The sequence below is a fragment of the Cytobacillus sp. FSL R5-0377 genome (genome assembly GCF_038004385.1).
Classification (GTDB): domain Bacteria; phylum Bacillota; class Bacilli; order Bacillales; family Cytobacillaceae; genus Cytobacillus.
The window spans coordinates 1,402,501-1,459,351 of record NZ_JBBORA010000001.1 but is presented as its reverse complement, the minus strand read 5'-3'; the positions used below and the strand labels follow the sequence as shown (position 1 = coordinate 1,459,351).

General features: G+C 42.6%; 60 protein-coding genes (2 of these 60 running past the window's edge). 37 read left to right on the top strand and 23 right to left on the bottom strand.

Annotated features, from left to right (window positions below; all coding sequences use genetic code 11):
- On the top strand, positions 1-450 hold the 3' portion of the coding sequence (locus NSQ49_RS07360; RefSeq protein WP_159861934.1) for an alpha/beta fold hydrolase. It extends 333 nt beyond the left edge of the window; 450 of the gene's 783 nt are visible here — the last part of the coding sequence; the start codon falls outside the window, past its left edge; it ends in the stop codon at positions 448-450.
- Between the two features lie 115 nt (positions 451-565).
- On the opposite strand, the gene NSQ49_RS07355 is transcribed toward NSQ49_RS07360, so the two are convergent.
- The 4 genes from NSQ49_RS07355 to NSQ49_RS07340 all read right to left on the bottom strand — a co-directional run bounded on the left by NSQ49_RS07355 (position 566) and on the right by NSQ49_RS07340 (position 3,898).
- On the bottom strand, positions 566-1,069 hold the full coding sequence (locus NSQ49_RS07355) for a hypothetical protein (RefSeq protein WP_159861933.1): 504 nt from the start codon (positions 1,067-1,069) through the stop codon (positions 566-568).
- Positions 1,066-1,446 (bottom strand): hypothetical protein, encoded by a 381-nt coding sequence (locus NSQ49_RS07350; protein ID WP_236566097.1) that lies wholly within the window; start codon positions 1,444-1,446, stop codon positions 1,066-1,068. The genes NSQ49_RS07355 and NSQ49_RS07350 overlap by 4 nt, the downstream gene beginning before the upstream one ends.
- A gap of 198 nt (positions 1,447-1,644) precedes the next feature.
- Positions 1,645-3,252, bottom strand: a complete 1,608-nt coding sequence (locus tag NSQ49_RS07345) for an FMN-binding glutamate synthase family protein (RefSeq protein ID WP_251283192.1) — start codon at positions 3,250-3,252, stop codon at positions 1,645-1,647.
- Positions 3,253-3,265: 13 nt separating this feature from the next.
- Positions 3,266-3,898 (bottom strand): NAD(P)H-binding protein, encoded by a 633-nt coding sequence (locus tag NSQ49_RS07340; RefSeq protein WP_251283191.1) that lies wholly within the window; start codon positions 3,896-3,898, stop codon positions 3,266-3,268.
- 159 nt (positions 3,899-4,057) lie between these two features.
- Between NSQ49_RS07340 and NSQ49_RS07335 the strand changes: the two genes are divergently transcribed.
- Entirely contained in the window at positions 4,058-4,564 is a 507-nt protein-coding gene (locus tag NSQ49_RS07335) for a ferritin (RefSeq protein ID WP_159861930.1), read from the top strand.
- 46 nt (positions 4,565-4,610) lie between these two features.
- Here NSQ49_RS07335 and NSQ49_RS07330 read toward each other — a convergent pair whose 3' ends face one another.
- Positions 4,611-5,459 carry a YitT family protein gene (locus NSQ49_RS07330; RefSeq protein WP_159861929.1) on the bottom strand — a complete coding sequence of 283 codons (849 nt, stop codon included), beginning with the start codon at positions 5,457-5,459 and terminating at the stop codon, positions 4,611-4,613.
- 229 nt (positions 5,460-5,688) lie between these two features.
- Between NSQ49_RS07330 and NSQ49_RS07325 the strand changes: the two genes are divergently transcribed.
- The 3 genes from NSQ49_RS07325 (at position 5,689) to NSQ49_RS07315 (ending at position 6,564) form a co-directional block, all read left to right on the top strand.
- On the top strand, positions 5,689-5,874 hold the full coding sequence (locus tag NSQ49_RS07325) for a histidine kinase (protein ID WP_159861928.1): 186 nt from the start codon (positions 5,689-5,691) through the stop codon (positions 5,872-5,874).
- Positions 5,875-5,955: 81 nt separating this feature from the next.
- Positions 5,956-6,150 carry a hypothetical protein gene (locus NSQ49_RS07320; RefSeq protein ID WP_201306443.1) on the top strand — a complete coding sequence of 65 codons (195 nt, stop codon included), beginning with the start codon at positions 5,956-5,958 and terminating at the stop codon, positions 6,148-6,150.
- Between the two features lie 204 nt (positions 6,151-6,354).
- Positions 6,355-6,564, top strand: a complete 210-nt coding sequence (locus NSQ49_RS07315) for a hypothetical protein (RefSeq protein ID WP_251283190.1) — start codon at positions 6,355-6,357, stop codon at positions 6,562-6,564.
- 149 nt (positions 6,565-6,713) lie between these two features.
- On the opposite strand, the gene NSQ49_RS07310 is transcribed toward NSQ49_RS07315, so the two are convergent.
- The 4 genes from NSQ49_RS07310 to NSQ49_RS07295 all read right to left on the bottom strand — a co-directional run bounded on the left by NSQ49_RS07310 (position 6,714) and on the right by NSQ49_RS07295 (position 11,551).
- Positions 6,714-7,046 (bottom strand): hypothetical protein, encoded by a 333-nt coding sequence (locus NSQ49_RS07310; RefSeq protein ID WP_341070607.1) that lies wholly within the window; start codon positions 7,044-7,046, stop codon positions 6,714-6,716.
- A 628-nt stretch (positions 7,047-7,674) separates the two neighbouring features.
- Positions 7,675-8,904: a PucR family transcriptional regulator gene (locus NSQ49_RS07305; protein ID WP_159861926.1), complete on the bottom strand. Its 1,230-nt coding sequence runs from the start codon at positions 8,902-8,904 to the stop codon at positions 7,675-7,677.
- Between the two features lie 121 nt (positions 8,905-9,025).
- The gene (gene putP, locus NSQ49_RS07300; RefSeq protein ID WP_159861925.1) at positions 9,026-10,489 is read right to left on the bottom strand and encodes a sodium/proline symporter PutP; all 1,464 of its coding nucleotides are present in this window, start codon (positions 10,487-10,489) and stop codon (positions 9,026-9,028) included.
- Positions 10,490-10,633: 144 nt separating this feature from the next.
- On the bottom strand, positions 10,634-11,551 hold the full coding sequence (locus NSQ49_RS07295) for a proline dehydrogenase family protein (RefSeq protein WP_251283189.1): 918 nt from the start codon (positions 11,549-11,551) through the stop codon (positions 10,634-10,636).
- 262 nt (positions 11,552-11,813) lie between these two features.
- On the opposite strand from NSQ49_RS07295, the gene NSQ49_RS07290 reads away from it, so the two are divergent.
- The 8 genes from NSQ49_RS07290 (at position 11,814) to NSQ49_RS07255 (ending at position 21,167) form a co-directional block, all read left to right on the top strand.
- The gene (locus tag NSQ49_RS07290) at positions 11,814-12,968 is read left to right on the top strand and encodes an ABC transporter substrate-binding protein (protein ID WP_251283188.1); all 1,155 of its coding nucleotides are present in this window, start codon (positions 11,814-11,816) and stop codon (positions 12,966-12,968) included.
- Between the two features lie 80 nt (positions 12,969-13,048).
- Complete coding sequence (locus tag NSQ49_RS07285) at positions 13,049-13,924, top strand: branched-chain amino acid ABC transporter permease (RefSeq protein WP_048011758.1); 876 nt, start codon at positions 13,049-13,051, stop codon at positions 13,922-13,924.
- 12 nt (positions 13,925-13,936) lie between these two features.
- A complete protein-coding gene (locus tag NSQ49_RS07280) occupies positions 13,937-14,914 on the top strand; it encodes a branched-chain amino acid ABC transporter permease (RefSeq protein WP_159861922.1) in 978 nt (325 codons plus the stop codon).
- Complete coding sequence (locus tag NSQ49_RS07275) at positions 14,886-15,659, top strand: ABC transporter ATP-binding protein (protein WP_095244463.1); 774 nt, start codon at positions 14,886-14,888, stop codon at positions 15,657-15,659. Before NSQ49_RS07280 ends, NSQ49_RS07275 begins: the two co-directional genes overlap by 29 nt.
- Complete coding sequence (locus NSQ49_RS07270) at positions 15,652-16,362, top strand: ABC transporter ATP-binding protein (protein ID WP_159861921.1); 711 nt, start codon at positions 15,652-15,654, stop codon at positions 16,360-16,362. The genes NSQ49_RS07275 and NSQ49_RS07270 overlap by 8 nt, the downstream gene beginning before the upstream one ends.
- Before the next feature lie 105 nt (positions 16,363-16,467).
- The gene (locus NSQ49_RS07265) at positions 16,468-17,448 is read left to right on the top strand and encodes a glycerophosphodiester phosphodiesterase family protein (RefSeq protein WP_251283187.1); all 981 of its coding nucleotides are present in this window, start codon (positions 16,468-16,470) and stop codon (positions 17,446-17,448) included.
- A gap of 160 nt (positions 17,449-17,608) precedes the next feature.
- On the top strand, positions 17,609-19,345 hold the full coding sequence (locus NSQ49_RS07260) for an ABC transporter ATP-binding protein (protein WP_159861919.1): 1,737 nt from the start codon (positions 17,609-17,611) through the stop codon (positions 19,343-19,345).
- Entirely contained in the window at positions 19,338-21,167 is a 1,830-nt protein-coding gene (locus tag NSQ49_RS07255; RefSeq protein ID WP_251283186.1) for an ABC transporter ATP-binding protein, read from the top strand. The genes NSQ49_RS07260 and NSQ49_RS07255 overlap by 8 nt, the downstream gene beginning before the upstream one ends.
- 56 nt (positions 21,168-21,223) lie before the next feature.
- On the opposite strand, the gene NSQ49_RS07250 is transcribed toward NSQ49_RS07255, so the two are convergent.
- Positions 21,224-21,889 carry a vWA domain-containing protein gene (locus tag NSQ49_RS07250; protein ID WP_159861917.1) on the bottom strand — a complete coding sequence of 222 codons (666 nt, stop codon included), beginning with the start codon at positions 21,887-21,889 and terminating at the stop codon, positions 21,224-21,226.
- Between the two features lie 74 nt (positions 21,890-21,963).
- A complete protein-coding gene (locus tag NSQ49_RS07245; RefSeq protein ID WP_251283185.1) occupies positions 21,964-23,025 on the bottom strand; it encodes a M20 family metallopeptidase in 1,062 nt (353 codons plus the stop codon).
- Positions 23,026-23,331: 306 nt separating this feature from the next.
- Here NSQ49_RS07245 and NSQ49_RS07240 point away from each other — a divergent pair, with 306 nt between their 5' ends.
- Positions 23,332-23,835, top strand: coding sequence for a DoxX family protein (locus NSQ49_RS07240; RefSeq protein WP_251283184.1), 504 nt, complete (start codon positions 23,332-23,334; stop codon positions 23,833-23,835).
- 55 nt (positions 23,836-23,890) lie between these two features.
- On the opposite strand, the gene NSQ49_RS07235 is transcribed toward NSQ49_RS07240, so the two are convergent.
- From NSQ49_RS07235 to NSQ49_RS07225, 3 genes are all read right to left on the bottom strand, one after another.
- Entirely contained in the window at positions 23,891-24,079 is a 189-nt protein-coding gene (locus tag NSQ49_RS07235; protein ID WP_159861914.1) for a YfhD family protein, read from the bottom strand.
- A 93-nt stretch (positions 24,080-24,172) separates the two neighbouring features.
- Entirely contained in the window at positions 24,173-24,298 is a 126-nt protein-coding gene (locus NSQ49_RS07230) for a YfhE family protein (RefSeq protein WP_159861913.1), read from the bottom strand.
- Positions 24,299-24,375: 77 nt separating this feature from the next.
- Positions 24,376-25,278, bottom strand: a complete 903-nt coding sequence (locus NSQ49_RS07225) for a TIGR01777 family oxidoreductase (RefSeq protein ID WP_251283183.1) — start codon at positions 25,276-25,278, stop codon at positions 24,376-24,378.
- A gap of 102 nt (positions 25,279-25,380) precedes the next feature.
- Here NSQ49_RS07225 and recX point away from each other — a divergent pair, with 102 nt between their 5' ends.
- Positions 25,381-26,184 (top strand): recombination regulator RecX, encoded by an 804-nt coding sequence (recX, locus tag NSQ49_RS07220; protein WP_251283182.1) that lies wholly within the window; start codon positions 25,381-25,383, stop codon positions 26,182-26,184.
- A gap of 18 nt (positions 26,185-26,202) precedes the next feature.
- Here recX and NSQ49_RS07215 read toward each other — a convergent pair whose 3' ends face one another.
- Positions 26,203-26,874 carry an SDR family NAD(P)-dependent oxidoreductase gene (locus tag NSQ49_RS07215; protein ID WP_251283181.1) on the bottom strand — a complete coding sequence of 224 codons (672 nt, stop codon included), beginning with the start codon at positions 26,872-26,874 and terminating at the stop codon, positions 26,203-26,205.
- Between the two features lie 432 nt (positions 26,875-27,306).
- On the opposite strand from NSQ49_RS07215, the gene NSQ49_RS07210 reads away from it, so the two are divergent.
- The gene (locus NSQ49_RS07210; RefSeq protein WP_251283180.1) at positions 27,307-27,636 is read left to right on the top strand and encodes a YfhH family protein; all 330 of its coding nucleotides are present in this window, start codon (positions 27,307-27,309) and stop codon (positions 27,634-27,636) included.
- A gap of 41 nt (positions 27,637-27,677) precedes the next feature.
- On the opposite strand, the gene NSQ49_RS07205 is transcribed toward NSQ49_RS07210, so the two are convergent.
- Positions 27,678-27,836 carry a YpzG family protein gene (locus tag NSQ49_RS07205; RefSeq protein WP_009335831.1) on the bottom strand — a complete coding sequence of 53 codons (159 nt, stop codon included), beginning with the start codon at positions 27,834-27,836 and terminating at the stop codon, positions 27,678-27,680.
- Positions 27,837-27,855: 19 nt separating this feature from the next.
- Complete coding sequence (locus NSQ49_RS07200; RefSeq protein ID WP_035326564.1) at positions 27,856-28,026, bottom strand: small, acid-soluble spore protein K; 171 nt, start codon at positions 28,024-28,026, stop codon at positions 27,856-27,858.
- A 126-nt stretch (positions 28,027-28,152) separates the two neighbouring features.
- Here NSQ49_RS07200 and NSQ49_RS07195 point away from each other — a divergent pair, with 126 nt between their 5' ends.
- On the top strand, positions 28,153-28,422 hold the full coding sequence (locus NSQ49_RS07195) for a YfhJ family protein (RefSeq protein WP_159861908.1): 270 nt from the start codon (positions 28,153-28,155) through the stop codon (positions 28,420-28,422).
- Positions 28,423-28,455: 33 nt separating this feature from the next.
- On the opposite strand, the gene NSQ49_RS07190 is transcribed toward NSQ49_RS07195, so the two are convergent.
- A complete protein-coding gene (locus NSQ49_RS07190) occupies positions 28,456-29,436 on the bottom strand; it encodes a metal-dependent hydrolase (protein ID WP_159861907.1) in 981 nt (326 codons plus the stop codon).
- 226 nt (positions 29,437-29,662) lie between these two features.
- On the opposite strand from NSQ49_RS07190, the gene mutY reads away from it, so the two are divergent.
- Positions 29,663-30,763 (top strand): A/G-specific adenine glycosylase, encoded by a 1,101-nt coding sequence (gene mutY / locus NSQ49_RS07185; protein ID WP_251283179.1) that lies wholly within the window; start codon positions 29,663-29,665, stop codon positions 30,761-30,763.
- 32 nt (positions 30,764-30,795) lie between these two features.
- Here the strand turns inward: mutY and NSQ49_RS07180 are convergent, their stop codons facing one another.
- Positions 30,796-31,020, bottom strand: coding sequence for a hypothetical protein (locus tag NSQ49_RS07180; protein ID WP_159861905.1), 225 nt, complete (start codon positions 31,018-31,020; stop codon positions 30,796-30,798).
- 163 nt (positions 31,021-31,183) lie between these two features.
- Here NSQ49_RS07180 and fabL point away from each other — a divergent pair, with 163 nt between their 5' ends.
- From fabL to nikC, 10 genes are all read left to right on the top strand, one after another.
- Positions 31,184-31,933 carry an enoyl-[acyl-carrier-protein] reductase FabL gene (fabL, locus tag NSQ49_RS07175; RefSeq protein WP_159861904.1) on the top strand — a complete coding sequence of 250 codons (750 nt, stop codon included), beginning with the start codon at positions 31,184-31,186 and terminating at the stop codon, positions 31,931-31,933.
- 83 nt (positions 31,934-32,016) lie between these two features.
- Positions 32,017-32,208: a gamma-type small acid-soluble spore protein gene (locus NSQ49_RS07170; protein ID WP_009335838.1), complete on the top strand. Its 192-nt coding sequence runs from the start codon at positions 32,017-32,019 to the stop codon at positions 32,206-32,208.
- Positions 32,209-32,397: 189 nt separating this feature from the next.
- Positions 32,398-32,649, top strand: a complete 252-nt coding sequence (locus NSQ49_RS07165) for a YgaB family protein (protein WP_159861903.1) — start codon at positions 32,398-32,400, stop codon at positions 32,647-32,649.
- A gap of 288 nt (positions 32,650-32,937) precedes the next feature.
- Positions 32,938-33,468, top strand: coding sequence for a nucleoside tri-diphosphate phosphatase (gene ntdP, locus NSQ49_RS07160; RefSeq protein ID WP_009335840.1), 531 nt, complete (start codon positions 32,938-32,940; stop codon positions 33,466-33,468).
- A gap of 142 nt (positions 33,469-33,610) precedes the next feature.
- A complete protein-coding gene (locus NSQ49_RS07155) occupies positions 33,611-35,359 on the top strand; it encodes an ABC transporter ATP-binding protein (RefSeq protein WP_251283178.1) in 1,749 nt (582 codons plus the stop codon).
- A gap of 325 nt (positions 35,360-35,684) precedes the next feature.
- Positions 35,685-36,701 carry an ABC transporter ATP-binding protein gene (locus NSQ49_RS07150; RefSeq protein ID WP_159861901.1) on the top strand — a complete coding sequence of 339 codons (1,017 nt, stop codon included), beginning with the start codon at positions 35,685-35,687 and terminating at the stop codon, positions 36,699-36,701.
- The gene (locus tag NSQ49_RS07145; protein ID WP_159861900.1) at positions 36,676-37,644 is read left to right on the top strand and encodes an ABC transporter ATP-binding protein; all 969 of its coding nucleotides are present in this window, start codon (positions 36,676-36,678) and stop codon (positions 37,642-37,644) included. Before NSQ49_RS07150 ends, NSQ49_RS07145 begins: the two co-directional genes overlap by 26 nt.
- 83 nt (positions 37,645-37,727) lie before the next feature.
- Entirely contained in the window at positions 37,728-39,338 is a 1,611-nt protein-coding gene (locus tag NSQ49_RS07140) for an ABC transporter substrate-binding protein (RefSeq protein ID WP_159861899.1), read from the top strand.
- A 391-nt stretch (positions 39,339-39,729) separates the two neighbouring features.
- Positions 39,730-40,734 (top strand): ABC transporter permease, encoded by a 1,005-nt coding sequence (locus NSQ49_RS07135; RefSeq protein WP_159861898.1) that lies wholly within the window; start codon positions 39,730-39,732, stop codon positions 40,732-40,734.
- 54 nt (positions 40,735-40,788) lie between these two features.
- Complete coding sequence (nikC, locus tag NSQ49_RS07130) at positions 40,789-41,649, top strand: nickel transporter permease (protein ID WP_251283301.1); 861 nt, start codon at positions 40,789-40,791, stop codon at positions 41,647-41,649.
- 60 nt (positions 41,650-41,709) lie between these two features.
- Here nikC and NSQ49_RS07125 read toward each other — a convergent pair whose 3' ends face one another.
- The 3 genes from NSQ49_RS07125 to NSQ49_RS07115 form a co-directional block, all read right to left on the bottom strand.
- Complete coding sequence (locus NSQ49_RS07125) at positions 41,710-42,789, bottom strand: FUSC family protein (protein ID WP_159861896.1); 1,080 nt, start codon at positions 42,787-42,789, stop codon at positions 41,710-41,712.
- 488 nt (positions 42,790-43,277) lie between these two features.
- Entirely contained in the window at positions 43,278-47,750 is a 4,473-nt protein-coding gene (locus NSQ49_RS07120; RefSeq protein WP_159861895.1) for a glutamate synthase-related protein, read from the bottom strand.
- Between the two features lie 410 nt (positions 47,751-48,160).
- On the bottom strand, positions 48,161-49,456 hold the full coding sequence (locus tag NSQ49_RS07115; RefSeq protein ID WP_159861894.1) for a glutamate-1-semialdehyde 2,1-aminomutase: 1,296 nt from the start codon (positions 49,454-49,456) through the stop codon (positions 48,161-48,163).
- Between the two features lie 192 nt (positions 49,457-49,648).
- On the opposite strand from NSQ49_RS07115, the gene NSQ49_RS07110 reads away from it, so the two are divergent.
- From NSQ49_RS07110 to perR, 8 genes are all read left to right on the top strand, one after another.
- Positions 49,649-50,656: an ABC transporter ATP-binding protein gene (locus tag NSQ49_RS07110; RefSeq protein ID WP_159862423.1), complete on the top strand. Its 1,008-nt coding sequence runs from the start codon at positions 49,649-49,651 to the stop codon at positions 50,654-50,656.
- 33 nt (positions 50,657-50,689) lie between these two features.
- Positions 50,690-51,481, top strand: a complete 792-nt coding sequence (locus tag NSQ49_RS07105; RefSeq protein WP_159861893.1) for an ABC transporter permease — start codon at positions 50,690-50,692, stop codon at positions 51,479-51,481.
- Between the two features lie 3 nt (positions 51,482-51,484).
- A complete protein-coding gene (locus tag NSQ49_RS07100) occupies positions 51,485-52,270 on the top strand; it encodes an ABC transporter permease (protein ID WP_159861892.1) in 786 nt (261 codons plus the stop codon).
- A 133-nt stretch (positions 52,271-52,403) separates the two neighbouring features.
- Positions 52,404-52,817, top strand: a complete 414-nt coding sequence (locus NSQ49_RS07095) for a potassium channel family protein (RefSeq protein ID WP_159861891.1) — start codon at positions 52,404-52,406, stop codon at positions 52,815-52,817.
- A 71-nt stretch (positions 52,818-52,888) separates the two neighbouring features.
- Entirely contained in the window at positions 52,889-53,365 is a 477-nt protein-coding gene (gene bcp / locus NSQ49_RS07090; protein ID WP_159861890.1) for a thioredoxin-dependent thiol peroxidase, read from the top strand.
- Positions 53,366-53,556: 191 nt separating this feature from the next.
- Positions 53,557-54,507, top strand: coding sequence for a D-2-hydroxyacid dehydrogenase (locus NSQ49_RS07085; protein ID WP_251283300.1), 951 nt, complete (start codon positions 53,557-53,559; stop codon positions 54,505-54,507).
- Position 54,508: 1 nt separating this feature from the next.
- Positions 54,509-55,066 (top strand): cob(I)yrinic acid a,c-diamide adenosyltransferase, encoded by a 558-nt coding sequence (locus tag NSQ49_RS07080; protein ID WP_251283177.1) that lies wholly within the window; start codon positions 54,509-54,511, stop codon positions 55,064-55,066.
- 108 nt (positions 55,067-55,174) lie between these two features.
- A complete protein-coding gene (gene perR / locus NSQ49_RS07075; protein ID WP_162272000.1) occupies positions 55,175-55,612 on the top strand; it encodes a peroxide-responsive transcriptional repressor PerR in 438 nt (145 codons plus the stop codon).
- A gap of 114 nt (positions 55,613-55,726) precedes the next feature.
- Here perR and NSQ49_RS07070 read toward each other — a convergent pair whose 3' ends face one another.
- Positions 55,727-56,083, bottom strand: a complete 357-nt coding sequence (locus NSQ49_RS07070; RefSeq protein ID WP_159861887.1) for a YgzB family protein — start codon at positions 56,081-56,083, stop codon at positions 55,727-55,729.
- Between the two features lie 150 nt (positions 56,084-56,233).
- Here NSQ49_RS07070 and NSQ49_RS07065 point away from each other — a divergent pair, with 150 nt between their 5' ends.
- Positions 56,234-56,851, top strand: the 5' portion of a protein-coding gene (locus NSQ49_RS07065) for a nucleotidyltransferase-like protein (protein ID WP_159862422.1). Its footprint extends 258 nt past the window's final position; only the first 618 of its 876 coding nucleotides appear in the window; it begins with the start codon at positions 56,234-56,236; the stop codon falls past the right edge of the window.

Sequence of the window (56,851 nt, the reverse complement as noted above, 5' to 3'; positions counted from 1 at the left end):
CTGAGTTCATTTGCTCTTATCCATTCAACAGCCAGCCCGGATTCTGAAGAGGGGAAAAAGGGAAGGGATGTAGCTGCTGGTAAAATTGATAAAGAGGGAATGGAATCCTTTATAGATGGACTCGTGCCTAAGCTTTTTGCACCAGGAGAGAAACATCCGGATGAAATTCAATTGGCAAAGGAAATTGGCTATCATACAAAAGCCGAGGGTGCAAAGGCTGCCCTGAAAGCAATGAAACAGCGCGGCGACCGCAGCCATGTCCTGGAAAATACAAGGCTCCCAGTGTTAATTATTGCTGGAGACCAAGATCAGATAGTTCCCCCTGATAAGTCTTTTGCAGCTAAAGGGCCTGCTATCAAACAGGTGACCATTAATGTTGCAGGACATATGAGCATGTATGAAGCACCGGAAGAACTGGAAGATGCCATTAAAAAATTTTTGGAAGAATGATATTTAATCGGACTGAATGAAAACAAAGTACTGTTATGTTAGGGCAAGGAGAGTACAGAAAATAATTAGATTGCAATGAATAAAGCTCCTTTTCAATCCGAAAAGGAGCTTCTTCTTATTTAAAAATAACAGAGATGATTTCGTCGGTCGTCATTCCGCTTTCTATTTCAAAAGTGCCTGGACGCAAATCATTCTCAAGACCGCGTTTTTCTACATCTTTATAGAATTGGATTCCACTTTCAATAATATGGGCTTTTTCAAGCGCGTTCCCAACATCAATGCTGGTCATTCCCATTGAAACGGTTAAAATAGTCCGGTAAACCACTTTTTCGCCAGCTTTATCATCGGTTTTCTTTTCTGATTTATCATCTTTTTTCTCGCTGGACTTTGCTGCAGCGGCAAGCTGCTTGCTCCATTCATCTTCCGTATTAATCACGTAGCCTTCAGCAGTCAGCTGTTCAATCATTTCTTCTTTTGACAGCTTTTCCGCTTTCTCTGTTTTGTCAGCTGGCTTTTCTGTGCTCTTGGCTTCAGAAGGCCCAAAAAGGTAGACGCTTCCGGTCAAAACGGCAGCCGCTAAAAGGCCCGCTGCAAAACTGCGCAAGGAATTTGGTGTCATTGGGCAACCATGCTCCTTTCGCCCTTGTTCGCTGTATAAGGCAAGAGCATCAGATCAACCTCGTTAGGTGTAAGCTGTTTTTTTAATGCAATGCTTTCATTGGAATATCCGCGTTTATGCATATCCAATACTTCACGCAGCAAAAGTCTCTCTTCTGAAGGGCCGCTCATGGCTCCCGATTGCTTCGCTGTAATCTCTGCGTCCAATTCAATATTTCTGATTTGCTGCTGGAGTTCATGAATTTCATTCTTTAGTGTAAAAGTAACCTGATCAATTTGCTGCTCAATATTAGATTTCGACTGCGCCGTTTTAAAAAACGATAAAATGAGCAGCACGACTGCTGAACCAAATAGTATGGCAATTACCCATCCCATCATAGTATCCTCCCTTATGTAAACACTTTTTCTAGGTATCTATTTTTTTCCCAAATTAGATTATACCTTTATTGACGGGGGATTTCGAATGATAACCTCAAAATAACACGATAGTCCTGTTTTTATGTAAGAAAAAGGTGTTGCTGGTAAATCTTATTGCTTAGAAAAACCCGGGCCATCCAGGACCGGGCCTCCATTTGTTCAATTTTCTTTCTGCAGCTGTGCGCGTTTGGCTGCATGCAGGATATCTTCGATGGGAGAGACTCTCCCAAATTTATCTTTATGGACAATATGTTTTCTTTCAAATTGGGTGGGGTTATCAATTCCTGCAGCAGCCGCCAGATTGTATAACCCTTCTCTGAGAGAAATGACATAGTTGCAGACTCGGAAATGCTTTTCCTCCACGATCAATCCATCCTGAAGCTTTTTGTCGGTTGTCGCCACCCCTGCCGGGCAGTGATTGGTATGGCAGACTCCAGCCATAATACAGCCGACGCTGATCATAAAACCGCGGGCAATATTGACCAGGTCTGCTCCCATCGCAAGGGCAATCGCAATTTTATCTGGAGTGATTAATTTACCGGAAGCGATAATTTTTACACGGTCCCGTACCCCATACCCTCTCAGCATTTCATCTACAACCGTAAGCGCAGACTGGATAGGGAGTCCCACACTGTCTGCTAGCTCCTGATAAGTGGCACCGGTTCCGCCTTCACCGCCATCCACTGTAATGAAATCAGGGCCTTTGCCGCTTTCCTTCATATAGGAAATCATATTTTCAAGAGCATCCAGGTCACCTACGACAATTTTCATTCCAACAGGTTTTCCGCCAACACTCCGAAGCTCCTCTATAAAGTCGAACAAGGAAGGGACATCATCAAATTCATAGAAACGGTTTGGACTGTTAATGGTTTTACCGACTTCAACAAGCCGAATACTCGCGATTTCTTCGGTTACTTTTTCGCCTTCTACATGACCGCCGCGGGTTTTCGCGCCTTGCGCAAGCTTTAGTTCAAAGGCCTTGACCTCGGGTATTTCACTTTTCCTTTTAAATTCTTCCCATGAGAATTCCCCGTTGGGCTTTCGGACACCGAACATATCAGGCCCGATTTGCATAATGATGTCCGGGCTGCCGGCCAAATGATACTGTGACAGGCCGCCTTCACCAGTATTCATCCAGGTTCCTCCAGCAAGGCCAAGTCCTTTGGAAAGGGCAGTGATAGCTTTTTCACCAAGGGATCCATAGCTCATAGCCGATTGTCCCACAAGACCTTTAACCCTGAACGGCTGACGGCAGCTTTTTTCTCCCAGCACAATCGCATCTTCATCCCGAAGATAGTAGGGATCAGCCAATTTTTCTTCGCTGTGCTCCTTTCTTGTAAAGAGATTATCCCCATCGACCTTATAAACACGTGTGTTGATTTTCCTTGTATTATCCACCTTCATTTCATCCACCAGTTTGGGGAACAAGGTATTTCGTATATAAAAGCCTTCTTCATCAAAATCTCTTATTGAACCGAAGCCTATTAATCTTTCCTTGTATTTGCCGGCTTTGACAACATCCTGATATTCCTTTCTGGAAAAAGGCTTGCCTTCTGTATCATTATTGAACAGGTATTGTCTTAGCTCAGGGCCCACATTTTCTGTGAAGTACCGCACCTTCCCAATTACAGGGAAGTTCCTCAGAATGGAGTGCTGCTTCTGCCTGTCATCTTTTATATACCAATAGATAAATAGAATGACAGGTATAAAAATAACCAATGAGATAAATACAAATAATGCAATGACAAGGTAATCTGTTAAACTCATTTTATCCCTCCTTCTAATAGAACTTGCTTAGAGCCGTGCTGATAGGGGTATCTCCAGAAGCTGCTTCAATGATTGTATGAAAGACCGCTTCTTTATCAAGGGACTCCACCAGAACCTCAGCAGCATCCTCGCGCGGGATCTCTGCACTTCGATCATGGATTTTCTCTGACAGGGTAATGGTTCCGTTCCCGGGATTGTCCGTTAATTGGCCAATTCGGATCACAGTGTACACTAAATTGGCAGCTTTAAGCATATCCTCTGGAAGATCCTTCGCTGCAATTTTGCGTGAACGGTCTGTTTCGCGTTCCTCTGCTTTAACTGCACTCAACATCACAAATCTCCTGACATTTGTTTTTTGCGCCAATCGGATGATATCCGATATAGATTGGTGATCAACCATAACTGTCTTGCCTGTATGTTTTTTAGGATTGACGCCTGTTAAATAAATCACAGCATCTGATGCCTGAAGATAGGGGATAAGCTCTTCTTCGTCATAAACAATTGCCTCTGCTGCTCCCAGCTTGACCAGATCTTCAATTTGGTTTTCATTTGCAGCAACAGCAAGAGCTTCATGCTTCCTTTCCGCGAGCTTCCTGATTACCTGCTCACCAACATCTCCATTGGCACCGATTACAATCACCTTCATGCTAACGCCTCCTTTTTTACCCTTTTTCCACAAGAGTCCGTTTTAAAACCGGCTGGAAAGACGGTTAAATCCTTTAAAAATCGATTGAATTTTATTATTTTTAAGGTTTTCTGCTTGATGTGTCCTTAAAAGGGGAAAAAAATAATAGGAGGGATTTTGATGCTAAGCGAGAAACTGATACAAGAATTGAATAGCCAAATGAATTATGAATTTTATTCTGCACATGCCTATTTAGCCATGGCGGCCTACTGCTCTGCCGAAAATTTGGATGGATTCGCCAATTTCTTTTTGGTTCAGGCGGAGGAAGAGCGTTTTCATGCCATGAAATTCTATCAATTTTTAAATGATATAGGTGCGAGGGTGACTGTTGAAGGGTTCCCTCTGGTCAATAATGATTTCAGCTCTGTTTTGGATGTATTTGAAAAAGGGCTGGCTCATGAAAAAGAAGTCACCAGCCGAATCTACAAATTATCCGATATTGCTTTGGATGAGAGGGAGCATGCGACAATGACCTTTTTGAAATGGTTTATCGAAGAACAAGTGGAGGAAGAGGCTCTGTTCGACAGCTTAATTCAGAAATTAAGGCGTATCGATAATGACAGCAATGCATTCTTCATGCTGGAAGCTGAATTGGCAAAGCGGACATTTTCTCCGGAAGGAGAATAATATTTCATGAAAAAAGCTTCATCCATGGCGGATGAAGCTTTTAATATTAAGCCAGCCGTTTAAAGTTTTGGCCGAGAATTTCATTCATTGTGTGAACAGTGATAAATGCTTTATTATCAACCTGAGTAATATAGCTTTTCAGCTTTGTAAAATCTTTTCTTCCCAGGATAGTCGTAATGACTTCTTTTTTATCTGAAGTGAAGGCACCGGTTGCCGTGTGAATGGTTGCGCCCTTTCCCAGTTCATGAACAATATAGGTTTTAATCTCATCACTGTGGTGGCTGATAATCACTATTTCTTTGTTTGAATTGAATTGCTGAAGTGCATAATCAATTACAAACCCATTAATAATGACTCCAAAAAATGCATACATCCCGACTTGCGGGCCGAAAAGCACGGCAGAAGACAGGGCAATGGCTAAATCAGCCAGAAGCACTCCTCTGCCAACTTCAATATTTAAATATTTATTAAATATCATAGCGATGATATCTGTACCGCCAGTGGAGGCCTGCTGGTTAAACACAATAGCCATGCCGGTTGCGGCGATGCATTGCCCAATAATCAGCTGAATAAGCAAGTCATCGCTTAGCGGCTGAGCCATCGGGGCGAACCTCTCAAGCGCCCATACATAAAAGGACAAAGCAAAGCTTGCATAAATGGTTTTTGCCCCAAAACCAGACCCAAGAAATGCAAACCCAACTGCAAACAAAATTAAATTGACAAGAATCATGAAAGTACCGATCGAGAAATCCGGGAATAAATCATTCATGATAATCGACAATCCGCTGACCCCTCCAGTTGCTAAATTATTGGGGGATAAGAAAAAATGGACATTTATCGAAACCAGGAAAGCTCCCAGGTTGATCATTATAAAAGAAAACAGTTTTTGCCGCATCGCCGCAACCTCCTTTTTTATAGTGTGTTTTTTCGAGATCCGTAAAAAGTGGAACAACGGGATTATAAAGCCCATCGAGCCCCTTTGTAAAGGGAATGAGAGGAAAAAAATAAGGTTTAATAATTATGAAAATTGGAAGGGGTTGCACTAGGGGATGTTATTATCTATTTTTGTATAATTCTTTTATAATAGATATGATTAGCACGTGCACGAAAGGATGTAAAAGATCTTGAAAAATAGAATGATTATTGTTACTCCCATTATGATACTGGTAGCCGGAGCTGCCATGTGGATGCTGAATAAGGATTATCAGCAGATAGACCTGATGATCCGTTTGTTGATAGCAGTCGGTGCAGCACTATTATCAGGGGTTATCTCCTATTTTTTATTCAAGCCGGAAAAAGAAGAACGATAAAATGCCTGTTCCCTGGAAAGGGGCAGGCATTTTTTTTGGAACTTTTACAATTGTACTGTGTATATAAGGTGAAGGGAGCTGATGAAAGTGAACCATGTTAAAGAATGCCCAAGATGTGAAGGAACAGATTTTGCAGAAGGCACCGACTTTATGGCAATCAAACCATTAAATAAAAAACTCTCCGCCGGATCGTTAAAAATCTATCGTTTTTGTTTAAGCTGCGGGGAGGTTGTTTCTATCAGAGTTGAAAATCCTGGGAAGTTTAGAAGCTGGTGATGGAAAAAGAGGTACGAAGCTGAACCAAACTAGTAATAAACAGTGTCAAGAGATTGGATAGATACCGATTATCCAATAGAACTAAAAATAAGCGGCGTCATAGCCCTTGATAGACTAGTGAACGCATGGGAATCGGTCGCCTAGAGCGCTACATGAAGCCGAAAAAAAGGAAGCGCAGGTAAAAACGGTCGCCATGGCTGCTTCATGAAGCCGAAAAAAGGAAGCGCAGAAGAAAACAGTCGTCATAATCGCTACATGAAGCCGAAAAAAAGGAAGCACAGAAGAAAACGGTCGCCATGGCCGGTTCATGAGGCCGAAAAAAAGGAAGCGCAGGTAAAAACGGTCGCCATAATCGCTTATAAAGCCGAAAAAAAGGGAGCGCAGAAGAAAACGGTCGCCATGACCGCTTCATGAAGCCGAAAAAAAGGAAGCGCAGGTAAAAACGGTCGCCATGGCTGCTTCATGAGGCCGAAAAAAAGGAAGCGCAGGTAAAAACGGTCGCCATAATCGCTTAATAAAGCCGAAAAAAGGAAGCGCAGAAGAAAACGGTCGCCATGACCGCTTCATGAAGCCGAAAAAAGGAGGTAAAAGCGGTCGCCAGGTAAAAAAAAGGAAGCGGTCGGTCGCCATAATCGCTTCATAAAGCCGAAAAAAGGGAGCGCAGAAAAAACGGTCGCCATAATCGCTTCATGAAGCCGAAAAAAGGAAGCGCAGGTAAAAACGGTCGCCATAATCGCTTCATAAAGCCGAAAAAAGGGAGCGGAGAAGAAAACGGTCGCCATAATCACTTCATGAAGCCGAAAAAAGGAAGCGAAAAAAGGAAGCGCAGGTAAAAACGGTCGCATAATCGCTTCATAAAGCCGAAAAAAGGGAGCGCAGAAGAAAACGGTCGCCATGACCGCTTCATGAGGCCGAAAAAAAGGGAGCGGAGAAGAAAACGGTCGCCATAATCACTTCATGAAGCCGAAAAAAAGGAGCGCAGGTAAAAACGGTCGCCATGACCGCTTCATGAAGCCGAAAAAAAGGAAGCGCAGGTAAAAGCGGTCGCCATAATCGCTTCATGAAGCCGAAAAAAAGGAAGCGCAGGTAAAAGCGGTCGCCATAATCACTTCATGAAGCCGAAAAAAAAGGAGCGCAGAAGAAAACAGTCGTCATAATCACTTCATGAAGCCGAAAAAAAAGGAGCGCAGAAGAAAACAGTCGTCATAATCGCTTCATGAAGCCGAAAAAAAGGAAGCGCAGGTAAAAACGGTCGCCATAATCACTTCATGAGGCCGAAAAAAAGGAGCGCAGGTAAAAACGGTCGCCATGACCGCTTCATAAAGCCGAAAAAAAGGAAGCGCAGAAGAAAACGGTCGCCATGACCGCTTCATGAAGCCGAAAAAAAGGGAGCACAGGTAAAAACGGTCGCCATAATCGCTACATGAAGCCGAAAAAGAGGAAACACAATAGAAGACGGTCACCAAGACCGCTCTAACAAAACATCCTATTGTAAATATCCCCTCGGCCAGCCGCCCCCATATTCTATTTCTTCCGCTTAAGCAGCTGTAAATCAATATAAAGCTGGCACCTTGTATTAAAGTCATCAAAATCAATGGATGTTAAATCAGTAATTTGTTTCATCCGGTATTTTAATGTATTGGTATGGATGAAAAGCTGTTCAGCTGTCGGCTTAAGGCGGCAGTTGTTCAATAAATATACTTCAAGTGTCTTTAGCAGGCTGGTTTGGCTCTCCAGGTCTTTTTTCTGCAGCTTCATCAGGTCTTCGTTTACATAATTAGTCTGGCTGTTATGCTGGGCGATCGGTTCCAGGTAACGGAATACCCAGAGCTTTTTATATTCATAAGGCAGTTCTTCAGGTGAGCCAATGAATTTGGCGGCTTTAATAACTTCCAGGGCCTCTCTATAGCTTTTGCGAAGTTTTAGGATGGAGGCATATTCTCCTCCAATTCCCGCATACACAGTCTGCTGTCTGAATTGGCTTAGAACCGTGTTGGTTAATTCGTGTGCGTCTTCTGAAAGGCTGCCGGGTGCAGGAGAGCTGCTGCCAATCATAACGATGATCTCATGCTGATTCGTAAAAATGTGAGAAGGATGGCTGAGAGCATTTGCGAACAGCCGAACAGTTTCAGATAATTCCGCAAACAGCTCTTCATCTCCCTGGACGACCGTAAATACATTAATGATAAAGGCCTCAGGGAGGATGATTTTAACATTAGCAGCCTCCCATTTTATCTGATCTTCCGTCTGATAGGTCCGGTCAATAATCTTTTGATAAAATTGATGCTTTTCTTCTTCTTTGCGAAGCTTTTTCAGGTTTTCCTGATATAGCAGCTTACCGATATGAAAAGAAACGTCATGCAGAAATTTCATATCGCTTTCTGACAGACAGCCATCCAACTCCTGAACCCAAATAAATCCAAGTATCTGATCTTTATATTTAGCGCTTACAACTGCTCGCTGGTTAAGACCGATTTCTTCCATTTTCTTAATTCTGAATGGTTCAGAAATAGTCTTTAATTGATCAACAATGCCTTCATCCATAAATTTCTCTAAAATAGGAATGGGCCATCTCTTCGAGAAAATAGTCTGCTGGTTTGCCAAATCAAAATGTTCTATATAATACGAGCTATAGGCCAGCAGCGAGAATTGCTCATCCTCGATGACAACTGGCTTCTTTAAAAAAGTGCTGACCATTTCTGTGATTTCATCAATATCAGTCAAACTAAGGATTTTCTCCAGCGGCTGGCTCATTAAGCTACCTCCTATTTATTGCTTTTCTTATTATAGTGAAAAACAGTGACAGGCACCACCCGAATTTTGTCGATAGAAAAAGGACCTGGCATTTTTCTAGCCAAGTCCTGATAAGCTTAGATTATTTTAAGGATTTTTCAAAGTCTGTAAATTGTTGTTCGATTTCTGCCGATGGTTTTGCAGTTAGCAGGCTGACCACTATGATAGCGATTAAGCTGGCAGCGAAGCCTGGAATCATCTCATAAAGGACATCAGATAATCCTGCTTGTGACCAAATGATGACAGTGCTGGCACCAACAATCATTCCGGCTAATGCTCCCCATCTTGTCATCCGCTTCCAATATAAGCTGAGAATGATAAGCGGTCCGAAAGCTGATCCAAAACCAGCCCATGCATACCCTACAAGGTCCAGAATCGTTTCATTTTTCTCCCATGAGATTATCAATGCAATAACAGAGACCAGCAATACAGATAATCTTCCAATTGTAACTAATTCTTTATCTGTCGCTGAGCGGCGGAAGAATGTTTTATATAAATCTTCCGTTAATGAACTTGATGTAACAAGCAGCTGCGATGAGATCGTACTCATGATAGCTGCAAGAATGGCCGAGATTAAAAAGCCGGTAATGATCGGGTGGAATAATACTTCACCAAGAAGAATGAAAATGGTTTCAGGGTCCTCTATTGAAATGCCTGTATTAGCCACATAGGCGATTCCGACAAAACCAGTCAGCATAGCTCCAATACTCGAGAAAATCATCCAGCCCATCCCAATTCGGGTAGCCTTCTTGATTTCCTTAACCGAACTGATAGCCATAAATCGGACGATAATATGAGGCTGTCCAAAATAGCCAAGACCCCATGCAAAAAGGGATACGATTCCTAATAGACTTGTCCCTTTAAAAATATCGAGGAAAGCTGGATTGATTGTTTTTGCAGTATCAATTGCCGGCCCAAATCCTCCTAGATGGAAAAGTGTTACAAGTGGTACCAGAATGAGGGCAATAAACATAATCAAACCTTGAACAAAGTCTGTCCAGCTAACTGCCAGAAACCCTCCAAAAAGTGTATACGCTACTACAACACCTGTAATGATCCATAAACCTGTGTGGTAATCCAGCCCAAAAGTACTTTGGAATAAGACGCCTCCTGATACCATGCCTGATGACACATAAAAGGTAAAGAAAATTAAGATAACTAATCCTGAAATCAGGCGCAGGATCTTAGAAGCATCCCCAAAACGGTTTTCTAAATAACCAGGTATAGTAATAGAATCATTAGCTACCTCAGTATACGTGCGAAGCCTAGGAGCAACATAAAGCCAGTTCGCCCATGCCCCAAGAGTTAAGCCGATTGCAATCCAGGAAGCGCTTAGGCCAGTGGCATACATGGCTCCCGGAAGGCCCATAAGCAGCCAGCCGCTCATATCGGATGCGCCAGCACTTAAAGCAGTTACCGCAGGACCCAATGTTCGTCCTCCGAGCATGTAGTCTGAAAGATTGGAAGTCCGTTTATAGGCAAAATAGCCAATCAAAAGCATCCCAATCATATACACGGTAATAGAAATAATTAATGCATAATCCATTTGTTAGCCTCCTTTTTACTGGTTTAACAAAGTATTTAGATAAAATAAGTGATGAGAAAGCAGCAGTTTGCTTTCTCAATACCTAGAAATCATGAATAGTTTATTTTAATTATAATAATATTTTAATATTTTGGAAGAAAAATATTATTTTTTGAAGATGCCCTTAAAAGCAAAAGCAATATTAGCGGGGCGTTCAGCAAGCCTTCTCATGAAATAGCCGTACCAGTCCATGCCGTATGGCACATAGACTCGCATCTTATAGCCTTCCTTTGCCAGCTCCAGCTGTGTTTTATTCCTCATGCCATAAAGCATTTGAAACTCAAAGCGATCGTTTGAAATGTTATGTTTCTTCGCTAATTTTTTTGTGTACTCGATGATCTGATCATCGTGCGAAGCTATTGCCGTATAGTTTCCGTTTAGGAGACTTTGTTCTATTAATTTCTTATAGTTTTCATCAACATCTGTCTTCTCTGGAAATGCATGCTCCGGAGCTTCTTTATAAGCACCTTTTACCATTCTTAAAAATGGCTGGTATTTCCCCAGATCCTCCAGGTCTTTTTCAGTCCGGTACAAGTAGGCCTGAAGAACGGTGCTTACACAGCTGTACTTTTCTTTAAACTGTTTAAACAAATCGATCGTTGCCTGGCAGCGCGGAACATCCTCCATATCGATGGTCACCATGATCTTATGCTTTTCGGCAGTATCAAGAATTCTGGTCATGTTTTTCACAACAAGGTCATGATCAATGTCAAGGCCAAGAGAAGTCATCTTTAGAGATACTTGTGAATCCAGTCCTTCTTTGCTGATCATTTCAATAGTTGAAATACATTCCTCTGTCCGTTCGTTTGCCACTTCTACGGAGTCAACAAACTCTCCCAAATGGTCCACTGTTACAGAAAGTCCTTGATTATTCAGGTCCCTGATAAAGCGGACGCTGCTCTTGAAATCAACCCCGCCAATTAATTTTCCTGCCGCAAAACTTCCGCCTTTGTTCTGGGCGATTTTGTTCAGTAAGCTATTTTTAGATAAATATAGGAAAAAGTCTCTTGTAATCGCTTCCATTTTCTTCGGCACCTCCAATGGTTATATCTTTAGATTAATCTTACAATTCTGTGACAAGGTACTACAATGTTCATAAAAAACAAAGATTCTATATTTCTATTGTTAACAGAGGACAATGAAAGGCTGCATTTTCCATATTCTGCTTCAATTTAGTATGTAAGAAAAGTTTCCATATTATTGTTTACAATGACAAGCTTTTGTATTTAAATAGTAATATAGTTTTGAATATTTATTTATTTCAGAAAAATGGGGGCTAGAGAAAATGAGAAAGCAGTTGAAGAAATTCGCACAATTTACAGCATTGTCCAGTTTGCTTGTCCTCTCAGCATGCGGCGGCAATCAGGCTGCAGGGGATGAAGATGGGGAAAGCAGCGGAGGTGTCGTTAAAGCGGATATAGGAGTTATTTCTTATATTAGCGGACCGGGAGCAGCGTATGGCGAAGCTATCACAAATGGCTTAAAGCTTGCACAGGAAGAAATCAATGGCAAGGGTGAAGTCAAGATAAACCTTGTAGTTGAGGATTCTGCCGGCAAGCAGGATCAGGCATTGACAGCAGCTCAAAAGCTTATGAATTCGGAGAATGTGACAGGCATTATCGGGCCTACCTTAAGTACTGAAATGAATGTAGTTGGACCTGAAGCCGATCTGAACGGAGTGCCGATCATGGGAACTTCAACAACGGCAGAAGGGATTCCGCAAATTGGGGATTATGTCTTCCGCAACTCGCTTCCTGAAGCATTGGCGATTCCGGCTGCAATAGATAAAGCCATTGAAAAATATGATGCTAAAAAAGTAGCAATTCTATATGGGAATGATGATGTTTTTACAAAATCGGGCTATGACACAATGAAAAAAGCAGCGGAAGAGAAGGGACTTGAAATCTTAACGACTGAAACGTTCCAAAAAGGCCAATCAGATTATAATGCTCAGCTGACAAAAATCAAAGGTTTAAAGCCCGACCTTATCCTGGCTTCAGCTCTGTACAATGAAGGGGCGGTCATCATGGATCAGGCCAGAAAAATGGGCATTGATGTTCCGTTTGTTGGTGGAAACGGATTCAATTCTCCTGAGGTCATCAATATTGCAGGGGATGCAGCAAATGGCCTGATTGTGGCAACTCCATGGTATGGCGAAAAAGAAGATGATAAGGTCAAGGAATTTGTAAGCAAATATGAAAAGGAATATGGCAAAAAACCGGATCAGTTTGCAGCACAGGCGTATGATGCTCTGTACATAATGGCTGAGGCATTGAAGAATGCCGGTGAAGCTGACCGTGATGCCCTGCGTGATGCCCTGGCTGAGGTGAAAGGATTTAACGGAATTCTTGGAGAGTTCTCTTTCGATGAAGAAGGAGATGTCGTAATGGATCCGACTGTCCTGGTTATTGAAGGCGGAGCATTTAAGGAATTTAATTAATAAGCAGCAAAAGTGAAGCTCTGGCGCCTTCAGTGCCAGAGCTTACTTTTAAGAAAATTACTAGTAAGCAGGTGAATGCCGTGTTAATCGAACAATTAATAAACGGAATTACCCTTGGCAGCATTTATGCCATCGTTGCACTGGGGTTTACATTGGTTTTCGGGGTGCTTGGGATTATCAATATGGCACACGGAGAAATATTTATGTTCGGCGCCTTTATTGGTGTTGTTGTCACTTCTACATTTAAAGGGCCGCTTTGGCTGGCCTTTCTGGCAGCGATAGCGGTAACGGCTGCTATGGGATATTTGCTTGAGCGATTTGCACTGAGGCCGCTTCGGAATAAACAGGGGGTATCCCATCTGGCTCCATTGATCAGTACCATTGGTGTATCGATCCTTCTGGAAAATCTGTCCCACCATATTTTTGGCCCGGGCAACCATCCTTTCCGTGCTTCTTTTGCGGAAATAAGCTTTCAGATCGGTTCGATAACTGTATATCTTGTGCAAATTGTCATCTTTGTTATATCTGTTCTTCTCATGTATGCCCTTTCTTTTTGGCTGGGCAAAACAAAAGCAGGAAAAGCCTTAAGAGCTACTGCTGAAAATCTGGAAACCGCAAGCCTCCTTGGTGTTGATGTGAAAAGAACCATTACCATGACGGTTATTATCGCATCGGCGATGGGCGGAATTGCCGGGATCTTAGTCGGGATGGCCTTTAACTCTGTAACGCCGCAGATGGGATTATCCATTGGGCTGAAAGGACTTGCCATCATCATTCTTGGCGGCATGGGGAATGTCAAGGGAGCGATGGCAGGGGGCCTTATCCTTGGTCTGGCCGAAACCTTTGTCGTTGTTTATGGCGATTCAGGATACAAGGATGCAATCGCTTTTGCAGCCATTATCATCATACTTCTCATCAGGCCGCAGGGATTGTTTGGCCAAAAAATTTCAGCATAAGAAGGTGAATTCATGCTTGCAGAATTAATAAATCCATATTATTTACAGGTAGCTTCTTTTATATTAATCAACATTATATTAGGAGTTAGTATTTATATTACTCTATCAACTGGACAGCTTTCCCTGGCCAATGCAGGATTTATGGGAATTGGTGCCTATACGTCTGCACTGCTGACGCTGAATTTTGACCTTCCTATTATTGTGGGAATACTGGCAGGCACTTTATTGGCGGGGTTATTCGGAATCCTCATCGGAATCCCGACATTAAGGCTTCAGGGGGTTTATCTGGCCATTGTTACCCTCGGGTTTGGAGAGGTTATCCGTGTTATTTTTGTAAACTGGGAGTCTATGACAAAGGGAGCTGTCGGTTTATCAGGCATACCGCATATGGGCCGAGAGCTATTGAATACGTTAAAAGACTTGGGCTTTGATCCGAAAATACTTGGGCTTCAAAATAACCAATTTGTATTTCTGGCAATCTTCCTTATTTTATTAGCGGTGACAATCAGCATCATCGCATTTTTCAGAAGGCAGAACCGCTCAAGAGTAGGACGGGCTTTCGCAGCGATTAAGCTGGATGAAAAAGCGGCTGAATCAATGGGCATCAACATCACGTATTATAAGGTATTGGCATTTGCGCAGGGGGCCCTGGTAGCGGGATTTGCAGGTGCACTGTTTGCACATGTTCTTGCGTACATAAGTCCTGCCGATTTTGCTTATCACCGTGCTGTTGAGATACTGATTTTCGCTGTTTTCGGGGGGAGCGAAGTAATCTGGGGACCGGTATTTGGAGCCCTCTTTTTAACTGTAATGCCGGAGGTGCTCCGGTTTATCAGCGAATACCGCTACATGATTTACGGTCTGATCATTATTATTATGATGGCAGTCAGACCGCAGGGATTAATTGATGTAAATATTTTAAACTGGGTCAAGCTTAAAACATCAAAGAGGAGGCAAAAGCATGGTGCTGCAAGTCAAAAAAGCATGTAAAAACTTTGGCGGGCTGAGTGCCCTTTCTGATGTCTCATTCTCGATTAAACAGGGAGAAATCTTTGGGCTTATTGGCCCGAATGGAGCCGGTAAGACCACGATGTTCAACCTGATTACATCCATGTTTACTCCTTCCTCAGGTGAGATCATCTTTAATGAGGACAATATCAATGGTTTAAAGCCGCATCTGATAACGAAAAAGGGCATTTGCCGAACATTCCAGAATATTCGCCTGTTTCCTCAGATGACAGCAGAGGAAAACGTGATGGTCGGGGAGCACTGCCGAAGCAAATCGGGTGTATTCAGCAGTGTATTCAGGACAAAAGCACAGCGTAAAGAAGAGGAGAATATCCGAAGCAGAGCGAATGAGCTATTAGAATTTGTGGGGCTGGGGGGATTTGCCGAAACTGTATCAGACAGCCTTGCATACGGTCAGCAAAGAAGGCTGGAAATTGCCCGTGCGCTGGCCAGCTCGCCTAAATTGCTGCTGCTCGACGAACCGGCAGCCGGTATGAATGAAACAGAAACCAGCGAATTATTTCAGCTTATCAAAAAGATTCAGGAACAGGGCATTACGGTCCTGCTGATTGAGCATGATATGCCGCTTGTCATGAAATTATGCGACCGTATTGCCGTCCTTAATTTCGGCAAGAAGATTGCTGAAGGCACACCTGCTGAAATCCAGAATAATCCTGATGTCATCGAAGCCTATCTTGGCAGCGAGGAGGAGGATATGTATGCTTAAGGTAAATGGGATTAACGCTTTTTACGGGAAAATCCAGGTTCTTAAAGACATCAGCCTTGAAGTGGAAGAGGGCAGTATCGTTACGATCCTGGGCGCAAATGGTGCAGGGAAGACAACGACCATGAAGACCATTTCCGGAATGCTTAAGCCCCAAGCTGGCAGCATTCAATTTCAGGGAGAGAATGTAACGGGGCTCAGGCCGGACCAGCTGCTTCGCAAAGGGATTGCCCTTGTGCCGGAGGGCCGCCAGATCCTTTCCGGAATGACAGTGCTTGAAAACCTGGAGATGGGGGCATACCACCGGAAGGACAATGAAGTTGACCAGGATATTAAGAAGGTAATGGAGCGTTTCCCTATTCTTGAAGAAAGGCAGAAGCAGCTTGGCGGAACATTATCCGGCGGACAGCAGCAAATGCTGGCCATTGCCAGGGCAATTCTCAGCAAGCCAAAGCTGCTGCTTCTGGACGAACCGTCAATGGGGCTGGCCCCGCTTATAGTAGCTGACATCTTTAAAATCATTAAAGAAATTAATGAAGCGGGGACCACTGTTCTATTGGTGGAGCAGAATGCAAGGCAGGCACTTAAAATATCCGATTATGGGTATGTCCTGGAAACAGGCAAAATGGTTGCTGAAGGAAGCTCACAGAAGCTTCTGAATGATCCGCGTATCATGGAAGCTTACCTGGGACGTAAATCAAGTTGACCCTAAAAGGCCGAATCCTTTGATTTGGCCTTTTATATTTCTGCATGGAGCATTGTGGTAAAATTAGTGAGAAAAGAATTATTTGTACAATATTTCGGAGGACACATGAAAAAGTTTATGAAGATCTTAAAACGGCTAATTATAGTTTTATTAGTTCTCGGCGTATTTATGTTTTTAAACAACACCTCTCTGCTTACAAAAGAAAAAAATGCTGAGCCGCTGCTTCTTGCACATAGAGGAATGGCACAGACCTTTCATATGGAAGGAATCACCGGGGAAACCTGTACCGCTGAACGAATTTACGAGCCTGAGCATTCTTTTCTTGAGAATACGATTCCATCCATGGATGCAGCTTTTGAAGAAGGTGCAGATATAGTCGAACTGGATATTCAGGTTACAAAGGATGGACAATTTGCGGTGTTCCATGACTGGGGGCTGGAATGCCGGACAAATGCAAAGGGCAATACAAGAGATTATACGATGGAAGAATTAAAAAAGCTTGATATCTGGTACGGCTATACAGCGGATCAAGGAAAAACCTATCCGTTTCGCGGTAAAGGGATCGGAATGATGCCAAGCCTGGATGAAGTCATGAAGGAATTTCCGGAAGGAGATCTCTTAATTCATATTAAAAGCAATGACCCAGAGGAAGGAGTCATGCTTGCTGAATACCTGTCCATGCTTCCACCAGACAGATTGGAGAAACTATCTGTATATGGAGGGGATAGGCCAATCGCCGCCCTGAAGGAAGAAATGCCCGAGATGCGGGTAATGTCAAAGGCAACATTAAAAGAGTGCCTTCTTCCATATATAGGAGCGGGATGGACAGGCTATATGCCAGAAGCCTGTAAAAACACACAGGTTCATATTCCAGAATCGTATACAAAACTATTGTGGGGATGGCCAAATAAGTTTCTGAACCGAATGGATGATGCAGGCACAAGAGTCATTGTGGTTGCAGGGGACGGCAGCTGGTCGGAAGGCTTTGACAGACCTGAAGATCTGGAGCGGCTGCCTGATGGTTATTCAGGAGGCATTTGGACAAATAGGATTGAGCTGATTGCCCCCATTTATAAAAAAGAATAGACGCCTGGTTTCTTCCAGGCGTTTTAATTTTTTTCGATGGAATTATTTAAAAATTTTGTAAAAAGGATTATGATAATGATAGGATTATTTAGTTTAACGAAGGATTTTAGAAGTATGATAATACATATATTAACTGCAATTACAGCTTGGGGGACTGCAAATGGCGAAAGTTTTAGCATTTCTTAAGCCTTACCGGATCGCGGTGGCCATAGCTCTGTCATTAATGCTGACGGAGCTTGCTGTTGAACTTATTCAGCCATTATTCATGGCAAAAATCATAGATGAAGGCATTTTGCAAAATGATCTTCAGGAGGTTGTAAAGTGGGGAGGCATTATGCTGGCTGCTTCTTTTGTTTCTTTTGCCGCTGGGGTCATTAATTCTTTTTATGCGGCACATGTCAGCCAGAGCTTTGGTTTTGATGTAAGGAAAAGCTTATATGATAAGGTTCAATCCTTCTCCTTTGCCAACTTTAATCTATTTCCGACCTCTTCTTTAATTACCCGTATAACAAATGATATTACGCAGCTTCAGAATACAGTTTTTATGAGCCTTCGAATCATGATGAGAGCGCCTCTCTTAATCATCGGCGGACTTATCATGGCATTTGTGGTAGATGTGAAGCTTGCTCTTATCTTATCAGCTGTGGCCCCTTTTCTTTTTCTATTTCTGTTTTGGGTAATGGGAAAAGGCGGCGCGCTTTTTAAGGCAGTCCAGGAAAAGCTCGACTCTGTGAACAGCGTTATGCAGGAGAACCTGACGGGGATCCGGCTAATTAAAGCGTTTGTCCGCAGAAATCATGAAGTGAAACGCTTCACGCGCACAAATGAGGATCTCAGAGATAGTACCGTCAAAGCATTGCGTCTGATGGAAGTGACCATGCCTGTTTTGCTTTTCATCATGAATCTTAGTATTCTTGGCGTCCTTTGGTTTGGGAGCATACAGGTAAATTCAGGTGATGTAAAGGTAGGCGAGGTTGTTGCGATTGTGAACTATGCAACCAGAATAACCGCAGCCTTCTCCATTTTTTCCTGGATTATCATGGCGTTTTCAAGGGCTAGGGCCTCTGCGAACCGTGTAAAAGAAGTATTGGACACTGAAGTGGATTTGACTGACCGTTCAGAATCTCTTGATATGAAGGAGTTAACTGTGAGCCAGGGCGAAATTCACTTTAAAGATGTTTCTTTCAAATATCCCGGAACTTCAGAGAAGGTACTCGATGGCATCAGCTTTACCGTCCATCCCGGGGAAACAGTGGCGATATTGGGTGCAACAGGCTCCGGAAAAACCACTCTGTTCCAGCTGATCCCCCGGCTTTATGATGTAACCGGAGGAAAGGTAGAAATTGATGGGCACGATGTCAGGGAACTGAAAATGGAAAACCTCCGCATGAAAATCGGTTTTGTTCCTCAGGAAGCCCTGCTTTTTACAGGCAGTGTGAAAGAGAATATATCATGGGGCAAAGAACATGCAACGATGGAGGAAATTACTGAAGCAGCTGTCAATGCGCAGATACATGAAACCATCATGAAGCTTCCGCAGGGCTATGAAACAAGAGTGGGGCAAAAGGGTGTTAACTTATCAGGCGGGCAAAAGCAGCGTCTTTCCATTGCCAGGGCGCTTGTAAGAAAGCCTAAAATCCTTCTTCTTGATGACAGCACAAGTGCACTGGATATGAAAACAGAAGCAAAACTTCTGAGTTCATTGAAAGAGTATACCTGTACAACATTGATTATTACACAGAAAATCAGCACAGCAATGGAAGCAGACAGAATCTTGCTGCTTGAAGATGGAATGCTTCTTGCTGAAGGAGACCACGAGAATCTTCTTAAGACATCCGGATTGTATAAACGGATTTTTCAATCCCAGTCTGGAGAGGAGAACAGAGACTATGCTTAAGCACCTAATAAAACCTTTCCAATACAAAAAGATTCCACTTGAACTGAATGGAAAATTTCCTAAAGGGAAAAAGCCTAAGTCTGAAAACATGGGGTCTACACTCAAAAGAATCTGGTCCTATTTAGCCTTTAATAAGGGTTTGTTATATCTCGTTTTATTAATGGTGGTCATCAGCTCGGCTATGGGGCTGCTTGGCCCATATTTAGTCGGAATGGCTATTGACGATTATATTGTCACAAAAAATAGTGATGGATTTATCGCCTTACTGATCTGGCTCGGAGTCATCTATGTGACGAACTCACTTGCTCTCTGGTTTCAGAATTATTGGATGATCGGCATTGCACAGGAAACGGTTTTTACAATGAGAACAAAGCTTTTTAGTCATTTGCACAAACTGCCTATTCCGTTCTTTGACAAGCGCCAGCAGGGGGAACTGATGAGCAGGGTAACAAATGATATTGAAAATGTCAGCTCGACACTTAACAGTTCAGTGATCCAGGTGTTTTCAAGCCTGCTGACTCTGATTGGAACTGTCTCTGTTATGCTGTGGCTAAGTCCTTTGCTAACCCTCATTACCCTGATCATTGTGCCGCTGATGTATTTGGGCATGAAGTGGATTACAGCACGGACAGGACGATTATTTAAAGAGCAGCAAAAGAATCTTGGAGAGCTGAACGGTTATATTGAAGAGACCATATCAGGACAGAGGATCATCAAGACCTTTTCACAGGAACAGAAGGTGATCGCCGAGTTCCGGGAAAAAGGGGAAAAACTTAAGCTGGCTGGATTTTGGGCCCAAACCTATTCCGGGTTTATCCCGAAATTGATGAATGTCCTGAACAACATGAGCTTTGCCATCATCGCCGGGGTAGGGGGGATTTTTGCCCTGAATGGCATGATCTCAATCGGAATAATTGTCGTGTTCACGGAGTATTCCCGGCAATTTACACGTCCGCTTAATGACCTGGCAAACCAATTTAATACCCTACTCTCTGCAATTGCAGGAGCTGAGCGGGTATTTGACATCATGGATGAGGAGGAAGAATTCCGAAATGAAGAGAGGCTCAAAGACCTTGGTGAAGTAAAAGGTGAGGTCGAATTTCAGGATGTTTCTTTTTCATATGAAGAAGACGGAAATACGGTAAGAAACGTAAAACTTCATGTCAAAGCAGGCCAGACCGCTGCTTTCGTTGGTCCGACAGGTGCAGGAAAGACCACCATGATCAATTTGCTCTCCCGGTTTTATGAACGGGACTCAGGCTGTATTTTAATTGATGGTGAGGATATCGCCAGTGTGAAAAAAGAAAGCCTTAGAAAACATATGGGATTTGTCCTGCAGGATTCCTTTCTATTCCGTGGCACTGTGCGCGAAAATATTCGCTACGGCAGGCTGGAAGCTTCAGATAAAGAAGTGATGGAGGCAGCTAAGCTTGCTAATGCCCATTCATTTATCATGAAACTTCCTCAGCAGTATGATACAGTGCTGAGCCAGGATGGAAATGGCATTAGCCAGGGGCAAAAGCAGCTTCTTTCCATTGCACGTGCATTTCTGGCCAACCCGGACATATTAATTCTGGATGAAGCCACGAGCAGCATTGATACAGTAACAGAGCTTAAAATTCAGGATGCTCTTCAGGAGCTGATGAAAGGAAGGACCAGCTTTGTCATTGCCCACCGTTTGAACACAATTCAAAATGCCGATAAGATTTTTGTTCTCAATGAGGGCCGGATTATTGAGGAAGGAACACATGACTCACTGCTTAAACAGGAGGGCTTTTATTATCGGCTGCATGGGAAAGCGGCCGCAAGGGCAAATGCGTGAATAATATGTAAAGGCGGACTTGATTATAAATCAAATCCGCCTTTTTTGCTGCTCTATCAAATGACATTTTTTTCTTTTGCTTCTTTTAGCCAGTCCGGAAATTCGTTCAGAAGGAGGTCATATAGTTCGTTATCAGAGATGGCCTCTACATCTTTAATGTGGAAAAAATTTGCGTTATCAATATAGCGGCCGTCCATTTCATCCAACTTTTCCAATACCTCAAAGTTCGAATCGCCAATCCCGACAAACTGCCAGAACAATGGTTTATCGGATGAGGAAACCACCGGCTTTTTGATGGTTCTTTTGCAGCCGCCATCATTAATGAAAACAATGAAAGCAGGATCTTTGCTCGGATCTTCAGAGGTATATTTCTGAATGACATCCTCCATTACCGGAGGCTCATCATTTCTTCCGAATTTGTGAATCAGATCATTATTTAAAATATACTGATCCACATATCCTTCAAAATCATGTTCGGTTACCGGCTTCAGCCTGGAAAATTCATTATCATACACCCAAACATCCAGTGAGCCATCATCATCAAACTGGCTGGCAACAGCTAAGATTCTCTCCACAACCCTCTGAACAGTCCCATTTTTATATAACTTTCGCATGGAGCCTGAAATGTCCAGCACCAGACCTACTCTCGCTGTAACATTTGTCAGATTCTTTTTCTCCAGCACAATGCCGGCTGATTTTTTTAATAAACTAATAGCGCTCATTTCAGTGAATCCCCCTTTTATCATATAGTCAAAAATTTACCATATTGGGAGACTGTTCACATCAAAAAAGCCTCTTAATTTGAAAATTTCATAGCAAAGCCGATCAGCATTTTTTCATATAAATGAATGGAATGCGGAAGGACGTATTCCTTATCACCGTGCCAGTTCATGCCTGTTGGGCCAAATTCAATAGCTGGTATCCCGTAATTGGCAAAGAAAACAGTATCCGCGGACCCATGCTGGCCAAAGAAAACAGCTTTATCTTCGGTGTACTTTTCCACAATGGGTTCAAGCATCAGGATGAAAGGATTATCTCTTTCTGTTACAAGCGGCTTTGAGAACATATTCATGATAATTTCCCCATCTGTGATATCCTCAATTTGTTTGATGATCTCTTCATGATTCTGCTGGGGCAAATAGCGGATATCATAAGACATTACACATTTTTCAGGCACCTTATTATAAACATCACCTCCGTTTATTTTCGCCAGATTAATTGAAGGATGTGGGAAAAATTCCGATGATTCCTTTGCAAAAGGCAATTCTAATAATTTCTGATGTACTTCAAAAGCCTTTTCTATAGCATTGATTCCTTCCCAAGGGCGGCTTCCGTGGGCTGGATCTCCTTCTATTTCTATGTCAAGCCTGATTACCCCCTTGGCTTCGAGTGCAATTCCAAGCTGAGTAGGTTCAGAGCAAATGACAAAATCGCCGCGATATCCCTGTTCTGCCAGATACCCGGAACAATTAAAGCCGCCGATTTCTTCATCTGAAACAATTTGAAGCTGAATTTTTACGCCAATAGGCATATTTTTGAGCTCTTTTACCGCACACATCATAGCGGCAACTCCTGCTTTCATATCCGCAGCGCCCCGGCCATAAATCTTATCGCGGATTTCTGCAGGGATGAATTGTTCTTCTTTTCCTGATACAACATCCACATGTCCGTTGAAAATAACGGTCCGATCACCGCTTCCAATTTCACAGACAGCCATTTTATAGCCATTGTTTTCGATGATTCTGGAAGGGAGGTCATGTCCCGACAGCCATTGGTGGCAATATTCAATGGCCTGGTTTGCTCCCTCCTTTGAAGAGCTGTTAATGGAAATAAGGTCTTTCAATAAGTTTTCGAGCATATGTCAAAGGTCCTCCTTTAGTAAAGCGATAATTTACACAGTACTCTCTACCTATTCCCGCTTTGTGAGGATGAAAACGGCCTGTTTGGGCACGGCCCAATATTTGTGAAGAATTGGTGAAGTATATTGCGGAAAGAGGGAGGATGGAGTATATTATAAGTGAGGAAAGTTAGTGAAGTATTTCACAAATAAATTCACTAAGAATGCTTTCTTCCCAAGAGCTGGCCGGCTTTTAAAATACCCAGGAGGGAAAATTTTAAGAAATCATGTGAAGAATTTCACATTAATATTATGGAGATGATTACAATGAAATGGTGGAAAACTCCTCAGGCAGCAATGGTGTGGACAGTATTAAGAGTGTGGCTTGGCATACAATGGCTTGAAGCAGGGTGGCATAAGGTAGCAGACGGTTTTAATGCAGGCGGGTTCATACAGGGGGCCATTGCTAATGCCGCCGGCGATCATCCTGCAGTGCAGGGCTGGTATGCGGGATTCCTTAAAAATGTAGCACTGCCAAACGCGGATCTATTCAGCACTCTGGTGGCATGGGGCGAAGTTCTTGTCGGGATTGGACTTATCCTTGGAGCTGCGACCATTCCGGCTTTAGTTGCAGCAGCTTTCATGAATCTAAACTTCTTATTAGCAGGAACAACAAGCACTAACCCGATACTATATACAGCAGCAATCATCCTTCTATTCACAGGTGCAGGCGCTTACTGCTGGGGGATTGACAGATTCGCCATCCCATATATTAAGACAATGAAGAAAGGCGGACACGGCATAGGTAAAAGAGAAGCACACACTCATTAACGTGAAAATGAAAGAAGCAGGAACCTGATGCTCCTGCTTCTTTTTTACCTTTGAGCTAGCGCTTTTTTCGGCTATATGCTCGCTGATTGGCAGCATTGGAACGTGCCATTGCCTCGAGATCTTCTTGATCGGCGAGTTCGCGGTTAAATTCTACGTCAATGCCGTCAGATTTCATGCTTTTAGGTACTTGTGGAAGTGATGCTTTGTTTTTATCACGAGTTTTATGTCCATGTGCACGGCCCATTGTAAATAACCCCTTTCAGCAATAAAGGTACGGAAACTCAGATGTTTCCGTACCTTTATCATGTACCATAGATCAGGGCGGTATGAGTGGAAATTAATGTCTAGGCTGTCTGCCTGCAAATCCGCCAGCTTTGTCAGCCCGCTTGAATTCTCTTGAATAGGTTACTTCCTGCATGCTTGATAAGGTGCTTTTGGATTTGTCTTTTTTCTTTTTATCCACTTTACATCATCCTTTCAAAATAAGGGTACACACTTCCCTTATTTTTCCCTTATTTGACAAAAATGATACAAATTTCATTAATAAATATTCCTTAGGGCAGACATTAGATCAGGATATAAGAAATTGTAACCGGATGCCTGCAATTTTTCGGGAAGCACTTTTTGCCCTTCTAATACCAGGGTACTCATCTCCCCGAGAGCAATTTTTAGAGCAAAAGCGGGAGCGGGCATCCAGTGCGGACGATTAAGAACCTCACCAAGTGTTTTTCCAAATTCGTTCATTGTCAGGGGATTTGGGGATGTAAAATTAACGGGACCTTGAAGCTGCTCGTGTTCTATGGAAAACAGGATTCCGTTTACAACATCATCTAAATGAATCCAGGAAACCCATTGCTCACCTGTTCCAACAGGCCCTCCGGCAAATAATTTGTAAGGAAGGGCCATACGGGGAAGGGCACCATCGTTCTTTTCGAGAATGATTCCAAACCTGCAGAAAAGGGTCCGGACTTCAAATGCTTCTGCTTTAGAGGCTTCTTCTTCCCAGCGTCTTACTGTTTCAGCTAAAAAATCAGTGCCGCTTTTTCTGGTGTCCTCAGTAAAGGTTTCATTTCGGGATATGCCATAGTAGCCGACGGCACTGGCATTGATTAAGGTGTACGGCTTTTCTTCCAGGCGGCTAATAATGCGGAGAACTTCCCTGGTGGCTGTAATGCGGCTGTTTACTATCCGCTTTTTGCGTACCTCTGTCCATCTTCCGCTGTTAATAGACTCACCAGCCAGGTTGATAAACACGTCAATGCCTTCGAGAGCATCCTCAGGCGAGTCATCATCGCTCAGCCATTGAACATAATTCAAGTTTTTAGAAGCCTTTTTATCAGCTGTATTTCTTGTAAGAATGAATAGTTCATGTTTCTTTTCCAGCAATTGTTTAACCAAGGCGCTTCCAACAAAGCCAGTTCCGCCGGTGATGGCAATTCTCATGGGAGATTCCCCTTTCATGTGTCATACTTTGCTACATTTTACGACGTTTTCTTTCAAAATCCTTTTTTGGATGTGTTACATTTAAGATAAGAGGTGGAGAAAATGCCGACTATTACGAAGATCACTGTCCAGAAAAAAAGCAAAGACCGCTATAATATATATATGGATTATGGGAAAGGTGAAGAATATGCATTTAGTGTGGATGAAGATGTTTTAATTAAGCATCAGCTCAAAAAGGGAATGGAGCTAGATGAATTCTCTTTAAATGAGATTGGCTACCAGGATGATATCCGGAAAGCCTATAACAGGGCTATTCATTATTTATCCAGAAGAATGCGCTCAGAAACCGAAGTCCGCAAACATCTAGCTGAAAAAGAAGTGGAAGAACCGGTTATTCAGGAAGTTATCCACAAATTGTATGATTACCATTTTTTAAACGATGAAGAATTTGCAGCCGCTTTTGTGCGTACCCAAATGAACACTTCAGATAAAGGGAAAGGGCTGATCCGCACGGAGCTGAAGGAGAAAGGGATTTCCCCTCAATTAATCGAACAGGCGTTAGAAGAATATCCAAGGAATGCTGAATTATCTGCCGCCATAAGGCTGTGTGAAAAGTATTCAAAGAAATATGCCCGTGATTCATCCAAAATCCTTAAGCAAAAGCTGGAACAGATGTTAATGCGTAAAGGCTTTGATTTTGACATCATTCAAGAAGCTGTATCTGAAACGGAGATTGATAAAGAAGAGGATGAAGAACTGGCTGCCCTGAGGTTCCAGGCGGAAAAAGCAAAGAAAAAATATGCAGGTCTTCCTGAGTTCGAATATACTCAAAAAATGAAGCAGGCTTTATTCAGAAAAGGTTTTACTTTTGACCTGATAGAGCAATTTTTAAGTGAAGAAGAATAACACATGGAGGACCATGTGTTATTTTTTTGATTCGATGACAATTGAATCATCTTCCATATGATCAAGAATCATTTCTGCCACTTCTTTAGGAGAGCGAAGCCTCGATTTGTCCTTGATATGGTCGCTTTCATCCCAGAAAGGGGTGTCCATTCCGCCCATATAAACAGCTTTAACTTTAATATTTGTGTTCTCCAGCTCCTTCTGAAGGCTCTCGGTAAATCCTCTTACAGCAAATTTGCTTGCCACATACACAGATTCATTAACTTTCCCTTTTAAGCCCGCGGTCGAAATGATATTCATCAGCAGGCCTTCATTCTTTTCTTTTAAAAAGGGCAGAATAGCCTGTGTCATATGAATAGTGCCCAGCGTGTTAGTGTCAAACATTTCCTGAATGTCCTGCTCTGAAAGGCTGTTAAAAGGCCCGAAATGCCCAACCCCGGCATTGTTTAAAAGCCCATAGAGTTCATGATCCTGAATTTGTGTCATTAATTTGCTGATCTCTTTGGTTTTGGTGATATCTAATGTATGGACTTCAGCGCTTCCGCCGGCCTCACGGATTTCCTGTTCTACGCTCTCCAGCTTGTCCAATGTCCTGCCTGTTAAAATAGTATGTAATCCCTGTCTGGCAAATAATAAAGCAAGCTCTTTTCCCAAACCCGACCCCGCTCCGGTAATGATGACTGACTTCATTTGAATCCTCCTTTGAAACGTCTTATAATCATCATCTTAGCAAAAAAGTCCAATACATGCGAAAAGCATCAAAACGGATGCAGCGGCCTTTTCTAATCGCTCATTTTCTCATATACTTAGGAGTGTGTGGTTTAAAAGCCCGCAATGTAAATATTTGATTACTGAGTTGATTGGAGCGGAAGGTGCGAGATCCTCGAAAATACATACGCATTTTCTTCGTGCGATGTGTCCTCAAGGAAGCTTACTCAACGTCCTACTGGAGTAGCGAACCAGGGGAGACCCCGCAGACTCAGGAGCGTCGAGGAGGCTCCCGGTAGCCCCATGGTTTGCTGAGTGCCTGGAGCGTAAATCAACGGTTATGATTAATAGACTAAACAAAATCAAGTATTAACCAAGATGGTATCTTCAATAGAGAAAGTAAGAGGGATTAATATGCAGGATAAAAGATACAGTACAATGTCTACCTATGAGCTTCAGCAGGAAATTGCCAGTTTGAATGAAAAAGCAAGGAAAGCTGAACAGATGGGCATGGTAAATGAGTTTGCCGTGCTTGAACGCAAAGCCATAATGGCGAAATCCTACCTGCTCAATCCGGATGATTTCGAGCCCGGTGAAATTTATGAAATTGACGGGGATCCAGGAGTTTACTTTAAAATTGACTATATGAATGGCGTATTTGCCTGGGGATTCCGGCTGAATGGAAGCAAAGGGGAAGAGGCTCTGCCTATATCCATGCTAAAAAAAGTAGAGAAAAAAGAATAATTAACAATCAGAGGGCGAAAACCCTCTGATTGAAGCTTCCTTTAAGAATTTTTGCGAATCTGCCGTTTTAAAATAATGAGGTCTTGAGTTTGCTGGGTCTCGCCATTTACTTGTGAATGTGCGCGTTTTGGCCTAAAGTGCGGTGAAGTAAATGGACTGGAATAAGGATTATCTCCAAAAAAGTTTTTGCTGTTTCCCATAACCAAGCCTCCCAGTATTTTAAAATTCTGGTGTGTCACTTTCGCGGTTTGATGAAGCTTTCATTCGTTCCTGAGGGTGCGTGTTAATTGTGCCATCTGCCCGGCGTGAAGCATACTCTGCTTTGGCCCGCGGCTCCCCCTCCAATTTAATATTGTTCTGATTTGGAAAATTTCTCGCTTTATTGCGCATAACAAGCCTCCTAAACCGGAATAAGAGCGTGACAAGCTTTAGCCAATCACGTACTACTATTATTTGTACTTTACGGAAGGCTATGAAGGAATAAAGGTATTAATAAATGGTAAAGAGGTGATTTTTATGAATGAGTACCAGCAAAAGCTGTATGAACTTTTATTGGAAAAGAATAATATGCTTTCAGCAAATCAGGCAAGGACATGGATTGAACTGCTCTGGGAAGATTTCGAAGCGACTTATGCCAAGGCTGGAAGACAATACAAAGGTGCTGAAATGACAGAAAGGATTGTAAGGCAATGGGTAGAAAATTATGGAGCCAGGCTCCATGAATTTGTTGCCAATAATCCTAAATACAAGCATTTGCTTGAGCAGGATAAAAATAAGCTAAATTAAAAACAGGCTGCCAATTGAAGCAGCCTGTTTTCATTAGCCGGGGAGTATATCCAGTTTTTTTCGAAGCTTTTCCTCGCTGAAAATCCAGCCTGTATAGGATGATTGAATGTTAAGGTCCCGATCGAGCTGGACCACAGCGACAAATGGATAATGTCCATTGCTCCGATAGCGGAGGTCAATGAAACGAACTTCGTAATAGTCATCATATTCATCCACTTCCCAGCGGTAAACCGGTGAGAAGGATAGGAAGGCAGATAAATTCTTATCATTCTTTGCGGCTTCTATAACAGGTGTCTCGGGAACCGGAACGCGATTAAATTGATCGAGTATCCGTACATGATTCTTAACTGCGCGCCCGACAAAAAACTGCTGCCTGCTCATCACCGCCACACGCCATTGATTAAATCTCATGGTTGGGGCAATGATGATGTCAGTGGCATCCGGTATCATAACCTTGACGGCATTTTTTACACTTCTCTGGGCTGCAAACCGCAGAAGGTAATAAACAAAAATAATGCCATAAATGATTAAAAAGGTATAACCGGGATGGGCACCGAATGCCCATATAAATAATCCTGCTACATGGATCCCAAAGATGAATGGATCAAATGTGTTAATAATCCCCAGTGCTACCCATTTAGATGAAAAGGGCCTGAGCGCCTGTGTTCCATATGCATTAAATATATCTACGAAAACATGCAGGAAGACAGCTAAAAAAGTCCATAGCCATAAATGAAGCAAATTAGCTGACGGAAAAAACGGATAAACCACTGCAAGGATGACAAGAGGCCAAAGCAGTACAGCTGGTATGGAATGGGTAATTCCCCTGTGATTGCGAATATAAACGGCATTATTTCTTAATTTTAAGACAGTATCTATATCAGGTATTTGTGAACCGACGATGGCCCCAATCATGACACTGGTTGCTGTAGCAGAACTCTCTGCAACAACGGGATCAAGAGTGGCAATGCCGCCAATCGCCAGGCCCATCACGACATGTGTGCCGGTATCCAAGAGGAAATACCTCCTTCCTTGGTAACAATTCTTATGTGAGGCTAGTTATATTTGGGGGTTACCTAATTAAAGTGTACTAACAAAACTCTTGTATTCACAGCTGAATATGGGTACCTTTAAAGGTGTCGCAAAAGTTGGAGCAAAATGTTCACTTATGATTCATGCAGCGACTGTACTAATATATTCCCATATTTTCCGATTGTTTAACATCAGGAGGAATAAAAAATTGAAAGAAGTTAGTCAAAATACAATCGAATCAACAGATATAAAAGGATTTCAGGATGATTTGCTCAGATGGTTCGAAGCCGAGCAAAGGGATTTGCCCTGGAGAAAGGATCAGGATCCGTACAAAGTCTGGGTCTCCGAGATCATGCTCCAGCAAACGAGGGTGGATACTGTCATTCCATATTTCCTCCGTTTTATTGAACAGTTTCCGACCATCAAGGATCTTTCTGAAGCAGACGAAGAAAAGGTTTTAAAAGCCTGGGAGGGTCTGGGCTATTATTCACGGGCAAGAAATCTCCAGGCTGCCGTCAGAGAGGTTCATGAAAAATATGGCGGCAAAGTTCCTGATACGCCAAAAGAGATCTCTTCCTTAAAAGGAGTAGGGCCCTATACTGCAGGAGCCATTCTCAGTATTGCGTACGGCATACCTGAACCGGCTGTGGACGGCAATGTAATGCGTGTCCTTTCGCGCATCCTGTCCATTTGGGAAGATATCGCCAAGCCATCTTCCAGGAAAATCTTTGAGTCTTCTGTCCGCACATTAATTTCACATGAAAATCCTTCCTATTTCAACCAGGCGCTTATGGAGCTTGGCGCATTAATATGTACACCAACTTCTCCTTCCTGCTTATTATGCCCGGTGAGAGAACATTGTACTGCGTTTTATGAAGGGACTCAGCAGGAGCTGCCCGTAAAAACAAAAACCAAAAAGCAAAGAAATGTGCAGCTGGCAGCAGCGGTCCTAATGGATGATCAAGACAGGGTGCTGATACACAAAAGACCCGGCAAAGGCCTGCTTGCTAATCTCTGGGAATTTCCCATGGCAGAGATTAATATTGCTTATGTAAGCGACAAAGAGCAGATGAAAGATGTGTTCAGCACGCAATATGGCGCCAATGTGGATATACAGGATATGACAGGTCAGATCGAACACGTATTTTCCCATTTGACATGGAACATAAATGTTTATAAAGGAAAATTAATCAAAATTGAAGAGGAAAGAAACGATTTGAGATTAGTTACCCTTGAAGAAATAAAGGAATTTCCATTTCCGGTTTCCCATCAGAAAATCTGGAAGCAATATTTGGAAAGCAGAACATAGAAAAGGGGAACTTTCCCCTTTTCCCCTTAAAACTAATCAAAGCTGACCCTGGTTCCGTGAGTATAATCGGCTTCCTGTCTTTTCAGGCCGCCCCGGTTTTCTATTTCTTCAATAATTTCCCTATGGATGGTTTGACCCTCAGCATTTAAATAAGGCATGATCTGCTGAAACGAATGATGGTAAAAAGCAAGCTCACTGTCCTTCCAGTCCGATTTTGACATCATGGAAAGCTCTGTCATATCACGTCCGACAAACATTTGCCATCTTCCTTTCCTCAATTGGATTACAAATAGTGTTTTAATTCGAATTGCCTTATATACATGGAAAAAGCTAAAATGAAATCGGTAAGTTGTTTGCTTATAAATTCCCGGGATAATAATCCCTAAACAACAGAAATACATAACAGAAAGGAAATGGATCATGACACAAAAAGTAGCACTGGTTACAGGAAGCAGCAGAGGAATTGGAAAGGCAACAGCCATCAGGCTTGCTAAAGAAGGCTATGATATTGTCATCAATTACGCACGCAGCAAATCAGCAGCAAATGAAACAGCAGCCGAAATTGAGGCGCTTGGAAGAAAAGCTCTCGTTGTTAAAGCAAATGTGGGGGATGTAGAGAAAATTAAAGGCCTTTTCGCGGAGATTGACCGTGAATTTGGAAGGCTTGATGTGTTTGTCAACAATGCAGCTTCCGGGGTTCTGCGTCCGGTAATGGAACTGGAAGAATCCCATTGGGACTGGACAATGAATATTAACAGCAAAGCTCTGCTTTTCTGCGGTCAGGAAGCCGCAAAGCTAATGGAGAAAAGCGGAGGCGGAAAAATCGTAAGCATCAGCTCGCTCGGGTCGATCCGCTATCTGGAAAACTATACAACTGTTGGGGTTTCCAAGGCAGCTTTAGAAGCATTAACACGATACCTTGCTGTGGAGCTGGCCTCTAAGAATATCGTCGTAAACGCTGTTTCCGGCGGTGCAGTGGATACAGAAGCTTTAAAGCATTTCCCTAACCGTGCAGAGCTTTTAGAAGAAGCTAAGACCAAAACCCCTGCAGGACGCATGGTTGAAATTGAAGATATGGTGAATACGGTTATGTTCTTGTTAGGTGAGGAGTCCAGTATGATCCGCGGCCAGACGATTATTGTGGATGGAGGCATTTCTCTGCTTGTTTAAATAAATGGATATTTTTGGTTTGTTAAAAAGTTGGATAGTTTCCTCCCCTCCCGGTTAAATTAATGAGCGTGGAGGTGATAATCATGGCTAAACAACCAAACCAAACTCAAGCTGGAACTAACGTTCAAGAAGTGAGACAACAAAACGCACAATCTGCTGGCCAAGGCCAATTCGGTACTGAATTTGCCAGCGAAACAAATGCTGCTGAAGTAAGACAGCAAAACCAGCAAGCTGAAGCTCGCAAAGGTCAAAATGCAGGCAAACAAAGCCGCTAATAACATTTAAAGAAAGAAGCCGCCTTTTTAATGGAAAGGGCGGCTTCTTTTATTGTCTAAATCGTCCCATGTATTTTTCTCTGCACCTTCGACAAAACTTCCATAAAGTCAACATAACTAGTCAAAGGGTTAAAAAAAGGTACAGCGAAATTATAGGGTAGGAAAAATAATGGGGACGGTGGAACAAACATGGAGAACTTTAACAGTTTAGTTTCAGAACAGATGAAAACAATGGAAAAGCTTCTGTATCTTCAGAGTGAACTAGAGCGCTGCCAGGAGATTGAAGAGGAATTAAAAGCAATTCAGCAGGAAACCGAGCTGGAAAGCGTACAGTATGAAATAATAAGAATGAAAGAAGAGCTCAAACAAATTCATCGTATTTTTGAGCAGCAGACAGAAGAGGTCATCCGCTCCTATCAGAAAGTAAATGTAACCGTTTAAAGATAAACTCTCTATAATCTTTCGTTGTCTTCAAAACCTATAAAATAAGCCATTATATCCTTTTTTTACAGCCGTTGATACATTTCAATGGCTCTTTGTTTTAAAAATTTCCTTTTACCGTTATAATAGTAGAAAACAGGAATCGTACTTTGTTGCCTTTTTCTTTTGGATATTATTGAGTCATGCTGTGCAGTTGTGCGCAGGCATGAAGGGGAGGAAGCCTATTCAAGGCGCCAAAAAAGTATTATCAGGTTGCAAAGCTTCCGGAAGGAAAGTAGGGGAAAAAGAATGGCGGTACCCATCGAAGGCGAACCAATGCAAATACACAGCTATAAACATAATGGGCATATCCACCGCGTCTGGGAGGAAACAACCGTACTAAAAGGGACACAGAATTTAGTGATTGGCGGAAATGACCGGACAATCGTAACAGAATCTGACGGAAGAACTTGGGTGACCAGAGAGCCAGCCATTTGTTATTTTCATTCCCAGCACTGGTTTAATGTGATTGGAATGATTCGGGAAGATGGTGTTTATTATTATTGTAATATTAGTTCACCATTTATTTTTGATGGAGAAGCGTTAAAGTATATTGATTATGATCTTGATATCAAAGTATATCCGGACATGACATTCAATTTGCTTGACGAAGACGAGTACGAACGGCATCGTCAGGAAATGAATTATCCCGATGTGATTGACAGTATTCTTAAATCAAATGTGGACAATCTCATCCATTGGATCCGTCAGAGAAAAGGTCCTTTTGCACCCGACTTTATTGATATATGGTATGAACGTTATCTTACTTACAGACGCTAAAAAAGGGCTGAATGCCGAAAAAAACGCCTGTTGGACCTTGAGTCAGCAGGTTTTTATTTTGCGCTGAATCTGCATGATTGCGGGATTTTAGGGGTAAGTTTAAGAAAATAACTGGGAATGAGACAGAGAGGGGGCGATCCGGTTGGACAGTATAAAAAGATATTTAAGTTTCGTTAAGCCGTATCGGCTTCAGATTATCGGAACCATCATAATAGGCATCATTAAGTTTGCCATTCCGCTTTTGATTCCGCTTCTGATTAAGTATGTAATAGATGATATTATTGGCAATGAAGCATTAAGCCAGAGCGATAAGACGAGTACACTGTTAATGGTTATGGGTGTGATGATTGCTATATTTGTCATTGCCCGCCCGCCAATAGAGTATTACCGCCAATATTTTGCCCAGTGGGTAGCAAGCAAAATTTTATATGATATCCGGGACAGGCTGTTTACCCACATTCAGAAGTTAAGCTTCAGATTCTATGCGAATACAAGAACAGGCGAAGTTATCTCCAGGGTAATAAATGATGTGGAGCAGACTAAGACCTTCATCGTGACCGGGTTAATGAATTTATGGCTTGATGTGGCAACCATTTTAATAGCAATTGCGATTATGCTGAAAATGGATGTTAGCCTGACGATCGTATCATTGCTTTTATTTCCGTTCTACGCTTTCTCGGTCAAATACTTTTTTGGGAATCTCAGAAAGCTGACTAGAGCACGGTCACAGGCTCTTGCAGAGGTACAGGGCTATCTTCATGAACGTGTTCAGGGGATGGCAGTTGTTAAAAGCTTTGCCATTGAGGATTATGAGCAAACCCAATTTGATGCGCAAAATAAGAATTTCCTGACAAAAGCGATCGACCATACGAAATGGAATGCAAAGGCATTTGCGGTTGTTAACACTATTACGGATATTTCACCGCTTTTGGTCATTGGATATTCAGGATATCAGGTTATTCAGGGGGAAATCTCCCTGGGTGTGATGATGGCATTTGTCGCTTATATAGATAGATTGTATGGCCCGCTTAGAAGGCTTGTTAACTCATCCACCACCTTAACCCAATCAATCGCATCCATGGACCGGGTATTTGAGTTAATTGATGAGAAATATGATATTGACGATTCACCAGATGCCATAGAATGCAGGGATGTTAAAGGGCATATTCAATTTGAAGAAGTCAGCTTTTCTTACAATGAGAATGAGCCTCCGGTTTTAAAGGAAATCAGCCTTGATGTATCGGCAGGGGAAACGATTGCCCTTGTAGGGATGAGTGGAGGAGGGAAGTCCTCTTTGGTAGGGCTGATTCCGCGTTTTTACGATGTGAATGAAGGGAGAATTCTGCTTGACGGCAGTGATATCCGTTCGTTTAAAGTTAGAAGCCTCCGGGATAAAATCGGGATGGTCCTTCAGGATAATATTTTGTTCAGTGAATCGGTTAAAACAAACATTCTTCTCGGCAAACCCAATGCCGCTGAAGAGGAAGTAATCGAGGCAGCCAAGGCTGCAAATGCCCACGAATTTATTATGAATTTGCCGGAAGGATATGATACCAAGGTTGGCGAGCGCGGTGTCAAACTGTCGGGAGGGCAGAAGCAGCGAATTGCCATTGCGAGAATCTTTCTGAAAAATCCGCCGATCCTTGTCCTTGATGAAGCCACATCAGCCCTTGACCTGGAAAGTGAACATCTGATACAGGAAGCATTGGAAAAGCTGGCTAAAGACCGGACGACCTTTATCGTGGCGCATCGCCTTTCAACCATCACACATGCAGATAGAATTATTCTGGTAGAGCATGGTGAAATTTCTGAAGCGGGAAGCCATGAAGAATTAATGAAAAAACAAGGCAATTATTATAAGCTTTTTCAGGTTCAGCAGCTTGAAAAATAGGCTAAAAGCCGGCTCTGTTTACAGGGCCGGCTTTATATTTGCTTTTTCATGGCAATGCGTCAAATTGTTATAGCATCAAAGTGCTGTAATCAGAAAAACGTCATGAATGTCCAATATTTTCATAACTATTAGTAGGATATGTTAATTTTCCTTATTAAATTGCACTGAAAATTATATAATGTTTACTATATTTAAATAATTTTGAAAAATAAGTAGACTTAACCTATCTTTTTTTATAGAATGAAAAAAGATAGTGACATAAGGTCCAAACTTGTTAAAAATGTCCTATTTCATAGAAACGGACGATCAGGAAAGGAGTATCCGTGTGACTCAAGCTCCAGTATTAGATGTAAAACAGCTAAGGACTTCCTTTTTCTCTTCAGATGGAGAAGTTCCGGCTGTGGATGATATCAGCTTCTCTGTCAACAAGGGTGAAATTTTGGGGATAGTAGGTGAATCAGGCTGCGGAAAGAGTGTTACATCTCTATCCATCATGAAGCTGATTCCACAGCCCCCGGGAAAAATTGTTGGCGGGGAAATTCTTCTGGATGGAGAAGATCTCGTTAAAGCATCAGAAAAAAGAATGCGTGAAATAAGGGGAAATGAAGTGGCTATGATTTTTCAGGAGCCAATGACTTCATTGAATCCGTTATTTACAATTGGAGATCAGCTGACAGAAGGAATTAAATTACATAAAAAGTTAAATAAGAAGGCTGCTATCCAGCAGGCTGTTGAAATGCTTAAACTTGTCGGTCTGCCGAGGGCAGAACAGATTATCAAGGAATATCCCCACCAGCTTTCCGGGGGAATGAGGCAGAGGGTAATGATTGCTATGGCATTGTCCTGCCATCCTCGTCTTCTGATAGCAGATGAGCCGACCACCGCTTTGGATGTGACAATTCAGGCACAAATATTATCCCTTATGAAGGATCTTAATCAAAAGCTGGACACAGCCATAGTTATGATTACGCATGATCTCGGGGTAGTAGCAGAAGTGTGTGAAAGGGTAATTGTCATGTATGCCGGGAAAATAGTGGAGGAAGCTCCTGTAAAAGAGATATTCAAAAATCCAAAGCATCCTTACACTCAGGGACTTCTTCAATCAGTGCCTGATGTAAGAGAAAAAAAAGAGCGATTATATTCGATTCCTGGAAATGTTCCTAAACCGGGCTCCATCAAGACTGGATGCCGTTTTGCAGCGCGATGTGAGTTTGTCCATGACCGCTGCCTGACGGAAAGTCCTCCACTTTATAATGCCAATAATGAGGAACCGCATACAGTGCGCTGTTTCCTGCATGAGTCTGGAGGTGTCATTAATGACCGAAGTGCTGTTGGAAGTTAATCAGTTAAAGAAATATTTTCCCGTAACAGGGGGGCTGTTTGGAAGAAAACAGGGTGATGTGAAAGCGGTTGATGATATCAGCTTCTTCGTTAACAAAGGGGAAACGCTTGGCCTTGTAGGTGAGTCAGGCTGCGGAAAATCAACCACTGGAAGAATGCTGATGCGCCTGATTGAACCAACAGAGGGGAAAGTAGTTTTTGATGGAAAGGAACTGACATCCCTAAATTCAGCGGAAATGCGCAAGATGAGAAAGGAAATGCAAATGGTATTCCAGGATCCGTTTGCATCGTTAAATCCCCGCCATACTGTTGAGCAGATTTTAGAAGAGCCTCTCATTGTCCACGGCATTGGGAACAAAGAAGAGCGTAAACAGCGGGTAAAAGAGATGCTTGAAGTTGTCGGCCTCAGCAGCTACCATGCCAAACGATATCCGCATCAATTCAGCGGAGGCCAAAGGCAGCGGATTGGAATAGCAAGGGCATTGATGACCAAGCCTAAGCTGATCATTGCAGATGAGCCTGTTTCTGCACTGGATGTATCCATTCAATCACAGGTGCTCAACCTGCTGGAAGATCTGCAAAAAGAATTTCAGCTGACGTATATATTCATTGCCCATGATCTCGGGGTAGTTAAACATATCAGTGATAGAGTTGGTGTTATGTATCTTGGAAGATTAGTAGAGATCACAACATCTGACCAGCTCTACGATAAGCCGCTGCATCCTTACACAAAGGCATTGCTTGGAGCCGTTCCCATCCCTGACCCGGCTTTAAAGAAAGACAGGGAGCTGTTGACTGGGGACATCCCAAGCCCGCAAAATCCGCCAGCTGGATGTGCTTTCCATACGAGATGTAAAGATTGCATGGCAATCTGCAAAACAGATAGGCCACAGCTGAAGGAAATTGAACCTGGTCACTTTGCAGCCTGCCATCTTTATAGCTGAGCTATAAGTAAGGGCAGTACTGCATGGATGATAAATAAAAAGGAAATAGCCGATACCGGCAAAAGAAAAAGAGGGGGAAAACAATGAAGAAGCGCAAAGGCATTTGGTTCTTGGTTGCAGCTTTGTTACTGTCACTGGCTCTTGCCGGCTGCAGCAGCAACTCAAGCAGCGGAACGAAAGACGAAAAGGATAAAGAGAAAGGTACAGATACAGAGGAAACGTCTTCAGGCGGCACACTTGTATTTGGCCGCGGCGGTGACTCTACTTCACTTGATCCGGCTATTACAACAGAAGGTGAATCCTTTAAAGTTACAAAAAATATCTATGAAACTTTGATTGAATTTGGTGAGCAGGATACAGAAATTCAGCCTGGACTTGCTACTGAATGGGAATCAAGCGAAGATGGATTAAAGCATACTTTAAAGCTTCGTGAAGGCGTTAAGTTCCACGATGGAACTGATTTCAATGCTGAAGCGGTTGTCTTCAACTTTGAAAGATGGAAAGCTGGAAGCGCTGAGCAGTTCTATTACTATAACTCTCAATTTGGAGATAAAATCTCTGAAGTAAAAGCAGTAGATGATTACACAGTTGAGTTTACTTTAAACAAACCAATTGCACCATTCTTTAAGAACCTTGCAATGTCTCCATTTGGAATTGCAAGCCCGGCAGCAATTGAAAAGCATGGTGATAAATTCATTCATAACCCGGTGGGTACAGGTCCATTTGTATTTAAAGAATACAAAGCCAACGACCGCATCACACTTGTTAAAAATGAAGACTACTGGGACGAAGGCCTTCCGAAGCTTGACCAGGTTATCTTCCGTGTCATCCCCGAAAACTCTGCTCGTCTGAACGCATTGGCTACAGGCGAAGTCGACTTAATCGATGGTGTTAACTTCAGTGATGTTGGCCAAATCGAAGGAAATCCTGATCTGCAAACTTTTGAACGTCCGTCATTAAACGTAGCTTATCTTGGATTAACAAGCACACGCGGACCATTAAAGGACAAAAAAGTCCGCCAGGCATTGAACTATGCAGTTGATAAGCAAGCTCTTATCGATGCATTCTACGCCGGTGCAGCTGAGCCGGCGAAAAACCCAATGCCTTCAGTTGTAGCGGGCTACAATGATGACGTTAAGGATTATGAGTATGATCCTGAAAAGGCAAAGGAACTTTTAAAAGAAGCAGGATATGAAGATGGCTTTGAAATGGAGCTATGGGCAATGCCTGTTCCTAGACCTTATATGCCGGATGGACAAAAAGTGGCTGAAGCACTGCAAGCCAACTTTGATGCAATCGGCGTAAAAGCAAAAATCGTTACTTATGAGTGGGGTACTTATCTGGATAAAGCCAAAAATGGTGAAGCTGATACATTCCTATTAGGTTGGACTGGCGACAACGGAGATGCTGATAACTTCCTATATGTACTTCTTGACCAGGACAGCATCGGATCTAACAACTACTCATACTACCAGAACCCTGAAGTGCATGAACTGCTTGTAAAAGCTCAGGCTAGTCCAGATCAGGAAGAGCGTGACAAACTTTACAAAGAGGCTCAGCTTCTGATTAAAGAAGATGCTCCATGGATTCCGCTTGTTCACTCAAGACCAATCCTAGCGGGTAAAGCTGATATCACAGGCTTCAAGCCGCATCCAACAGGTTCTGACTTACTTTCAACTGTAGAATTTAAATAAGGTGCTTTACAAGTGAGATAAGTATACTTCTTATATTCAAGGAAAAGGGAGTACAGTTCTGTAGCTCCCTTTTCTATATAAAAATATTATAAATTGAGAAACTTTGAATTCGATTACTGTCTAGCTCCAGCGCCTGCCCCCTCGAGGCCACAAGCTTGTCTAGTTGAGGCTCCTAGGGACTCGGGATCATAAGCCGTTTCCTTCCAGAGGGAAAAAACCTTCTTACAGAAACCGTCTTATGCCTGTCGTCCCTAAGCAGTCGCCTCAACTTTTCGGGCAAACCTCCCTAAAAGGCAAAGAACGCCTTTCTGAGAGGCTCGTCTTGTGCTTGTCGGGGGCGAACGAGGCGCTTGCGCTTTTCTTATTAACCTTCAAGAGAGGTGAGATGGCAATGCTGTCCTACACACTAAAAAGACTGTTTTCTCTAATTCCTGTTCTTCTTGGTCTTTCCCTAATCGTCTTTTTTATGATCCGGGCAATCCCCGGTAATCCTGCACAGATTATATTGGGACAATTGGCAACAAAAGAAGCAGTGGAGGAATTAACGAAGCAGCTGGGGCTTGACCAGCCTTGGTACCTTCAATATTTTACATATCTGGGAGATCTTCTTACCGGAGATCTGGGAGAGTCACTCCGTACAAAAACAGAAATCAGCCAGGAAATCTGGCCGTATTTGGCTGCAACAATTGAACTTACATTAGTTGCCATGTTAATTGCTGTTTTTATCGGTGTGAATGCCGGTATCATCAGTGCTTGGTATCAGAACTCATGGTTTGATTATGTGGCAATGGTGCTTGCGCTTATTGGCGTTTCCATGCCGATCTTTTGGCTCGGCTTAATGGAACAGTGGGCATTCGCCATTAAGCTGGACTGGCTTCCTACATCGGGAAGGGAAGAAGTGAGAAATCCGATAGAGGCGATCACGAACATATATATGATTGATACCCTCCTGCAGGGAAGAATCGATCAGTTCTGGGATGTCATCAGACACCTGATTCTGCCGGCATTTGCCCTTGCAACCATCCCAATGGCAATCATCGCAAGGATTACCCGTTCTACGATGCTTGAAGTCATGAGATCCGATTTTGTCAGAACAGCAAGGGCCAAAGGCTTGAGAATGTTTTGGGTTGTTTATAAGCACTCATTAAAGAATGCCATCATTCCAGTTCTTACAATTATTGGTCTTCAAATGGGATTATTGCTTGGAGGAGCCATTTTAACTGAAACGATTTTCAGCTGGCCGGGAATCGGACGATATATTTATGAAGCTATTAATTATCGGGACTATCCTGTTATCCAGTCAGGCATACTTATCATTGCGTTTATTTTTGTCATGATCAATCTGGTTGTAGACTTGCTGTATGCAGCAATTGATCCGCGCATTAAATATAATTAAGGAGGGGGAACGTACTTGGAACTTTCAACACAAAAAGACCTTCAGCCGCCTATTATGCCAGCTGAAGAAAAAGCAGTTTCCCCCTGGGTGGAAGCATGGAGGAGCTTTAGAAAAAATAAACTGGCTTTAATCGGCACCATTATTGTCGTATTTTTCATCATTCTGGCAGTATTTGCACCTCTTATTGCGCCGCAGGGGATTAATGAACAATTGCTGTCAAAAAGGCTTCAGGCTCCATCTAGCCAGCACTGGTTTGGAACAGATGACTTCGGCCGGGATATCTTCTCAAGAGTTGTATATGGGGCAAGGATCTCATTATGGGTAGGCTTTCTTGCCGTAATCGGATCTATTGTAGTTGGATGCCTTTTAGGTGTAGTAGCAGGATATTATGGCAAATGGGTTGATACCATTATTTCCCGTGTTTTTGATATCATGCTTGCTTTCCCAAGCATATTGCTAGCCATTGCAATCGTGGCCGTGCTTGGACCATCATTGAGAAATGCCCTTATTGCCATTGCGGTTATTAATATTCCCAATTTCGGCAGACTGATCCGTTCACGGGTGCTGAGTGTCAAACAGGAGGAATATATTATGGCTGCAAAAGCGATCGGAATGAGCAACAGCCGGATCCTTTTCAGACATGTGCTGCCAAATAGCATGGCACCTATCATTGTGCAGGGAACACTTGCGATTGCAACAGCCATTATTGAATGTGCTGCCCTTGGATTCCTTGGCCTCGGTGCAGAGGCGCCAAATCCTGAATGGGGAAAGATGCTTTCTGATGCGAAGGCATATTTGATCCAGGCTCCATGGACGATGATCTTCCCTGGACTTGCGATCATGCTAACAGTTTTGGGATTTAATTTAATGGGTGATGGATTAAGGGACGCACTTGATCCGCGTATGAAGAATTAACAAAAAAAGCAGCTGACATCAGCTGCTTTTTCCTATGAATAGATGCTGCACCTAACAAGCTTACTCAGCAACATCCGGTATCGAAACCTCATTTTCCTCTTTATGATATGCCTGAAAACTGGAAATAAGTTTATCCAAGTGCTCCACATGTTCATCGTAATCAACAATTGCTGATACAACCTGCATGATATGCGGGAGAATAGATTCTTCATCTTGTTCATGTTCTTTTTGCTGAGCCAGGAAAAGGTTCACCAGTTCCTTTCTGCTCATGCTGAAGTCGCCTTCCTCAAACACTACATTCGGACGAACTTTCCCAATAAATTTAAGCATGATATGTTCATGATAATGGATGAGAATATCAAGCTGCTGCTGCACGGCATGCTGGAATTCTTCAGGCATTTGCTGCAGATCATTTTCAAAGCGATGCAGCTTCTTTAATGTCTCCAGTGAGCGTTTAACTGTGGAAATCATTTGCCTGTAAATAACGAGTTTCCTGGATTTAACCAGGTCATTTCGCTTAAAATAATTTCTTTCCTCTTTATACATATAGTACAGCTGTTCAAGCTTAATATTGCTATCTTTCATTTTATCAATATCGTTTTTTAACAACCTGTGTTCAGATGCATGGCGTATGGTAAGCCTGATCCATTTGGTAATTTCCTCTGTGCTATTGGATATTTTAAAGTAAAGCTTATTTTCGTATTTAGGAGGCAGAAATACAAGGTTAACAATAAAAGCTGACAATACCCCGAGCATAATAGTTGAGAAGCGAATAAGAGCGAATTGCAGAAAGGTATCGCCCGGTGTCTCCATAATGACAATCAGGGTTACAAGTGACAGGCCAATGGTGTTTTCAATTTTAAGCTTAAGATTAATCGTGATTACAATAATAGCTGCCAGCCCTATGATGAAGACATGGTTGCCGAATAAAAGCACAAAAATCACAGCAATTAATGCGCCTATTGCGTTCCCCTGAATCTGTTCAACAATAGATAAATAAGATCGGTAAATGGTCGGCTGAACGGCAAAAATAGCGGCAATTCCTGCAAAGATAGGAGCAGGCAAATTGAAGAGTTCTGATAATAACAGTGCCAGAATGATTGCGATTCCCGTCTTAAGAATGCGGGCGCCAAGTTTCATACAATGTATGTCCTTTCTTTCATTAAAGTTTGATTCATTATAAAACAGGGTGAATGAAACCGTAAAAGCCGTATTTATTCATACTTTAAACGATTTTGTTCATTGTTAAACAATATTGTACTATACAGGGATATGGAAAGAAGTTCAAGGGGCATTTTTATGAAATTTGTATTAAATGTTAGTAAAAAAATTTAGGTTGCCTGAATGATGTGGAAAGTTCAAGAGATTGCTAATAAAGAAGACAGGCTGCAGAAGGAATTATAGGAATTGCTTAATGAGAATGGGGGAGGCTGAGGAGGAATGAGAGGAACTAAAACAAAGGAATAGTGCTGCTTAGCGAAGCGGAGGAGTAGAGAGAGGACCTCAAGCAGCGGAATAGTGCCGCTTAGTGAAGCGCAGGCGAAGTAAAAGAAACAAACACGGTGTGCCAAATAAAGAAGAAAAACCCCCATCCAGATAAACGGATGGGGATCGATTGGTGCAGATAATCACTCTGTGGATACAGATGGATCTGCTTGTTCTTTGACCGGGATGACTTGAACAAAGTGGTCTTCCGGATAATCAAGAAGGGAAGCAAGCTGTGAAGCTTCTTCTGTCTGTCCTTGATCATTAAGCATGGCGATGTATTGGCCAAGCATTTCTTTTACATCTTCCTTTCCTTTGTCGGAAAGTGTTGTAACGGAGACTTTAGCTCCTTTGGCAATTCTGCGCTGGATGGCTTCTTTTGTTAAGCCCATTTCCGGCTGGTGTCTTAAGTAAACAACACCGCCTGTCATTCCTGCGCAGATCCATGGACCGGCATCGCCAAGAACTAATCCTCGGCCATTTGTCATATACTCAAAGGCAAATCCTTTGATATTGGCATTTGAACCGATATTGCCGTATTCTTTTTCAGGCAGCGGCTTTTGCAGCTGGCCGCCGATAATCATATCGGCTCCGGATAATCTGATTCCGGCACGGGCATCAGCATTTCCTTGAGCTACAAGCAAGCCTTGCTGAGCTCCATACCCAAAGCCTTTACCGACTGAGCCATTGTAAAACTTGCCATTTTTGCCTTTGGCTTTAAAGATTTTAATTTGTCCCCCGAACGAAGTTTTTCCGATGCCATCCTGAGCGCCTCCGGCAACTTCGATGTTAATGCCAAAGCTATTGTAAGCTCCAAGGCCATTGCCCGGGATGGAACCGCCTTTGTATTTCAGATTAACTTGCGGAAGAGTTTTATATGAACCGTCCAGTCTGTCTCTTACACGGTGGCAGGAAACCCGGCTTCCCAATACCCGCTGCTCGGACGTGATGCTATGGAATTCACGTGACTGATCAAGTTCTTCTACACTTGCATCAAGGTACTCCGCTCCAACAGCTACCTGCAGCTGTGCTTCCTGCAGGGCTTCAGGTGCTTCCTGGGCAGAGAATTGGCCGATTTCAAGTGTTTTCAGCAGGTGAGTCAAATCAAGCTGATCCTGTCCCTTAATCTGTACAAGCAGATCAGAACGGCCTACTGCATCCTGCAGATTTTTAATGCCGATAGCAGCAGACAATGCTTTCAGTTCTTCTCCAAAAGCTGTAAACAGGTTCATAATGCCTTTGACAGCAAGATCAAATTGGCGTGGAACAAATCGTCTTAAGCCATGTTCTTTCGCCTGTGCCTCTGAATCAATTTGAGTTGCAATCCCAACATGGCAAGTATCAAGGTGGCAGCCGCGGCATGTCGTACACCCGATGGCGAGCATGGAAAGTGTGCCAAATCCTACACGGTTAGCACCTAGCAGCATAACCTTTAATACGTCTGCGGCACTCTTGATTCCGCCATCAGCCCAAAGCTCTACATTATGGCGGATGCCAGCTTCTAGCAGTGCGTTGTGAGCTGCCTTAACACCAATCTCCACTGGAAGGCCTACGTGCTGCAGGGCATGAATTCTCGCTGCCCCTGTACCTCCGTCAAAGCCGCTCAGTGTGATAATATCCGCACCAGCTTTTGCAATCCCGACTGCAATTGTTCCGATATTCGGTACAACCGGCACTTTTACAGCAACCTTAGCTTTGTCATTGGCAGTCTTAAGCTCGTGAATCATCTGTGCCAAATCTTCAATCGAGTAAATATCATGGTTGTTGGAAGGTGAGATCAAATCCGATCCGATTGTCGCATTACGTGCCTCGGCAATTTTGGCCGTAACCTTGGATCCAGGAAGATGCCCGCCTTCACCAGGCTTAGCACCCTGCCCAATTTTGATTTCCAGCAGGTTGGATGAATTTAGGAGCTCGGCATTCACACCGAAGCGTCCGGATGCCACCTGCTGTCCGCGGGTTCTCGGATACTTTCCAAGCATATCCTTGATTTCTCCGCCTTCTCCATTCAGGCTGACCATGTTCAGCCTGTCAGCGCCTTCTGCATAGGCTCTAAAGGCCGTTTCATTCTGAGAACCAAAGGACATGGAGGAGATGACAAATGGCAAATCATGCTCGCCCACATGCAGGCTGATATCTTCTGCTTTTAGCTGAGAAGCCGTTTCCTTAAATCCGGTTAAATGGCGGATTGTTGTCGGGTTCTGGTCTTCCTGTTCAGTGATTTTCTCCTTGTAAGCACTGTAGTCACCAGTCGATGCCACTTCGCCAATTGCTTTCCAGATACGCGGGAAAAGGCTGAACGTTTTACCGATTCGTTCTTTTTCATTCTGGTAATCTTCAGCTCTTGCAAATGCATCTTCCTTTAAAGTGTTAAAGCTAAACGATAGCTCTTTAGATCCGAAGAAATTGACGATATTCAGGTATTCAGCTAATTCTTCGTGAAGACCTATGGCAGAGAATAAACGTCCATAGCCTCTTAACTCATGAATCCCGATTGTTGAAATGACTTTTTCAAGGCCTTTTGTCAGTGCTGAGTATAGATTCTTCAGCGGTGTTTCAGATTCGCCCAGAACGGTCATAAACATATAATAAGGACTGATAATATCGGCACCTAAACCGAATGCAGTAATAATATCATGAAGCGATCTGATTGAAGCTGAACGCAGCAATAGGGAACATTCACGGCGCATTGCTTCTTTAACAAGAGCCTGATCGATTGCAGAAACTGCCAGGTGCGGATCAATCCAGTAAGAGTCATCCTGATGAGCATTAGCATCATCCAGTACAAGCAGAGTTTTGCCATTCTTAACAGCATCTACTGCTTCTGATGCTAAACGGTCTAAAGCTTCTTTTACCGTTTCATCTTTCGTAAATGTGGAAGATAAATAAGATATCAGCTTTTGTTCGTGATAGAAGCCTGTTACCTGGTCGTAGCTCGGCTGATTTAGTTCATCGGAACATTCGTAGCCTGCTTTTCCTTCTATTAAAATAGGAGTCTGCAATTCAATTACGGCCGCTGGCTCCTGCTTTTCAAATAGAGAAGGGCGCTTTCCTATAATTGTGCGGGTTGAGAAATGCTCCGTTTCCCGGTCACGGTCAATCGCAGGGTTAGTAACAACAGCAACACTTTCCTTGATAAAATCAGCAATATTTTTCCGCTGAGGATTTAGTGCTGCTAAAGGAGAATCGTGTCCAAGAGAACGAATTGGCTCCGCGCCTTTTTCTGCCATTTGCTCGACAAGCTGGACATGATCTCTCTCCCAGCCGAACGCTTTATACTGCCCGTTATGAATCTTATCCGGGTAATTTACAGAAATGGTTTTTTCCAATTTTGGAGACTGCAGGCGAATCCTGAAGTTATCAGATTTCACTCTCTTTGAAAATCTGTTAAAAACTTCAGCCTGATAACGGCTGTGCTCGTAAACAGCCAGTGTATCACCGTCCCATTTCAGACCAACCTTTTCACCTGGTGATAGAGGCTTAGGTTCATTTACATATTCGCTGGATGGAATGATTCCTGGCTCTGATGAAAACAGGTAAGAGCTTTCTGTTTCAAGCATCCATAGCGGGCGAAGACCTAATGCATCAACACTGAACACTGCCTCATCTGCAAATCGCGAAATAATCCCTGCTGGTCCCTGGGCAAAATGTCCCCATGCTTCCCTGATATAGGCATACATATCCTGAAGATGATCAGGGTATGACTTGATTTCATTTACGATAGGAGGGAACATAACGTCCATTGCTTCAAAGAGACTATAGCCGTCACGGCAAATTAACGTTTCAAGTGTTCTGCTCAGATCCTGTGAGTCACTGCCGTCTTTTACCAGCGGAACGCCGACCATTTTGGCTTCATCTCTAAGCTTGGCAATCGTGTTGATTTCCCCATTGTGTCCGAGCACGCTAAAAGGCTGCACGCGGAAAAAGCTTGATAATGTGTTAGTTGAATAGCGATTATGGCCAAGCGTCATTGTTGATGCAACAAGAGGGCTTGCCAGGTCGTGATAATATTTCGGAAGAATATCTCCTGCACCCATTACTTTGTAAACAGCGTGATGCTGGCTAAGGGAAGCGACATGGACATGTTCGTTTTCTTCAAAGTCAATGATTAATTCAAACAGCTTTTTGGAAAGCTCTGTCCCAGCCGAATCTGCTAAACAGGCAAACTGCCAGAATACGGGATTTTCCTGTATGGCAATCGGTCCTAAAGCTGATGATTCGGTTACTTCGTCAGATGCATAAATAACCGTTAGATTTGCGTCATCAAGTTTCTGCAGCAAGATCGCTTTCAGTGATTCAGTATCCTGCTTTCTGGACATAAATACATGTCCAACCACAAATCCTTCTTTTTCTGCTGCTTTAGAATCAGCTCCTGCTGCCTTTAATTTTTCTTTCCATAGCTCTCTTGGGATATCAATATGGATCCCTACACCGTCGCCTTCTCCATTAATAAAACCGGCACGGTGATTCATCGTAACAAGCGCATTGATACAGCTGAAAATATTTTCGCGGGTTGGGACTTTCTTTTTCTCCATTGCAGAAACGATGCCGCACGCATCGTGCTCCTGGCGGTGAAACTCTTTAAAAAGTGAAGGACTCCATTGATGTAATGTCATAAAATTCGGCTGAAAATAAGGCTGTGCCTTAAAGCCGTTCACCTCCTGAAAAATAGTAATCTATAAGATTTTTTTGGTTTACGGGTTTTAAAAGAGGATGGTACAAAGTTATTTTTGGTTTGAAAGGTAAATGCATGGAGCATTTATTAAAAGAATAGTTGGATAATTCGGGATACGCTGCTGACGTAAAGGTCTTTATGTCAGCGTCATCCGCTCTTACACAAAAGATTTCTCCCATCATATCATATGAATTTTCAGAAATCAATTATTTATACAAAAAGTTGGATATGGTTTTAGGTGGAATATTGGATTTTGCATAAAACAAACCTATTATTGTAAACGTTTTCATTGCTATGAATAAAGAAAACGGAAGCATTTCTGCTCCCGTGAATGTATAAAATAGTGAATATTTATTTGTCATTTAGTTGCTGAAATGCGTTTTGCACCGCATGAAGCGTGGCCTGAATATCTTCCTCTGTATGCGCGATTGTGATAAACCAGGCTTCATATTTTGATGGAGCCAGATTTATTCCCTGATTAAGCATCAGCTTGAAGAATTTTGCAAACATCTCTCCATCGGTATTTTCCGCCTGCTCATAATTCACTACTTTTTCTTCCGTAAAGTAGATTGTCAGAGCACCTTTTAATCGATTAATTGTAATTGGGACATTTTGTTCTTCAGCAGCATCACTAATTCCCTTTTCAAGCATTTCTCCCAGTCTGTCCAGATATTCATAGACACCCGGCTGCTTCAAAACTTCGAGGCATGCAATTCCAGATAAAATTGACGCTGGATTTCCAGCCATTGTACCAGCTTGATAAGCTGGACCTAAAGGAGCAACTGTCTCCATAATTTCTTTCTTTCCGCCATATGCGCCGATTGGAAGGCCGCCTCCAATAATTTTACCCATGGCTGTCAAGTCCGGTTTTACTCCAAGCAGGTCCTGAGCACCGCCATACATAAAACGGAAAGCTGTGATGACTTCATCATAAATGACAAGTGCACCAGCTGCATGTGTTAATTCGTTAACCTGCTCCAGGAACCCTGGTTTTGGTTCAACAATACCAAAGTTGCCGACAATCGGTTCTACCAATACAGCGGCAATCTGGTCTCCCCATTTTTCCAGCGCTTCTTTATATGGTTCGATTTCATTGAAAGGAACCGTGATCACTTCCTGGGCAATGCTCTTTGGAACTCCGGCAGAGTCAGGTGTTCCGAGTGTTGAAGGTCCTGAACCTGCAGCAACCAGAACCAGATCGGAATGGCCGTGATAGCAGCCGGCAAACTTAATGATTTTGTCCCTGCCCGTATACGCCCTTGCAACGCGGATCGTGGTCATAACAGCTTCAGTTCCTGAGTTCACAAAGCGGACTTTGTCCAAATTAGGCATTGCTTCCTTTAGCATTTCGGCGAATTTCACTTCATGTGGTGTGGGAGTTCCATATAATACGCCGCGCTCAGCAGCTGATTTAATTGCTTCTGTAATATGCGGATGGGCATGTCCCGTAATGATGGGGCCGTATGCAGCCAGATAATCAATATATTGATTGCCGTCCACATCCCAAAAATAAGCTCCCTGTGCACGTTCCATTGCAACGGGCGAGCCGCCGCCAACTGCTTTATAGGAGCGGGAAGGACTATTAACTCCTCCGACAATATGTTCTAAAGCTTGTTTATGCAGCCGTTCAGAATTAGTAAATTGCATGTTATTCCTCCTGATTAAATCCATTTATTCATCCGTCATTATTTTAACATGTTTGGAAGGGACTTCGTCCAATCTGAAGGATGGCGGAGTATTCTGTATTTTAATGTTAAGAATTGAAGCAATCTAGTTGTGAAGAATGAGCTGTTTGTCTAAACTATTTCATTAGGGTATTAAGAGGCAGGAGGAATAATGATGACAGATGCAATAACAGTCCGGAACTTAAAAAAGGAGTTTAAGGCATATTCCAGCCGCTCTGGATTAAAGGGTGCCTTCCGCGACTTGCTGACAAGGAATTATAAGATTGTCCCGGCAGTGAACAATATCAGTTTTCAAGTAAAGCAAGGCGAGATGGTCGGATATATAGGTGAAAATGGAGCAGGGAAGTCAACCACCATTAAAATGCTGACGGGAATCCTAACCCCATCGAGCGGTGAAGTGATCGTGAATGGAATGAATCCGCATAAAGACCGCGAGACATTCGTGAGCACGATTGGCGTTGTTTTCGGCCAGAGATCTCAGCTTTGGTGGGATATTGCTGTTCAGGAATCCTTCAGGCTGCTTAAAAAGGTGTACAAAGTTTCGGATGAGCAATACGACAGTCATATGACACATGTTATCAAGACATTGGATATTGAACCTCTGCTTGATAAACCGGTCCGTAAGCTGTCACTTGGGCAGCGAATGAGGTGTGAACTGGCAGCGGCACTCATCCACAATCCGCCGCTGCTGTTTCTGGATGAACCGACTATTGGGCTTGATGTGCTTGTTAAATTAAAGATCAGAGAGTTTTTAAAAGAAATAAATGAAAAATACAATACAACTATTCTGCTGACGACTCATGACCTATCGGATATTGAGGCGCTGTGCGAACGCGTGGTTATGCTGGATGAGGGAAAAATCATTTATGACGGGGCATTGAAAAGCCTGAAGGAAAAATGGGGAGAAGGGAAGGAAATAGAATTCCAATTCCTTGAAGATGTGACCCTGAACGACTTAAACCAAATAACGGCTACATCGGAAGTGAAATGGGAGAAGGATGAGAAGGAAGCAATCTTTACAGCCTTTGCAGAGGATAATGATGAATTGATCTCCCTGCTGATTGCCAAAGTGGTTGCCGAATTGAAGGTGAAAGACATTAATATTAAAGAAACGTCAACAGAGGAAATCATAAGAAATATATATGACCGGGGGATCTCTTAATGAAAGGATTTATTTATATCCGGGGGTGTTCCTGTGGATAAATATATAGAAATGATTCGGATCCGCTTTTTGATGATGCTTGCCTACCGGACCAATTACTATACAGGCATTCTGATATACAGCATTAATATTGGCGCTTACTATTTCTTGTGGAGTGCTATATATGGAGAAAAGGATGCGATTGAGGGAATGTCTGTAATCCAGATGTCGACGTATGTGGCTGTAGCATGGATGGCAAGGGCTTTTTACTTTAATAACATAGACAGGGAAATGGCTGCAGAGATAAAAGAAGGAAAAGTAGCGGTGGAACTGATCCGGCCATATAATTATTTAGGCATGAAAACCATGCAGGGGCTGGGAGAGGGGATCTTCCGTCTCTTCTTTTTCTCAGTTCCTGGCATGGTTATCGTCTCGTTCATTTTTCCGCTCCAATTCTCTGCGGATTGGACGACCTGGGTTTTCTTTGCGATATCGATTATATTAAGTTTTTTTATCAATACGCAAATCAATTTGCTGACAGGTATTACCACTTTCTTCTTATATAATAATACTGGGCTTATCCGGGCCAAACGAGTTGTGATTGATCTATTTTCAGGCCTGTTGATTCCTATCAGCTTTTTCCCTTTATGGGCACAGGATGTATTAAAATATCTGCCATTCCAGGGTATCAGCTATGTACCGAGCATGATTTTTACAAGTAGCTTTTCAGACAACGAAGCCATCCAGGCGATTATGATGCAGGGAATCTGGGTTCTTATTTTGATCATACCCATTCAGATTCTGTGGATCATTGCTAAAAAACAGCTCGTTATTCAAGGAGGGTGACGCATGTTTTATATAGTTATTTTCTTTCAATATGTCGCCCAATATATGAAAACAAGAATGCAATACCGTGCAGATTTATTTGTTGAAATCTTTTCAGATCTTCTTTTTCAGGCAGTCAACTTAATTTTTATCTTAGTCGTGTTTGGGCATACAAATCTGCTTGGTGGCTGGACGAGAGATGAAATCATCTTTATTTACGGATTTTTTCTTGTCCCTTATGCACTGTTTTCCTCATTCTTTAACATTTGGGATTTCAATGAGAGGTATATCGTAAAAGGGGAACTCGACAGGATACTGACCAGACCAATTCATAGTTTGTTTCAAATCGTATTGGAACGGATGGAACTTGAGTCCTTATTTGGTGCAGTAACGGGCATTGCAGTTATGATTTATGCAGGAAACAGACTTGGCATAGGGATTTCCTGGTCAGACCCAATCTTATTTTTCTTATTTGTGTTAGGCGGAATGCTTGTATACGGAGGCATCTTTGTTATGATTGCCTGTATCAGCTTTTGGGCGGATGCAAGAACATCCATCATGCCGATGATGTATAACATCGGGAATTATGGAAGGTATCCGGTTGATATTTATAACAGTGTCATACGATTCGTCCTAACCTGGGTGCTTCCGTTTGCCTTTGTTGGCGTGTATCCAGCTTCATACTTTTTGGGAAAAGAGGAATGGTTTTTGTACTCCTTTTTGACACCTGTAATCGGAACCATATTTTTCGGCATTTCGATTCTGACGTGGAATGCAGGCGTGAAGCGTTATCGAGGTGCGGGCAATTAGCCGGGTTAATTCCTGGCTTTTTTTATTGGGCGGACCTTTCCCATCCAGCAAGGGGTTATAGAGACAGGCTGTCATACAGGACTGGGTATATGCGTATAATTGAATTGATAAGCATTTCGAAACGAGGTGCAGTATGGCATTTTATTTATCGCTGATTTTAATCGTGCTGTGCATGATCATGAGTCTGCAGACTTTATTTTCATCAGCCAAGATAAAGGGTAGATGGGTTTCGATGGAGAATTTCCTGTATCTCATAAGTTTGTATGCAACGATTTTGATTGGGTTTGGCCTGATTTATATTTGGCTTGATTTACATGGGCTGGTGGTGCTGATGGACGGCACCGACTATATGGAGACCGGTTTCCTCGAGAAACTGGAGTCGGGCTTTTATTTTAGTGCGGTAACCCTTTTTTCTGTTGGGTATGGAGATATCAGTCCTGTTGGAATAGGCAGGCTTATAGCGGTGCTCGAAGCGTTAATTGGCTATGTGATCCCGGCAGCATTTGTAGCCAGAGTGGTATTTGATGCCGGTGACCGTGCTTTATAGATATCAGTTGTTTTTGGCCGCAAAGTTGGATAGGCTTAGAGTAAGAAACCTATTCAACAGGGGGAATGAAAATGACAATTGAAATCGGTAAAACGGCTCCAGATTTTGAGCTCGAATCCAGCAATGGTGAAAAGGTAAAATTATCAGATTACCGCGGGAAGAATGTTGTGCTTTATTTTTACCCGAAAGACATGACGCCTGGCTGCACGACTCAGGCATGTGATTTCAGGGACCAGCATCAGAATTTTGCAGATGTGAATGCAGTCGTTTTAGGGGTAAGCCCTGATCCGCTCAGCAGACATGAAAAGTTTATTGAAAAGCATGGTCTGCCTTTCCTGCTCCTTGCAGATGAAGACCATGAAGCTGCAGAAGCGTACGGTGTATGGAAATTGAAAAAGAACTTCGGGAAAGAATATATGGGTATTGAGCGTTCAACCTTTATTATTGACCAGGAAGGCAAGCTCGTGAAAGAATGGCGCAAGGTAAAGGTCAAGGGTCATGTCGAGGAGGCGCTTGAGTATATCAGGGAGAATTTGACCCAGCCTTAAATAGGTTGCCTATTTTTTATCGGAACAAGGCTTTTGTCCATTCCGAAGAACAAGTTTTGCATATCATTGTATTAGGGCATACCTCCTCAGATACTTTATTGAAACGGACCTGAACAGGTTCGTTTTTTTTATTATTTTTTCCTTTGATCGATGGGTGGTATGATGAACAAAACAATGCTGGAGTGGTGTTTATGAATATTGTGTCTTCCATTATGCCTCCCGAAGAGCTGAGTCAGGAGGTAGTTCGGGATTTCCCTGAGGGAGAATTCCTGTTTTTTGACGGAATAGAAGCTGCGGGGGAATCCTTTTTTAGTGCTGAAGTATTTATTACTTATGGAGAAGATCTGACAGAGGAACATATAAATAAAACAACAAAACTAAAGTGGATTATGGTGATGTCTGCGGGAATGGATGAAATGCCATTGAAATCCTGCAAGGAGAAAGGCATCTTAATTACAAATGCAAGAGGAATCCATAAAATCCCCATGGCTGAATTTGCGCTTGGCACTATGTTAGGGCATGTTAAACAGAAGGCATTGCTGATGGAAAACGAAAAGGCGAGAGTCTGGAATCGTAATCTGCCAATAGAAGAGCTTCATGGGAAAACATTATTAATCATTGGTGTAGGTGCAATAGGGGGAGAGATAGCAAGACTCGCAAAATGTTTTGGTATGAAAGTGGCTAGAGTGAATAGGAACGGACGGGAAAATCCATGGACGGATGGTATTTATCCTGTCAGCGGGCTTACCCAGATCCTTCCTGAAGCTGATTTTATCGTTTCAATCCTTCCCAGTACGCCTGAAACGAAACATCTGTTAAAAGAAGAGCATTTTATTGCTATGAAGGATTCTGCTGTGTTTATGAATATTGGAAGAGGAGATCTCGTTGAGGAGAAAGTGCTGCTATCCGCCCTTGAAAAAAAACAGCTTTCACATGCCTATCTGGACGTTTTTGAAAATGAGCCTCTGCCTGAGGGGCATCCCTTCTGGAGTATGGAGAATGTCACAGTCACACCACATCTGTCAAGCCGAACTAAAAACTATTTACCGAGATCTTTTGAAATTTTTAAGCATAACCTTCATACATATATAAAAAATAACAAAGATTATATGAATGTGGTCGATCTTGAAAGAGGGTATTGAAATGAGAATCTATACTAAAACGGGGGATAACGGGACAACGTCACTAATATATGGACAGCGGGTCAGTAAGAATGACATCCGCGTAGAGGCATATGGTTCATGTGATGAGGCGAATTCCATGATTGGAATGGCATTAAGCCATTTGAGAAGCGAGTATTTCAGCGGTAAGGAAAAAGCGGAACAGGTATTTCATAAGGTGCAGACAGACTTGTTCCACGCAGGAGCAGAATTGGCAACCCCCGCAGGAAAAAAAGTCAAATGGACGATAAAGCAAGAGGATATCACCTTCATGGAAAAGCAAATTGATGAGTGGGAAGCTGATCTTACAGCACTTAATAACTTTATTTTGCCTGGCGGTCATCCTTCAGGAGCGGCATTCCATGTAGCGCGAACCGTTGTCAGAAGAGCGGAACGACGTGCAGTGTCACTCGGTGAAGAAATTAATCCGCTCGTTTTAGTCTATCTGAACCGGCTTTCTGATCTGCTGTTTGTTGCTGCGCGATTTGTGAATCACCATTTGGGCACTGGTGAACAATCACTGCACGATGAAAAGAGCTGATTCCCTCTATTGAGGTGTTTGTAATATTGACAAATGTGGTAAAAGATTAGTACACTATTTATAAAGATTATAAAGTAATAATATTTGTTGGAAAAGAGGTGCATGGCGGTGGCGCATATGGAATTAAAAGAGGCGCTGGATACTTTAAAAGACACTGGAGTACGTATCACTCCGCAGCGTCATGCGATACTTGAATATTTAATAAACTCCATGTCACACCCGACTGCTGACGATATTTACAAAGCATTAGAGGGAAAATTCCCGAATATGAGTGTGGCCACAGTTTACAATAATTTACGAGTATTCCGTGAGGTTGGCCTGGTAAAGGAACTGACATATGGTGATGCATCGAGCCGCTTCGATTTTGTAACCACTCATCATTATCATGTCATTTGTGAAAGCTGCGGGAAGATTGTAGATTTCCACTATCCTGGCCTGGATGAAGTAGAACACCTTGCTTCGCATGTAACAGGTTTTAAAATCAGCCATCATAGAATGGAGATTTACGGAACATGTCCAGATTGTGCAAGCAAAGAAGCTCATTAATAATTTTTAAAGCTGCCGGCGCTGTGCTGTCAGCTTTTTATTTTTATTCAAATAAAAAACCGGCTATTGGAAAGCCGGTCATTTCAGTACATGGATATGGAAGCAAGAGATGATTCAGCTCTGCTTCGTATTTTTTTTGTTGTATTTTTCATCAAATTCAACGCCCTCGAGATTTGGATCAAGCGTCAAAGGTTCATTACAGTACATGCACATATCAACGCGGCCGAGCATCTTGGTGTGTTTTCCGCAGTTAGGGCAAACCACCTGCACGGTTTTTGTTGATAGCATGCCGATCCAAAAATAAACACCGGTGCTCGCGAGAATGCAGAGCATCCCAAGAAGCATAAATATTGTCATGAGAAGAGCGGAATTCCTAAAGAATATTCCGAGATACATAACGATAAATCCGATAAAAATTAAACTAAGGGCAAATGTTCGAATCTTATTGATTTTATTTGAGTACTTAGCCATACTGCTCCCTCCTAAAACCTAACTATACCACACTCCTTTTGCTGAAATAAATATTAATATAGAATGGTGTCGAAAAATGTCTCACCTTTAGGAAGGATTTCATTTATAATTGTCGAAGATATACGCTATCAATAAAATGGAGGAATTATGATGGAAGATATTCTCCGTCCTATATACCAGGAACGGGCAAGCCAGACAAACACTCTAGGCGTGATTATGACCGAAAAAATGCATAAGGCTATTCCTGCTACTGATACATTTGATGCTGTACTGCTAATCCTTGTTGAGGAAGCCGATGAACCTGTATTTGTTAAACATTACACATATAAAGATAAAAAAGCAGCTCTTCATATTGTGACCGATAAGCAGCTCCGCGAATGGATCCTGCTGGGGTCGAACCGAAAGATCTTTGACTGGCTTTATAATGGAAAAGTTTTATTTGATCGAAATGAATATATTCATAACCTGAAGGTGGAATTAAGAGAATTTCCGTTCTATGGACGAAAATTAAAAATGGGGCTTGAGTTTGCCAAGCTGATCAGACGATATATGGATGGAAAAGCCTTCTTTGAAAATCGCCATTATTTCGATGCCTATAACCATATTGTTCATTCCCTTCATCATTTGGCCAGGCTTGCTGTTATCGAAAATGGATTCCATCCGGAAGTAACTGTCTGGAATCAGGTGAAGCAAATTGAACCTGAAATAATGAAACTATATGAAGAATTGGTAAATAGCCAGGAGCCTCTTGAAAAAAGGCTGGAGCTG

What these genes read in the sequence shown, in the direction of transcription:
- NSQ49_RS07355 (WP_159861933.1), bottom strand. Translation starts at nt 1,069, where the DNA reads ATGACACCAAATTCCTTGCGCAGTTTTGCAGCGGGCCTTTTAGCGGCT.
- NSQ49_RS07350 (WP_236566097.1), bottom strand. Translation starts at nt 1,446, where the DNA reads ATGATGGGATGGGTAATTGCCATACTATTTGGTTCAGCAGTCGTGCTG.
- NSQ49_RS07345 (WP_251283192.1), bottom strand. Translation starts at nt 3,252, where the DNA reads ATGAGTTTAACAGATTACCTTGTCATTGCATTATTTGTATTTATCTCA.
- NSQ49_RS07340 (WP_251283191.1), bottom strand. Translation starts at nt 3,898, where the DNA reads ATGAAGGTGATTGTAATCGGTGCCAATGGAGATGTTGGTGAGCAGGTA.
- NSQ49_RS07335 (WP_159861930.1), top strand. Translation starts at nt 4,058, where the DNA reads ATGCTAAGCGAGAAACTGATACAAGAATTGAATAGCCAAATGAATTAT.
- NSQ49_RS07330 (WP_159861929.1), bottom strand. Translation starts at nt 5,459, where the DNA reads ATGCGGCAAAAACTGTTTTCTTTTATAATGATCAACCTGGGAGCTTTC.
- NSQ49_RS07320 (WP_201306443.1), top strand. Translation starts at nt 5,956, where the DNA reads ATGAAAGTGAACCATGTTAAAGAATGCCCAAGATGTGAAGGAACAGAT.
- NSQ49_RS07315 (WP_251283190.1), top strand. Translation starts at nt 6,355, where the DNA reads ATGAAGCCGAAAAAAGGAAGCGCAGAAGAAAACAGTCGTCATAATCGC.
- NSQ49_RS07310 (WP_341070607.1), bottom strand. Translation starts at nt 7,046, where the DNA reads ATGGCGACCGTTTTCTTCTGCGCTCCCTTTTTTCGGCTTTATGAAGCG.
- NSQ49_RS07305 (WP_159861926.1), bottom strand. Translation starts at nt 8,904, where the DNA reads ATGAGCCAGCCGCTGGAGAAAATCCTTAGTTTGACTGATATTGATGAA.
- putP (WP_159861925.1), bottom strand. Translation starts at nt 10,489, where the DNA reads ATGGATTATGCATTAATTATTTCTATTACCGTGTATATGATTGGGATG.
- NSQ49_RS07295 (WP_251283189.1), bottom strand. Translation starts at nt 11,551, where the DNA reads ATGGAAGCGATTACAAGAGACTTTTTCCTATATTTATCTAAAAATAGC.
- NSQ49_RS07290 (WP_251283188.1), top strand. Translation starts at nt 11,814, where the DNA reads ATGAGAAAGCAGTTGAAGAAATTCGCACAATTTACAGCATTGTCCAGT.
- NSQ49_RS07280 (WP_159861922.1), top strand. Translation starts at nt 13,937, where the DNA reads ATGCTTGCAGAATTAATAAATCCATATTATTTACAGGTAGCTTCTTTT.
- NSQ49_RS07275 (WP_095244463.1), top strand. Translation starts at nt 14,886, where the DNA reads ATGGTGCTGCAAGTCAAAAAAGCATGTAAAAACTTTGGCGGGCTGAGT.
- NSQ49_RS07270 (WP_159861921.1), top strand. Translation starts at nt 15,652, where the DNA reads ATGCTTAAGGTAAATGGGATTAACGCTTTTTACGGGAAAATCCAGGTT.
- NSQ49_RS07265 (WP_251283187.1), top strand. Translation starts at nt 16,468, where the DNA reads ATGAAAAAGTTTATGAAGATCTTAAAACGGCTAATTATAGTTTTATTA.
- NSQ49_RS07260 (WP_159861919.1), top strand. Translation starts at nt 17,609, where the DNA reads ATGGCGAAAGTTTTAGCATTTCTTAAGCCTTACCGGATCGCGGTGGCC.
- NSQ49_RS07255 (WP_251283186.1), top strand. Translation starts at nt 19,338, where the DNA reads ATGCTTAAGCACCTAATAAAACCTTTCCAATACAAAAAGATTCCACTT.
- NSQ49_RS07250 (WP_159861917.1), bottom strand. Translation starts at nt 21,889, where the DNA reads ATGAGCGCTATTAGTTTATTAAAAAAATCAGCCGGCATTGTGCTGGAG.
- NSQ49_RS07245 (WP_251283185.1), bottom strand. Translation starts at nt 23,025, where the DNA reads ATGCTCGAAAACTTATTGAAAGACCTTATTTCCATTAACAGCTCTTCA.
- NSQ49_RS07240 (WP_251283184.1), top strand. Translation starts at nt 23,332, where the DNA reads ATGAAATGGTGGAAAACTCCTCAGGCAGCAATGGTGTGGACAGTATTA.
- NSQ49_RS07235 (WP_159861914.1), bottom strand. Translation starts at nt 24,079, where the DNA reads ATGGGCCGTGCACATGGACATAAAACTCGTGATAAAAACAAAGCATCA.
- NSQ49_RS07225 (WP_251283183.1), bottom strand. Translation starts at nt 25,278, where the DNA reads ATGAGAATTGCCATCACCGGCGGAACTGGCTTTGTTGGAAGCGCCTTG.
- recX (WP_251283182.1), top strand. Translation starts at nt 25,381, where the DNA reads ATGCCGACTATTACGAAGATCACTGTCCAGAAAAAAAGCAAAGACCGC.
- NSQ49_RS07215 (WP_251283181.1), bottom strand. Translation starts at nt 26,874, where the DNA reads ATGAAGTCAGTCATCATTACCGGAGCGGGGTCGGGTTTGGGAAAAGAG.
- NSQ49_RS07210 (WP_251283180.1), top strand. Translation starts at nt 27,307, where the DNA reads ATGCAGGATAAAAGATACAGTACAATGTCTACCTATGAGCTTCAGCAG.
- NSQ49_RS07205 (WP_009335831.1), bottom strand. Translation starts at nt 27,836, where the DNA reads ATGGGAAACAGCAAAAACTTTTTTGGAGATAATCCTTATTCCAGTCCA.
- NSQ49_RS07200 (WP_035326564.1), bottom strand. Translation starts at nt 28,026, where the DNA reads ATGCGCAATAAAGCGAGAAATTTTCCAAATCAGAACAATATTAAATTG.
- NSQ49_RS07195 (WP_159861908.1), top strand. Translation starts at nt 28,153, where the DNA reads ATGAATGAGTACCAGCAAAAGCTGTATGAACTTTTATTGGAAAAGAAT.
- NSQ49_RS07180 (WP_159861905.1), bottom strand. Translation starts at nt 31,020, where the DNA reads ATGTTTGTCGGACGTGATATGACAGAGCTTTCCATGATGTCAAAATCG.
- fabL (WP_159861904.1), top strand. Translation starts at nt 31,184, where the DNA reads ATGACACAAAAAGTAGCACTGGTTACAGGAAGCAGCAGAGGAATTGGA.
- NSQ49_RS07170 (WP_009335838.1), top strand. Translation starts at nt 32,017, where the DNA reads ATGGCTAAACAACCAAACCAAACTCAAGCTGGAACTAACGTTCAAGAA.
- NSQ49_RS07165 (WP_159861903.1), top strand. Translation starts at nt 32,398, where the DNA reads ATGGAGAACTTTAACAGTTTAGTTTCAGAACAGATGAAAACAATGGAA.
- ntdP (WP_009335840.1), top strand. Translation starts at nt 32,938, where the DNA reads ATGGCGGTACCCATCGAAGGCGAACCAATGCAAATACACAGCTATAAA.
- NSQ49_RS07145 (WP_159861900.1), top strand. Translation starts at nt 36,676, where the DNA reads ATGACCGAAGTGCTGTTGGAAGTTAATCAGTTAAAGAAATATTTTCCC.
- NSQ49_RS07140 (WP_159861899.1), top strand. Translation starts at nt 37,728, where the DNA reads ATGAAGAAGCGCAAAGGCATTTGGTTCTTGGTTGCAGCTTTGTTACTG.
- NSQ49_RS07135 (WP_159861898.1), top strand. Translation starts at nt 39,730, where the DNA reads ATGCTGTCCTACACACTAAAAAGACTGTTTTCTCTAATTCCTGTTCTT.
- nikC (WP_251283301.1), top strand. Translation starts at nt 40,789, where the DNA reads ATGCCAGCTGAAGAAAAAGCAGTTTCCCCCTGGGTGGAAGCATGGAGG.
- NSQ49_RS07125 (WP_159861896.1), bottom strand. Translation starts at nt 42,789, where the DNA reads ATGAAACTTGGCGCCCGCATTCTTAAGACGGGAATCGCAATCATTCTG.
- NSQ49_RS07120 (WP_159861895.1), bottom strand. Translation starts at nt 47,750, where the DNA reads ATGACATTACATCAATGGAGTCCTTCACTTTTTAAAGAGTTTCACCGC.
- NSQ49_RS07115 (WP_159861894.1), bottom strand. Translation starts at nt 49,456, where the DNA reads ATGCAATTTACTAATTCTGAACGGCTGCATAAACAAGCTTTAGAACAT.
- NSQ49_RS07110 (WP_159862423.1), top strand. Translation starts at nt 49,649, where the DNA reads ATGACAGATGCAATAACAGTCCGGAACTTAAAAAAGGAGTTTAAGGCA.
- NSQ49_RS07100 (WP_159861892.1), top strand. Translation starts at nt 51,485, where the DNA reads ATGTTTTATATAGTTATTTTCTTTCAATATGTCGCCCAATATATGAAA.
- NSQ49_RS07095 (WP_159861891.1), top strand. Translation starts at nt 52,404, where the DNA reads ATGGCATTTTATTTATCGCTGATTTTAATCGTGCTGTGCATGATCATG.
- bcp (WP_159861890.1), top strand. Translation starts at nt 52,889, where the DNA reads ATGACAATTGAAATCGGTAAAACGGCTCCAGATTTTGAGCTCGAATCC.
- NSQ49_RS07085 (WP_251283300.1), top strand. Translation starts at nt 53,557, where the DNA reads ATGAATATTGTGTCTTCCATTATGCCTCCCGAAGAGCTGAGTCAGGAG.
- NSQ49_RS07080 (WP_251283177.1), top strand. Translation starts at nt 54,509, where the DNA reads ATGAGAATCTATACTAAAACGGGGGATAACGGGACAACGTCACTAATA.
- NSQ49_RS07070 (WP_159861887.1), bottom strand. Translation starts at nt 56,083, where the DNA reads ATGGCTAAGTACTCAAATAAAATCAATAAGATTCGAACATTTGCCCTT.